This is a genomic window from Aeromonas sp. SrichE-2G (assembly GCF_017939565.1).
GTDB lineage: Bacteria > Pseudomonadota > Gammaproteobacteria > Enterobacterales > Aeromonadaceae > Aeromonas > Aeromonas taiwanensis.
The window spans coordinates 621,219-676,717 of sequence record NZ_JAGKRG010000004.1; the positions used below are offsets into that span (position 1 = coordinate 621,219).

General features: G+C 62.2%; 53 protein-coding genes, 1 pseudogene and 1 riboswitch (2 of these 55 cut by a window edge). Of the genes and pseudogenes, 32 read left to right on the forward strand and 22 right to left on the reverse strand.

All coding sequences use genetic code 11. The features are described 5' to 3' along the window. Window positions 1–760, forward strand: the 3' portion of a protein-coding gene (locus J9885_RS04905; RefSeq protein WP_167576731.1) for an FIST N-terminal domain-containing protein. It extends 419 nt beyond the left edge of the window; 760 of the gene's 1,179 nt are visible here — the last part of the coding sequence; the start codon falls outside the window, past its left edge; its stop codon occupies window positions 758–760. Window positions 761–778: 18 nt separating this feature from the next. After that, window positions 779–2,860: a PAS domain-containing hybrid sensor histidine kinase/response regulator gene (locus tag J9885_RS04910; RefSeq protein ID WP_210548262.1), complete on the forward strand. Its 2,082-nt coding sequence runs from the start codon at window positions 779–781 to the stop codon at window positions 2,858–2,860. 258 nt (window positions 2,861–3,118) lie between these two features. On the opposite strand, the gene J9885_RS04915 is transcribed toward J9885_RS04910, so the two are convergent. The 4 genes from J9885_RS04915 to narQ form a co-directional block, all read right to left on the reverse strand. Then, window positions 3,119–3,694: an LON peptidase substrate-binding domain-containing protein gene (locus J9885_RS04915; RefSeq protein WP_043761791.1), complete on the reverse strand. Its 576-nt coding sequence runs from the start codon at window positions 3,692–3,694 to the stop codon at window positions 3,119–3,121. A gap of 311 nt (window positions 3,695–4,005) precedes the next feature. Beyond that, window positions 4,006–4,431 carry a globin domain-containing protein gene (locus J9885_RS04920; protein ID WP_210548263.1) on the reverse strand — a complete coding sequence of 142 codons (426 nt, stop codon included), beginning with the start codon at window positions 4,429–4,431 and terminating at the stop codon, window positions 4,006–4,008. Window positions 4,432–4,715: 284 nt separating this feature from the next. After that, window positions 4,716–5,354, reverse strand: coding sequence for a two-component system response regulator NarL (narL, locus tag J9885_RS04925; protein WP_043761789.1), 639 nt, complete (start codon window positions 5,352–5,354; stop codon window positions 4,716–4,718). Next, on the reverse strand, window positions 5,354–7,066 hold the full coding sequence (gene narQ / locus J9885_RS04930) for a nitrate/nitrite two-component system sensor histidine kinase NarQ (protein WP_043761788.1): 1,713 nt from the start codon (window positions 7,064–7,066) through the stop codon (window positions 5,354–5,356). Before narQ ends, narL begins: the two co-directional genes overlap by 1 nt. A gap of 78 nt (window positions 7,067–7,144) precedes the next feature. Beyond that, window positions 7,145–7,284, forward strand: a riboswitch (molybdenum cofactor riboswitch). Here narQ and moaA point away from each other — a divergent pair. From moaA to J9885_RS05010, 16 genes are all read left to right on the forward strand, one after another. Beyond that, complete coding sequence (gene moaA, locus J9885_RS04935; protein WP_210548264.1) at window positions 7,272–8,267, forward strand: GTP 3',8-cyclase MoaA; 996 nt, start codon at window positions 7,272–7,274, stop codon at window positions 8,265–8,267. Its footprint overlaps the riboswitch before it by 13 nt. Window positions 8,268–8,517: 250 nt before the next feature. After that, window positions 8,518–9,027 (forward strand): ferredoxin-type protein NapF, encoded by a 510-nt coding sequence (gene napF, locus J9885_RS04940; RefSeq protein ID WP_210548265.1) that lies wholly within the window; start codon window positions 8,518–8,520, stop codon window positions 9,025–9,027. 8 nt (window positions 9,028–9,035) lie between these two features. Beyond that, window positions 9,036–9,320 carry a chaperone NapD gene (locus J9885_RS04945; RefSeq protein WP_231557822.1) on the forward strand — a complete coding sequence of 95 codons (285 nt, stop codon included), beginning with the start codon at window positions 9,036–9,038 and terminating at the stop codon, window positions 9,318–9,320. 192 nt (window positions 9,321–9,512) lie between these two features. Next, window positions 9,513–12,002 (forward strand): nitrate reductase catalytic subunit NapA, encoded by a 2,490-nt coding sequence (gene napA / locus J9885_RS04950; RefSeq protein ID WP_210548266.1) that lies wholly within the window; start codon window positions 9,513–9,515, stop codon window positions 12,000–12,002. A 13-nt stretch (window positions 12,003–12,015) separates the two neighbouring features. Next, window positions 12,016–12,750, forward strand: coding sequence for a ferredoxin-type protein NapG (gene napG / locus J9885_RS04955; protein ID WP_210548267.1), 735 nt, complete (start codon window positions 12,016–12,018; stop codon window positions 12,748–12,750). After that, window positions 12,747–13,622 carry a quinol dehydrogenase ferredoxin subunit NapH gene (gene napH / locus J9885_RS04960; RefSeq protein WP_210548269.1) on the forward strand — a complete coding sequence of 292 codons (876 nt, stop codon included), beginning with the start codon at window positions 12,747–12,749 and terminating at the stop codon, window positions 13,620–13,622. Before napG ends, napH begins: the two co-directional genes overlap by 4 nt. Then, window positions 13,622–14,077, forward strand: a complete 456-nt coding sequence (locus J9885_RS04965) for a nitrate reductase cytochrome c-type subunit (protein ID WP_043761781.1) — start codon at window positions 13,622–13,624, stop codon at window positions 14,075–14,077. Before napH ends, J9885_RS04965 begins: the two co-directional genes overlap by 1 nt. 94 nt (window positions 14,078–14,171) lie before the next feature. Next, window positions 14,172–14,762, forward strand: a complete 591-nt coding sequence (locus J9885_RS04970) for a cytochrome c3 family protein (RefSeq protein WP_134695934.1) — start codon at window positions 14,172–14,174, stop codon at window positions 14,760–14,762. 192 nt (window positions 14,763–14,954) lie between these two features. Then, window positions 14,955–15,461: a molybdenum cofactor biosynthesis protein B gene (moaB, locus tag J9885_RS04975; RefSeq protein WP_134695935.1), complete on the forward strand. Its 507-nt coding sequence runs from the start codon at window positions 14,955–14,957 to the stop codon at window positions 15,459–15,461. 49 nt (window positions 15,462–15,510) lie between these two features. Then, window positions 15,511–16,005, forward strand: a complete 495-nt coding sequence (gene moaC / locus J9885_RS04980) for a cyclic pyranopterin monophosphate synthase MoaC (RefSeq protein ID WP_210548271.1) — start codon at window positions 15,511–15,513, stop codon at window positions 16,003–16,005. Continuing rightward, window positions 16,002–16,247, forward strand: a complete 246-nt coding sequence (moaD, locus tag J9885_RS04985; RefSeq protein ID WP_210548273.1) for a molybdopterin synthase sulfur carrier subunit — start codon at window positions 16,002–16,004, stop codon at window positions 16,245–16,247. Before moaC ends, moaD begins: the two co-directional genes overlap by 4 nt. Window positions 16,248–16,347: 100 nt before the next feature. Beyond that, window positions 16,348–16,827 carry a molybdopterin synthase catalytic subunit MoaE gene (moaE, locus tag J9885_RS04990; protein WP_134695938.1) on the forward strand — a complete coding sequence of 160 codons (480 nt, stop codon included), beginning with the start codon at window positions 16,348–16,350 and terminating at the stop codon, window positions 16,825–16,827. A gap of 60 nt (window positions 16,828–16,887) precedes the next feature. After that, window positions 16,888–17,616, forward strand: a complete 729-nt coding sequence (gene modA, locus J9885_RS04995; protein WP_210548275.1) for a molybdate ABC transporter substrate-binding protein — start codon at window positions 16,888–16,890, stop codon at window positions 17,614–17,616. A gap of 99 nt (window positions 17,617–17,715) precedes the next feature. Then, window positions 17,716–18,396 (forward strand): molybdate ABC transporter permease subunit, encoded by a 681-nt coding sequence (gene modB, locus J9885_RS05000; RefSeq protein ID WP_210548277.1) that lies wholly within the window; start codon window positions 17,716–17,718, stop codon window positions 18,394–18,396. After that, complete coding sequence (modC, locus tag J9885_RS05005) at window positions 18,393–19,448, forward strand: molybdenum ABC transporter ATP-binding protein (RefSeq protein ID WP_210548279.1); 1,056 nt, start codon at window positions 18,393–18,395, stop codon at window positions 19,446–19,448. The genes modB and modC overlap by 4 nt, the downstream gene beginning before the upstream one ends. A 42-nt stretch (window positions 19,449–19,490) precedes the next feature. After that, window positions 19,491–20,270 (forward strand): alpha/beta fold hydrolase, encoded by a 780-nt coding sequence (locus tag J9885_RS05010; RefSeq protein ID WP_210548281.1) that lies wholly within the window; start codon window positions 19,491–19,493, stop codon window positions 20,268–20,270. Between the two features lie 195 nt (window positions 20,271–20,465). Here the strand turns inward: J9885_RS05010 and moeB are convergent, their stop codons facing one another. Beyond that, complete coding sequence (gene moeB, locus J9885_RS05015; protein WP_210548283.1) at window positions 20,466–21,221, reverse strand: molybdopterin-synthase adenylyltransferase MoeB; 756 nt, start codon at window positions 21,219–21,221, stop codon at window positions 20,466–20,468. Continuing rightward, window positions 21,218–22,444: a molybdopterin molybdotransferase MoeA gene (moeA, locus tag J9885_RS05020; protein ID WP_282598285.1), complete on the reverse strand. Its 1,227-nt coding sequence runs from the start codon at window positions 22,442–22,444 to the stop codon at window positions 21,218–21,220. Before moeA ends, moeB begins: the two co-directional genes overlap by 4 nt. Before the next feature lie 378 nt (window positions 22,445–22,822). On the opposite strand from moeA, the gene folE reads away from it, so the two are divergent. Together folE and J9885_RS05030 are read left to right on the forward strand one after the other, a co-directional pair. Continuing rightward, window positions 22,823–23,479, forward strand: coding sequence for a GTP cyclohydrolase I FolE (gene folE, locus J9885_RS05025; RefSeq protein WP_042077431.1), 657 nt, complete (start codon window positions 22,823–22,825; stop codon window positions 23,477–23,479). Window positions 23,480–23,760: 281 nt separating this feature from the next. Beyond that, window positions 23,761–25,410, forward strand: coding sequence for a methyl-accepting chemotaxis protein (locus J9885_RS05030; protein WP_210548286.1), 1,650 nt, complete (start codon window positions 23,761–23,763; stop codon window positions 25,408–25,410). Between the two features lie 128 nt (window positions 25,411–25,538). Here the strand turns inward: J9885_RS05030 and J9885_RS05035 are convergent, their stop codons facing one another. After that, entirely contained in the window at window positions 25,539–27,269 is a 1,731-nt protein-coding gene (locus tag J9885_RS05035) for a formate--tetrahydrofolate ligase (protein ID WP_210548288.1), read from the reverse strand. Between the two features lie 66 nt (window positions 27,270–27,335). Here J9885_RS05035 and J9885_RS05040 point away from each other — a divergent pair, with 66 nt between their 5' ends. Continuing rightward, a complete protein-coding gene (locus J9885_RS05040; RefSeq protein WP_210548289.1) occupies window positions 27,336–27,743 on the forward strand; it encodes a hypothetical protein in 408 nt (135 codons plus the stop codon). A 22-nt stretch (window positions 27,744–27,765) separates the two neighbouring features. On the opposite strand, the gene J9885_RS05045 is transcribed toward J9885_RS05040, so the two are convergent. Further along, the gene (locus J9885_RS05045) at window positions 27,766–28,668 is read right to left on the reverse strand and encodes a LysR family transcriptional regulator (RefSeq protein ID WP_043761752.1); all 903 of its coding nucleotides are present in this window, start codon (window positions 28,666–28,668) and stop codon (window positions 27,766–27,768) included. A 109-nt stretch (window positions 28,669–28,777) separates the two neighbouring features. Between J9885_RS05045 and J9885_RS05050 the strand changes: the two genes are divergently transcribed. The 4 genes from J9885_RS05050 (at window position 28,778) to J9885_RS05065 (ending at window position 31,686) form a co-directional block, all read left to right on the forward strand. Beyond that, window positions 28,778–29,338 (forward strand): YceI family protein, encoded by a 561-nt coding sequence (locus tag J9885_RS05050; protein WP_043761750.1) that lies wholly within the window; start codon window positions 28,778–28,780, stop codon window positions 29,336–29,338. After that, window positions 29,338–30,072 carry a hypothetical protein gene (locus J9885_RS05055; protein WP_210548291.1) on the forward strand — a complete coding sequence of 245 codons (735 nt, stop codon included), beginning with the start codon at window positions 29,338–29,340 and terminating at the stop codon, window positions 30,070–30,072. Before J9885_RS05050 ends, J9885_RS05055 begins: the two co-directional genes overlap by 1 nt. A 184-nt stretch (window positions 30,073–30,256) precedes the next feature. Beyond that, complete coding sequence (locus tag J9885_RS05060; protein ID WP_210548292.1) at window positions 30,257–31,378, forward strand: adenosylhomocysteinase; 1,122 nt, start codon at window positions 30,257–30,259, stop codon at window positions 31,376–31,378. Continuing rightward, window positions 31,375–31,686, forward strand: a complete 312-nt coding sequence (locus tag J9885_RS05065) for a SelT/SelW/SelH family protein (protein ID WP_210548294.1) — start codon at window positions 31,375–31,377, stop codon at window positions 31,684–31,686. Before J9885_RS05060 ends, J9885_RS05065 begins: the two co-directional genes overlap by 4 nt. Before the next feature lie 30 nt (window positions 31,687–31,716). Here the strand turns inward: J9885_RS05065 and J9885_RS05070 are convergent, their stop codons facing one another. Together J9885_RS05070 and pepT are read right to left on the reverse strand one after the other, a co-directional pair. Then, window positions 31,717–33,462: a GNAT family N-acyltransferase gene (locus tag J9885_RS05070; RefSeq protein WP_210548296.1), complete on the reverse strand. Its 1,746-nt coding sequence runs from the start codon at window positions 33,460–33,462 to the stop codon at window positions 31,717–31,719. A gap of 105 nt (window positions 33,463–33,567) precedes the next feature. Next, window positions 33,568–34,794 (reverse strand): peptidase T, encoded by a 1,227-nt coding sequence (pepT, locus tag J9885_RS05075; RefSeq protein WP_210548297.1) that lies wholly within the window; start codon window positions 34,792–34,794, stop codon window positions 33,568–33,570. Window positions 34,795–35,851: 1,057 nt separating this feature from the next. Here pepT and speA point away from each other — a divergent pair. Then, on the forward strand, window positions 35,852–37,753 hold the full coding sequence (gene speA / locus J9885_RS05080; RefSeq protein ID WP_134695952.1) for a biosynthetic arginine decarboxylase: 1,902 nt from the start codon (window positions 35,852–35,854) through the stop codon (window positions 37,751–37,753). A gap of 258 nt (window positions 37,754–38,011) precedes the next feature. On the opposite strand, the gene J9885_RS05085 is transcribed toward speA, so the two are convergent. Together J9885_RS05085 and J9885_RS05090 are read right to left on the reverse strand one after the other, a co-directional pair. Beyond that, window positions 38,012–38,302, reverse strand: coding sequence for a hypothetical protein (locus J9885_RS05085; RefSeq protein WP_210548298.1), 291 nt, complete (start codon window positions 38,300–38,302; stop codon window positions 38,012–38,014). Between the two features lie 164 nt (window positions 38,303–38,466). Further along, entirely contained in the window at window positions 38,467–40,569 is a 2,103-nt protein-coding gene (locus J9885_RS05090; RefSeq protein WP_246876794.1) for a bifunctional diguanylate cyclase/phosphodiesterase, read from the reverse strand. Between the two features lie 540 nt (window positions 40,570–41,109). On the opposite strand from J9885_RS05090, the gene J9885_RS05095 reads away from it, so the two are divergent. Further along, window positions 41,110–41,697: a histidine phosphatase family protein gene (locus J9885_RS05095; protein WP_210548299.1), complete on the forward strand. Its 588-nt coding sequence runs from the start codon at window positions 41,110–41,112 to the stop codon at window positions 41,695–41,697. 95 nt (window positions 41,698–41,792) lie between these two features. Here J9885_RS05095 and J9885_RS05100 read toward each other — a convergent pair whose 3' ends face one another. After that, window positions 41,793–42,242, reverse strand: a complete 450-nt coding sequence (locus J9885_RS05100; RefSeq protein ID WP_210548300.1) for a very short patch repair endonuclease — start codon at window positions 42,240–42,242, stop codon at window positions 41,793–41,795. A gap of 68 nt (window positions 42,243–42,310) precedes the next feature. Between J9885_RS05100 and J9885_RS05105 the strand changes: the two genes are divergently transcribed. Beyond that, window positions 42,311–43,888, forward strand: coding sequence for a DNA cytosine methyltransferase (locus J9885_RS05105; protein ID WP_210548301.1), 1,578 nt, complete (start codon window positions 42,311–42,313; stop codon window positions 43,886–43,888). Between the two features lie 84 nt (window positions 43,889–43,972). Here J9885_RS05105 and J9885_RS05110 read toward each other — a convergent pair whose 3' ends face one another. Together J9885_RS05110 and J9885_RS05115 are read right to left on the reverse strand one after the other, a co-directional pair. Continuing rightward, a complete protein-coding gene (locus J9885_RS05110) occupies window positions 43,973–45,064 on the reverse strand; it encodes a hypothetical protein (protein WP_210548302.1) in 1,092 nt (363 codons plus the stop codon). After that, window positions 45,057–47,216, reverse strand: a complete 2,160-nt coding sequence (locus tag J9885_RS05115; RefSeq protein ID WP_210548303.1) for a sensor histidine kinase — start codon at window positions 47,214–47,216, stop codon at window positions 45,057–45,059. Before J9885_RS05115 ends, J9885_RS05110 begins: the two co-directional genes overlap by 8 nt. Before the next feature lie 188 nt (window positions 47,217–47,404). On the opposite strand from J9885_RS05115, the pseudogene J9885_RS05120 reads away from it, so the two are divergent. Both J9885_RS05120 and J9885_RS05125 read left to right on the forward strand, forming a co-directional pair. Next, window positions 47,405–47,692 (forward strand): annotated as a pseudogene (locus J9885_RS05120) (hypothetical protein); the annotation flags it as partial. Between the two features lie 113 nt (window positions 47,693–47,805). Further along, a complete protein-coding gene (locus J9885_RS05125) occupies window positions 47,806–48,174 on the forward strand; it encodes a VOC family protein (RefSeq protein WP_210548304.1) in 369 nt (122 codons plus the stop codon). Window positions 48,175–48,335: 161 nt separating this feature from the next. Here J9885_RS05125 and gdhA read toward each other — a convergent pair whose 3' ends face one another. Continuing rightward, the gene (gene gdhA, locus J9885_RS05130; protein WP_210548306.1) at window positions 48,336–49,682 is read right to left on the reverse strand and encodes an NADP-specific glutamate dehydrogenase; all 1,347 of its coding nucleotides are present in this window, start codon (window positions 49,680–49,682) and stop codon (window positions 48,336–48,338) included. A 528-nt stretch (window positions 49,683–50,210) separates the two neighbouring features. Here gdhA and rluF point away from each other — a divergent pair. After that, complete coding sequence (gene rluF / locus J9885_RS05135; RefSeq protein WP_210548308.1) at window positions 50,211–51,245, forward strand: 23S rRNA pseudouridine(2604) synthase RluF; 1,035 nt, start codon at window positions 50,211–50,213, stop codon at window positions 51,243–51,245. A 102-nt stretch (window positions 51,246–51,347) separates the two neighbouring features. On the opposite strand, the gene J9885_RS05140 is transcribed toward rluF, so the two are convergent. Then, on the reverse strand, window positions 51,348–52,586 hold the full coding sequence (locus J9885_RS05140) for a cyanate transporter (RefSeq protein ID WP_210548311.1): 1,239 nt from the start codon (window positions 52,584–52,586) through the stop codon (window positions 51,348–51,350). Continuing rightward, window positions 52,579–53,082, reverse strand: a complete 504-nt coding sequence (locus J9885_RS05145; protein ID WP_210548313.1) for a nucleoside deaminase — start codon at window positions 53,080–53,082, stop codon at window positions 52,579–52,581. The genes J9885_RS05140 and J9885_RS05145 overlap by 8 nt, the downstream gene beginning before the upstream one ends. Before the next feature lie 121 nt (window positions 53,083–53,203). Between J9885_RS05145 and J9885_RS05150 the strand changes: the two genes are divergently transcribed. Further along, the gene (locus tag J9885_RS05150; RefSeq protein WP_210548315.1) at window positions 53,204–54,064 is read left to right on the forward strand and encodes a LysR family transcriptional regulator; all 861 of its coding nucleotides are present in this window, start codon (window positions 53,204–53,206) and stop codon (window positions 54,062–54,064) included. Window positions 54,065–54,091: 27 nt separating this feature from the next. Here J9885_RS05150 and J9885_RS05155 read toward each other — a convergent pair whose 3' ends face one another. The 4 genes from J9885_RS05155 to J9885_RS05170 all read right to left on the reverse strand — a co-directional run. Continuing rightward, window positions 54,092–54,559, reverse strand: coding sequence for a GyrI-like domain-containing protein (locus J9885_RS05155; RefSeq protein WP_210548317.1), 468 nt, complete (start codon window positions 54,557–54,559; stop codon window positions 54,092–54,094). Window positions 54,560–54,583: 24 nt separating this feature from the next. Beyond that, the gene (rsmS, locus tag J9885_RS05160; protein ID WP_081843784.1) at window positions 54,584–54,739 is read right to left on the reverse strand and encodes a pleiotropic regulatory protein RsmS; all 156 of its coding nucleotides are present in this window, start codon (window positions 54,737–54,739) and stop codon (window positions 54,584–54,586) included. A 68-nt stretch (window positions 54,740–54,807) separates the two neighbouring features. After that, the gene (locus J9885_RS05165; protein WP_043761657.1) at window positions 54,808–55,278 is read right to left on the reverse strand and encodes an acyl-CoA thioesterase; all 471 of its coding nucleotides are present in this window, start codon (window positions 55,276–55,278) and stop codon (window positions 54,808–54,810) included. A gap of 28 nt (window positions 55,279–55,306) precedes the next feature. Beyond that, window positions 55,307–55,499: the 3' portion of a hypothetical protein gene (locus J9885_RS05170; RefSeq protein WP_210548318.1), read on the reverse strand. The gene runs 107 nt beyond the window's last position; only the last 193 of its 300 coding nucleotides appear in the window; its start codon lies beyond the right edge, outside the window — the gene reads right to left on this strand; the stop codon is at window positions 55,307–55,309.

The window sequence follows — 55,499 nt, forward strand, 5'->3', positions numbered from 1 at the left end:
CATGCTGGCGGGCATCGAGAGCGAATTTGGCGCGACCGTTCCCGTCGTCGGCGGATCCGCAGCGGATGACGGCGTGCGCGGCGAATGGCAACTCTGCTGGGATGAGGGAGCAGGGGGTGAGGGCTGTGTGCTGGCGGTGCTCTACCCCGACTGCCAGCTGGCGTTCCAGTTTCATTCCGGTTATGTGCCAACCGAGCGCCAGGGCATTATCACTGCCCTCGACGGTCGCGAGGTGCTGACAATCGACCATGAGCCGGCGGCCCGGGTCTACGCCCGCTGGACTGAACGGGATAAACCCTGGCCGGTGGGCCCCATCCTCAGGGAGACGACGCTCTCCCCGCTGGCACGCCAGGTCGGCATGCTCGATGACATCCCCTACTACAAGCTCTCGCACCCCGAAGCGGTGACCGTGCGGGAAGGGCTTCGCCTCTTTACCGAAGCCCGGCTGGGGGAGCGCCTGCAACTCATGTACTGCAGTCAGGACGGGTTGTTGCAGCGCAGCCTGAATGCGGTGCGCATCGAGCCCGAATACGGCATGGCGGGGAGTATGCGACCCCTGGGGGCCTTGGTGATATTCTGCGCTGGCTGCCGCCTGGCTCTGGAGGAGCGGTTTGACGACGTGGTGACGCAATTTTGCCTGAGACTGGGGGAGATCCCCTTCATCACGCCATTTACGTTCGGCGAGCAGGGGAGATTGCCCCATGGTGAGCTGGCGCATGGCAACCTCATGGTATCGAGCGTAATCTTCCTCGAGAACTGACACTCAGCTGGATCCAAGATGACAGGCAATAGCGAACTCGAAACCCTGGGCGACAAGCTGCAGACCACGATGGTGGAGCTGATGCGTTGCCGGGAACGGGAGGCCAGATACCGCGAGGAGTCGCAGGCTCTGCTGTGTGGTGTGGCAACGCTGGCACAGGCCCAGAGCCTGGAGCAGGTGCTGGAGAGCCTCATTCTCGCGCTCAAGACCTTCATCGGGTTTGAAGAGGCAGACGTAATCGCCTGGGAGGGGGCGAGTGGCACTACCCATCTCAGCACCCAGCCGGAAGAGGTCGGTCGCACCTGGTTGCTCTCTCCGCTCTTCTCCCGGGCCATCGATGGGGACACCCTGATCATCTATGATCCTGCCCAGTTGCCGGAGCTGGCCCCTCTGGTGGGGCAGGCTGGCTGGGCCAGCATCATGCTGACCGGGCTGCAGGGGCCCGGTTTCTCCGGTGTGCTGGTCTGTCGGCACAGTGCCGCAGGCACCTTCGATCTCAAGAGCAAGGCGGCGATGCAGCGCTGTCAGCCGCTCATCTCCCAGGCGCTGGTCAACATTGCCTACCGGGCCCGTCTGCAGGAGCAGGTTGAGCTCAAGACCCTGGCCCTGAAGGCCAGCGAGCAGCGCTTTCGCAGCTTCGCCGCCATGGCGTCGGACTGGTTCTGGGAGACGGATCCCGAGCACAGGCTCAGCTATGTCTCTGCGCCTGGCTACCAGAGGGAGCTGCTGGCCCGCCATGCCGGACGCAGCCTCTACGATTTTGCCCACGACAAGCAGGATCCCGCCTGGAGTAGTTACCGGCGTCTTATCGACCGCCATCTGTCGGTGCGGGGGATCCGCGTCCAGGTGTTGCTGGCCAACGGCCCCTGCTGGATGGAGATCAACGCCGAGCCTTGTCACGACCCCCAGGGGGCCTTCATCGGCTATCGGGGGACGGCGCGGGAGATAGGCAACCAGATCCGCCGCGAACAGGAGCTGGCGCGTGCGCGGGACGAGGCCGAGACGGCGAACCGCGCCAAGTCCCAGTTCCTGGCCATGATGACCCACGAGATCCGCTCCCCCATGAATGCCGTGCTGGGGATGCTGGATCTGCTGCAGCACGGGCAGCTCGACGCCCCGCAGCAGACCCTTATCGGTCATGCCACCCACTCCGCACACCTGTTGCAGACCATCATCGACGATGTGCTCGACTTCTCGAAAATCGAGTCCCATACCCTGACGCTGCACTGTGAGTCCTTCCAGCCCGCCGAATTGTGCCGGGCTCTGGTTGGCCCCCTGCAGGCACAAGCCAGCGCCAAGGGTATCGGCTTGTACTGGCACCTCGATGAGACGGTGCCATCCCGTCTGCAAGGGGATGCGGTGCGCCTCTCCCAGGTGATCGGCAACCTGCTCGGCAATGCGGTGAAATTCACGGCAGAGGGCTGCGTGCGACTCGCACTCACCTGGCAGAACGACAAGCTCAGGGTATCGGTCAGCGACACGGGGATCGGTATCTCCCCCGAGGATCAGGCGCAGCTGTTCGAACCCTTCTACCAGGTCGACAGTTCGGCGACCCGGCGCTTCTCCGGTTCCGGGCTCGGGCTCGCCATCTGCCGGCGACTGGTACAACTGATGGGCGGGGACATTCGCGTGCAGAGCTCGCCGGGGCAGGGGAGCTGCTTCTGGTTCGAGTTGCCCGGGATGGCCACCCCCTGTTCCCCGGTAGCGGATCCAGCCAGCGAGGGGGTGGGTGCGCTCGATCTGGACGTGCTGGTGGTGGAGGACAGCCCGGTCAATCAGCTGGTGGTGTCGCTCATGCTGCAAAAACTGGCGTGCAGGGTGAGGGTGGCAAACAACGGCCTGGAGGCGCTGACACTGGTTGGTGAACGGCGACCGGATCTGATCCTGATGGATATGCGGATGCCCCAGATGGACGGGCTGGAGGCCACCCGTCGTCTGCGTGAACTGGGTTGCCAGGTGCCCATAGTGGCGCTGACGGCCAATGCGATGATGGAGGACAGGGCCCGCTGCCTTGCGCAGGGCATGGATGACTTTCTGGCCAAGCCCATCAGCCTGGCGCGGCTGCGCAATTGTCTGTTGCGGCACTGCCGGACCCGGTGAGCCGATTTTTGGGTAAAAAAAATGGTCAACTGGGTAGTTGACCAATTCTTCAGCAAATACTGAAGAGAGCACGGGATAAATCGGGTTGTACGGTCTTATATGAAAAAGTCGTGCCAACTTTTCATGACCTGTTTTTTGCGGTTTGTAGCCGAGTTAGGTGTTATTTATCGCTACGTTTGGTTGCAAAATGCAAATTACTACTTTCATTATAAGAATTTTACTGTCAGTAAATTCGCGTTTTGCAAACCGCTTCTTGACTCACTGTGCGATCAGTCGGCGTAAAAACTGGCGCGCCGCTTCACTGTTCTGTTTGGCAATCAACATCTGCTTTTCATAGATCGGCATGGGCAGGATCTCGAGCCAGCGCTGGCAGAGCCAGGACGCATCGTCGAACTGCTTGTCCGGATAGAGCTCATCAAGTTCCGGATACTGCTCAAACACCTCCCTCAATCTGCTGACCAACTGCTCGTCGCTGAAGTCGGAGTGGGCGCTGGGCCAGTTGGGCAGCGTCTCGACCTGCGCATGTCGCAGACCCGAGGCGTCAGTCTCCATCTCGTGGATGCAGAACCGTTCCAGACCCAGCACGGTTACCCCGAGCAAACCATCGTTGAGCGTATAGAAGTCCGTCACCTTGACGCGGGTGCCGACCGGCAGGATCCGCCCGCAAGTGCCCGTGCTGGTCGTCTCCTCCATGACGATGCCAAAGCCCCGATCTTCGATGAAGGACTCCTTGAGCATCTGGAGGTGGCGCGGCTCGAACAGGCGCAGGGGAAGTTTTCCGCCAGGCAGTATGTGTGAAGGCAAGGGGAACAGTGCCAGGTGTTGAAGTTTCATGTTCCATCCTCCGATGAGTCGTATCTGTATGTGACAATGCAGTGACCGTGCCAGAGAGATGGAAGTGGGGAGGATATGACCGGGAAATATCGCGTTAAATACTTTAATGGCTTTAAAATCAATCTATTGAGTGTTTCCTGGTTGATGTGGTTAAGCACGAAACAGGCAGGATTCAGGTGAGGTTTAAGGGGCTCGAATATGCCCCATCTGCAGAATGGGGCTATTTTCGCATATTGCAAAAATGGAACACGCAAATTGCCTGGGAGGAGGCACTGCTAGCCGCCTGCTGGCAGTCGAGGGATAAGGCCGGATCAGTGAATGGATTCGGTGTTCCGAGCCAGCCCCTCCTTCATCAGGACGGCGATTTCGTCGTACATCTGCGACCAGGCGTCAGCCAGCGCGGGTGTGAAGTACTCCCCCAGGCGCCGTGCCAAGACCAGGGTTAATGCCTGCTTGAGGGGGACGAACTGGTCTGGCTGCACATTGAATTTCTGGTGCCGTTTGCCGAGATCCCGAATGATGAAACTCAGTGCATCCAGCTGATCCAGACTGGTAATGACGGTATTCAGGGTGTCGGCAACCTTGGTGACGGGCATTTCCGGATTACTGGGAAAGAGAGTGCGCAGCTCCGGTGACAGGCGAAACAGCTCCTCATATACCTCTTCGACATAGCTGGTGCTCAGGGCGGTGACCTTGCCCCATGCCCTTTGCACCAGTTCTATCTGTTCGGCAGTCATGCGTTTTCTCCTCAGGCCAGTGAACGACATCCTGAAGATAATAATGCATTTACTCAGTAAAGTGCTGTTACACCTATGAACCACAAGGGCGAAGGGGAGAGGCCGGCCAGATAAGTGCCGGGGAGGCCAGGTTTGCTGCTACGGGCGGGTTGCCTGGCAGTGTTGTTCCAAAGAGACGGCAGCCGCGTTACGCAGAGGGTTGTTACACCCATGAACCAGAGAGGGCAGGGGGGCACGCCAGCAAGGCGCCGGGGGGCGAGCTTGCTGGCGCGGGGGCCGGTTGCCTAGTTGCGTTGTTCCAGATACATCACAGCCGCCTCCACGCGGCTCTGGGCCTCGAGCTTCTTGAGCAGGCTCTTGACGTGCACCTTGACCGTGCCTTCCGAGATGTGAAGAACGGAAGCCACCTGCTTGTTGGAGAGGCCCTTGGCTATCTCGCGCATGATCTGCATCTCGCGTCGGGTCAGGCTCTCCAGCTTCTGCTGCAGGTGATCCAGCTCGTAGATGTTCTCGAGGTAGGGGCGCAGCGGCTCGCTCAGGATCTGCTTGCCGGTCATGACATCGGCCAGCTGGGCGAGCAGCATGTCGGGCTCGGTGTCCTTGAGCAGGTAGCCATCGGCACCGGCCTTGAGCAGGGCCACCACGTCCTGGCGGGCATCGGAGACGGTCAGGATCACCACGCGGGAGGTGACCTCTTCGGCCCGCAGCGCCTTGAGGGTATCTAGACCGGACAGGCCCTTCATATTGAGGTCGAGCAGGATGAGGTCCGGCTCGGACTCCTTGGCCATGGCCACGGCGTCAGTGCCGTTGGACGCCTCGCCGACTACCTCGATGTTCTCTTCCAATTCCAGCAACTGCACAATTCCCTTGCGCATCAGGGGGTGATCATCTACGACCAGAACACTGTATTTCATCTCGTCCATCAGGCATCTCTTGTTAGGCTGGTGGGAAAGGTCAGGTGTACGCGGGTGCCTCCACAAGGCGGCTCACTGATGGTCAACTGGCCGTGCAATTTGCTGGCTCGTTCATTCATGATGCTGAGACCGTAGTGATTCACTGCCGAGCTTGCACCCCTTATTCCGACACCATCATCTGCAATCTGAACCAGAATGTTACCATCAGCCAGGGTCTCACAGCTAACGTCAATGCGTTCGGCGTTGGCATGCTTGATGGCATTGAGGACTGCCTCACGGATCAGCTGCAGGATGTGGATGTGTTGTCCCGCCTCGAGATCGGTATCGGTCAGACCGTATTGAAGCCCTATCTCGGCCCGGGTCTGGGGCTTGAGCTGCTCCAGCATGACACCGATGGCCTCGCCCAGATTGGCGTCGCCGATGCTGAGGCGGAAGGTGCCGAGCAGCTCGCGCAGCTGGGTATAGGCGTTGCCAAGCCCCTCGTCGATCTGCTGCATGGCGGCCTCCGTCTTGGCGGTATCTCCCTTGGCAAAAGATCGCTTGAGCAGGGTGGCCTGGATCTTGAGATAGGAGAGGGCCTGCGCCAGGGAGTCGTGTAGCTCGCGGGCGATGACGGCCCGCTCCTCCATCAACAGCAGGCGCTGGTGTTGCAGCAGGGTCTGATCCTTGTGAAGTACCTGAGCCAGCAACATGGAGAAGTTCTTCATCAGGCGCTCATCGACGGGATGTGTGCTTATCATGTCGAGCCGGCCGTACTCCTCGTCATCCATCTGCAGGTAGAAACTCACCACGGCCTCGAGATCGCCGGGCCACCCCTTGCGTCCCGTGATATAGACGGGCATGGCATTGTGCTCGAAGCGGGTGAGGCGGATGTAATCGATGTGCTGGTGGGCGGCCGCCCGCTCCAGCAGTTTTTGCAGGGTGCGCCGGCTCAGCGGTGCCGCGTGCAGTTTCTGGGCGGTGGAATAGAGGAAGGAGAGGGTGTCGTTGGCCTGCTGCAACTTGGCGGTCTTCTCCTCTACCTTGCTCTCCAGCTCCCGATAGAGCTTGCCGAGCTCTGCGGCCATGGTGGCAAAGGCCCCCGACAGTTCTCCCAGTTCGTTCTCACAGTGGGGGGGCAGGGTGAGATCGAACTCCTGGCGCTGGATCTGGCGGGCGCACAAAACCAGCTGATTGAGCGGCGCTACCACCTGCTGGCGGGTAAAGCGGACTGTGCACCAGGCGATGGTGATGATGGCGAGCAGGCCAAGCCCCTCGGCCAGGGCCAGCATGCGCACCTTGAACTCGACGTGGTACTGCATCTGGTTGACGAAATCATCGATGGCGGCGACGAACTGCTCGGTATTGTCGGTATAACGGCTGGGAGTGGCGTTCTCGATGTGCTCGCGCATCATCTGCCACTGCAGCAACACCTCGCCATAGGTGCGGCGCAGGGAGGCAGGGGTGATCCAGCGCTGGGTCTCCTGCAGTTCGGGGGCGTTGAGGGTCTGCTCGAACTGGGCGAGCCGACCCAGGACGGGCTGGTCCTTCTCGATTTCGTAGGCCATCCGGTAGGCCTGCATGCGCAAGGAGCCCGACAGGTTGATGGCCTTGGCGTCCGGCACCGAATAGAAGAGGGTGACCATGGCCACCACGGCGATCAGGCTGGCCATGAACAGGATCAGCACCATGGAACGACCGATGGCGCTGCTGACCGAGTGCACTCTGAACCACTTTCCCATGCCGACAGGCTCCCCTCACAGCCATAAAGACCCTACAAAGTAGCATGGGAGTGTACTCCAAGTTGTGCTAGCATCGAAAAACTAGATGAACTCCGAGCGATTTTGCCTAAGTCATTGAGATAGGGGGAGATCGCCGTCAGCCGTTGTTCGAGCTGAAAGGGTCAGGAAAGAAATGCCCTGGCCTCCCGTATTTGGAAAGGTGTTTATGTTGCCACTTGAAGATGGTTTTTCCCGTCGCTTTTACTATTTGCGCCTGTCGGTCACCGACGTGTGCAATTTCCGTTGTACCTACTGTCTGCCGGATGGATATCACCCGCCGAAAGGGGGCACAGAGGGGCGCAAGTCCTTCCTCTCCCTGGAGGAGATACGCCGCGTCGTCTCCGGTTTTGCCGCCATGGGGACGCGCAAGGTGCGTCTGACCGGCGGTGAGCCCTCCCTGCGCCGTGACTTTACCGCCATCATAGAGACGGTTGCCCATACCCCTGGCATCGAGAAGGTGGCCATGACCACCAACGGCTATCGCCTGAAAGAGCGTGCCCGCGAATGGTTCGATGCGGGGCTGACGGCCCTCAACGTTAGCGTCGACAGCCTGGATCCCCGGCAGTTTCACCAGATCACCGGCGAGAACAAGCTGGCCGACGTGATGGCGGGGATAGACGCCGCGCTGGCGGCCGGTTTCAAGTCGGTGAAGATCAATGCCGTGTTGCTCAAGGGGCTCAACGACCATGAGCTGGGCACTTTTCTGGCCTGGGTCCAGGACAAGCCCATCGAACTGCGCTTCATCGAGCTGATGCAGACCGGCGAGATGGACACCCTGTTTCGTGACCGCCACACCAGCGGCGATCTCATCAAGCAGCGACTGCTGGAGACGGGCTGGGTGCAGCAGCTGCGCGGGCTGGACGACGGCCCTGCCCAGGTGTTTATGCACCCGGAATCGCGTGGCGGGGTCGGGCTTATCATGCCCTACAGCAAGGACTTCTGCGCCGGTTGCAACCGGCTGCGGGTCTCCTCCATGGGCAAGCTGCACCTCTGCCTCTTTGGTGACAACGGGGTGGAACTGCGTGACCTGCTCACTGACGACGACCAGCAGGATGCGCTGCAAGCGCGGATCCGTCAGGCGTTGACCGGCAAGGCCGCCACCCACCGTCTGCACGAAGGCAATGCCGGCATGACCCCTCACCTGGCGTCCATCGGCGGCTGACGCCGGGGCGCCACCCCCGAATCGTCATCGATTAATTAGCAATCCTCCCATAGGGGTAATTTGCCTTGCCCCTCTCTCGCCTAATTGCGCCAAGGGTTTGATCCAGCGCAAGAATCCCCCCTGTTTATCTCCCTGGTGGTATATCGCTGGACTTGTCAGAGTCGCAATATACACCCACGCTTATAATTGGTATTGAAAATGCTACTCACGGGATCCACGCAGGGTTCTGTCCCTGTGAAGAGGAGTCGATATGGCCGATGGGATCAATCTGTCACGCCGCGGCCTGCTGCGAGGACGCCTGGCGACGCCCAAACCCGGAGTCCAGCTGCCCTGGTCCGTCTCCTGGGACGAGTTCATTACCGATTGCACCCGTTGCGGTGACTGCCTGACGGCCTGCCCGGAACAGATCCTGGTCAAGGGCGACGGCGGCTTTCCCACCGTGGATTTTTTGCGTGGCGAATGCACCTTCTGCGCCGAGTGTGTCGACGCCTGCCAGGCGCCTGTCTTTCGACCGACAACCCAGACGCCCTGGGAGTATGTGGCCCATATCGAGGCCGGTTGTCTGGCCAGCGCCCAGGTCTTCTGCCAGCGCTGCCAGGACAGCTGCGAGCAGCAGGCCATCCGATTTTCCCCCCAGCTGGGGCGAGTACCGACCCCCAGCATCCAGACCGAGTCGTGCAATGGATGTGGTGCCTGTGTGGCGGATTGTCCGGTCGGCAGTATCAGGATTGGCCTCGCCCACGGCGGGGAGGCGACATGACCCATGAGATGAGCACCTTGGAAAGCAGCGAGATGAAGCGAGAAGAGTTCCATGTATCGAGCCTGGTGGTGCTGGCCCAGCCGGCCCAGCGTCACCAGCTTGCAGAGCGGATCGCCACCCTGGAAGGGGCCGAGATCCACGCCGTCAGCGAGGAGGGCAAGCTGGTGGTGACCCTGGAAGGGGCAAGCCAGCGTCCCATCATGGCGGCCATCGACGCCATCTCGGCGATGCCGGGGGTGCTCTCCGCCTCCCTCATCTATCACCAGTTCGATGAAGGCGAAGTCGAGGAGTAGCGAGCCATGAGGTCGGGCCGGCGAGAGGCCCCCGATGGTCGCCACGGATGAAAAAAACGATGCCGGGTCTATTGTTACCACCAGTTCGATGAACTTGATGCCCAGTGCAAGGAATAAGCGCCATGGAGCTGAGCCAGCGCGGCTCGTCACAATGGCTGTCATTGATGTGATTAAGCAATGCGAGGATATGTCATGAAGCTGAGTCGACGCGACTTTATGAAGGCCAATGCGGTGGCGGCAGCCGCTGCCGTGGCCGGTGTCAGCGCCCCCACCCTGGCGGCGAACCTGATCACCAGTACCGACAAGACCGCCATCACCTGGGACAAGGCGCCGTGCCGCTTCTGCGGGACCGGCTGCTCCGTGCTGGTGGGCTCCCAGGCAGGCCGCGTCGTCGCGACCCAGGGCGATCCCGACGCACCGGTGAACCGTGGCCTCAACTGCATCAAGGGCTACTTCCTGTCCAAGATCATGTATGGCGAGGATCGCCTGACCCAGCCCATGCTGCGCATGACCAACGGCAAGTTTGACAAGAACGGCGACTTCACCCCCATCAGCTGGGATCAGGCCTTCGACATCATGGCCGAGAAGTTCAAGACGACCCTGAAAGAGAAGGGCCCGACCGCCGTCGGCATGTTCGGCTCCGGCCAGTGGACCGTGTGGGAAGGCTATGCCGCCGCCAAGCTGATGAAGGCGGGCTTCCGCTCCAACAACCTGGACCCCAACGCGCGCCACTGCATGGCGTCCGCGGTCGTGGGCTTCATGCGTACCTTCGGCATGGACGAGCCCATGGGCTGCTATGACGACATCGAGCAGGCCGACGCCTTCGTGCTGTGGGGCTCCAACATGGCCGAGATGCACCCCATCCTCTGGTCACGCATCTCCGATCGCCGCCTGTCCCATCAGGACGTGCAGGTGCACGTGCTCTCCACCTTCGAGCACCGCAGCTTCGAGCTGGCGGACAACGGCATGGTCTTCACCCCGCAGACCGATCTCGCGATCCTCAACTACATCGCCAACTACATCATCCAGAACGACAAGGTGAACTGGGAGTTCGTCAACAAGCACACCCAGTTCCGCAAGGGCACCACCGATATCGGCTACGGCCTGCGCCCCACCAACCCGCTGCAGCAGAAGGCCAAGAACCCGGACAACGGCGACTCCACCCCCATGAGCTTCGACGACTTCGCGAAATTCGTGGCGGATTACGATCTGGAGTCCGTCTCCAAGCTCTCCGGCGTGCCCAAGGACAAGCTCGAGAAGCTGGCCCAGCTCTATGCCGACCCGAGCAAGAAGGTGGTTTCCTACTGGACCATGGGCTTCAACCAGCACACCCGTGGCGTCTGGGCCAACAACCTCTGCTACAACATCCACCTGCTGACCGGCAAGATTTCCCAGCCTGGTTCGGGTCCCTTCTCCCTGACCGGCCAGCCCTCCGCCTGCGGCACCGCCCGGGAAGTGGGCACCTTCGCCCACCGCCTGCCGGCCGACATGGTGGTGACCGAGCCCAAGCACCGCGCCATCGCCGAAAAAGTCTGGAAGCTGCCGGAAGGCACCATCCCCGACAAGGTGGGTTACCACGCCGTGCTGCAAAACCGCATGCTCAAAGACGGCAAGCTCAACGCCTACTGGGTGATGTGCAACAACAACATGCAGGCCGGCCCGAACATGAACGAGGAGGGGTTGCCCGGCTATCGCAACCCGGCCAACTTCATCGTGGTTTCCGATCCTTACCCGACCGTGACCGCCCAGGCTGCCGACCTCATCCTGCCCACCGCCATGTGGGTGGAGAAGGAGGGGGCCTATGGCAACGCCGAGCGCCGTACCCAGTTCTGGCACCAGCAGGTCAAGGCACCGGAAGGGGCCAAGTCGGACCTGTGGCAGCTGATGGAGTTCTCCAAGCGTTTCACCGTGGAAGAGGTGTGGCCGGCCGAACTCATCGCCAAGATGCCGGAGCTCAAGGGCAAGACCCTGTTCGACGTGCTCTATGCCAACGGCCAGGTCAACCAGTTCCCGAAAGAGCAGAGCAAGGGCGCGCTCAATGACGAAGCGGATCACTTCGGCTTCTACGTGCAGAAGGGCTTGTTCGAGGAGTACGCCATCTTCGGTCGCGGCCACGGTCACGATCTGGCACCGTTCGATCAGTATCACGAGGCCCGCGGCCTGCGCTGGCCCGTGGTGGACGGCAAGGAGACCCTGTGGCGCTATCGCGAAGGGTTCGACCCGTACGTGAAGGCGGGCGAAGGGGTGCGTTTCTACGGCAAGCCCGACGGCAAGGCGGTGATCTTCGCGCTGCCCTACGAGCCGGCCGCCGAGTCGCCGGACAAGGAGTATGATCTCTGGCTCTCCACCGGTCGCGTGCTGGAGCACTGGCACACCGGCACCATGACCCGTCGGGTACCCGAGCTCTATCGCGCCTTCCCGGATGCGGTGCTCTTCATGCACCCGGAAGACGCCAAGGCTCGTGGCGTGCGCCGTGGTGAAGAAGTGATCGTCTCCTCCCGCCGTGGTGAGGTGAAGACCCGGGTCGAGACCCGCGGCCGCAACCGTCCACCCAAAGGCCTGGTGTTCATGCCCTTCTTCGATGCGAGCCAGCTGGTCAACAAGCTGACCCTGGACGCGACGGATCCGCTCTCCAAGGAGACGGATTACAAGAAGTGCGCCGTCAAGGTCATGAAGGCCTGAGGCGGGATCCGGGATGAGCCGTAGTCGTCGCCAGTTCCTGACCGACCTCGCCAAGGGGGCCTGCTCAGTGGGCCTGCTTGGCATGGGGCTCGGCGGTGTGGCGCGTCAGCAGGCCCAGGCGGTGCCGGCCCAGGCATTGCGCCCGCCGGCGGCTCTGGGGGAGGACATGTTCCTCGGTGCCTGCGTGCGCTGTGGGCTCTGTGTCGAGGCCTGTCCCTACGACACCCTCAAGCTCGCCCGGCTGCTGGATCCCGTGACCACGGGCACGCCCTACTTCGAGGCACGCAGCGTCCCCTGCGAGATGTGTGACGACATTCCCTGCGTGGCGGCCTGCCCGAGCGGTGCCCTGGATCAGAGGATGACAGACATCGATCAGGCTCGCATGGGGGTGGCGGTGCTCATCGACCACGAGACCTGCCTCAACTACCTGGGGCTGCGCTGCGATGTCTGCTACCGGGTCTGCCCGCTGATCGACAAGGCGATCTCGCTCGAACTGGTACGCAACCCGCGCACCGGCAAGCACGCCATGTTCCTGCCGACCGTGCATAGCGAGTCCTGCACCGGCTGCGGCAAGTGCGAGCACGCCTGCGTGCTGGAGACGGCGGCCATCAAGGTGGTGCCCCACCGGCTCGCCAAGGGGGAGCTGGGCCATCACTATCGGCTCGGTTGGGAAGAGAAGGCGAAGGCGGGCAAGTCCCTCATCGGCGACAGGCTCACCCTGCCTACCCGCAAACCGGAGGGGCTATGAGTCGTTATCCGGGGGCCGAGGCCAGTGCCAGGCTGGGCTGGTGGCGCGCCCACCGCTTCCTGGTGCTGCGCCGGCTCAGCCAGGTCGGCGTGCTTGCGCTGTTCCTGCTGGGGCCGCTGGCGGGTATCTGGATCCTCAAGGGTAACCTCTCCAGCTCCCTGTTGCTGGAGACGGTGCCCCTCACGGATCCCCTGACTCTGCTGCAGTCGGTGGCGGCGGGCCATTGGCCCCTCACCACCCTCTGGCTCGGTGCGGGTCTGGTGCTCGCCGGGTATTGGCTGGTCGGGGGACGGGTGTTCTGCTCCTGGGTCTGCCCGGTCAACCTGGTGACGGACGCCGCCGCCTGGGTTCGGGCCAGGCTCGGCCTCAAGGGCAACGGCCAGTTCAATCGCCACACCCGCTACTGGCTGCTGGCCATGGTGCTGGTGGCACCCGCCATCACTGGCGTGCTGGTGTGGGAGCTGGTCAACCCGGTGTCGCTCACCCTGCGCGGCCTGCTGTTTGGCATGGGAGCGGGCTGGGGCCTGCTGGCGGCCCTGTTCCTGTTCGACCTCTTCGTGGTGGAGCGGGGCTGGTGTGGTCATCTCTGTCCGGTGGGGGCCTTCTATGCCCTGGTCAACCGGGTCGGTTTTATCAAGATTGCAGCCAATGGGCGCGAGCGGTGCAGCAACTGCATGGATTGTTATGCAGTCTGCCCGGAGCGACCCATACTGCGCGGCCCGGTTCACGGGGCCAAACGCGGTCACGGGCCCTTGATTGTGGCTCAGGAGTGTACCAACTGCGGCCGTTGCATCGATGTCTGCGCGGAGCAAGTTTTCGAAATCACTACAGGTTTTGCCGTCAAGGCAGAGAAAACGTCGGAGAACAAATAATGAAAAAGCTGATTGGAGCAATGCTGGCCTGTCTGATGGCGGGTTCCTTGATGGCGGCCGTCCCCGAGATCACCAACAGCACGGGGGGGATCAAGTCGGAACGGGGGAGCACGGATCTCGTGACCGAGGCGGACGCGGCCCCGCTCAAGAACTACCGCAAGGACGGCGACACCTATGATCGCCAGTACATGCATCAGCCCCCGCTGATCCCCCACGACACTCGCAACTACGAGGTGGACAACAAGGTCAACAAGTGCCTGGCCTGTCACAGCTTCAAGAACGCCAGCAAGATGAAGGCGCCCAAGATAAGCCCGACCCACTTCGAGACCCGCGATGGTCAGACCCTGGGGGAAGTCTCTCCCCGCCGCTATTTCTGCCTGCAGTGCCACGTGCCGCAAGCGGATGCCAAGCCGCTGGTGGAGAACACCTTCAAACCGGTTGAAGCACTGAATTGAGGAGTTCGCAGATGATCTTATCCGGCGTTGTTCCGCGTGTCCGGAACACCTTCAACACACCTGTGAACGAAGCACTGAACTGAGGAGCCCATAGATGAAATTACCCGGTTTTATCCAGCGTCTGTGGACCACCTTCAAGTCGCCATCCAAGGCAGCCCTCTGGGTCATCCTGCTGATGGGCTTCTTCGGCGGCGTCATCTTCTGGGGTGGCTTCAACACCGCCATGGAAGCCTCCAACACCGAGAAGTTTTGTACCGGCTGTCACGAGATGAAGGACAACGTGTTCGTGGAGTACCGCGATACCATCCACTACGCCAACCGTTCCGGCGTGCGCGCCAGCTGCCCGGATTGCCACGTGCCCCACGAATGGACCTACAAGATCATTCGCAAGGTGCAGGCCTCCAAGGAGCTGTGGGGCATGATCACCGGCAAGGTGGACACCCGCGAGAAGTTCGAGTCGCACCGGCGCGAGATGGCGGAGCGGGAATGGAAGCGGATGAAGGATACGGACTCGCGCGAGTGTCGAAACTGCCACAACTTCGAGTACATGGACTTCTCCCTGCAGGGGCGGCGAGCGTCCCAGATGCACTCCACCAACCTGGCAAGCGGGGCCAATACCTGCATCGACTGCCACAAGGGGATTGCGCATCAACTGCCTGACATGAAAGGCGTCGCAGGCTTCTGATAGCCGGGCCACCGGATCTCGCGGATCCGGTGGCCCGCGATTTTTATGGGTCCATGACCCCCTCTGCCCGACAACTTTTGATAGAATCCCGCCCCGGTAGCGCGACGCCCGGGTTGTCCTGCTTCGGTCGACCCGACCGGGCGGCGCGTTCACCCCATCCTCTCGTGGTCAATCATTGACAGGAAATGCCCCATGGCCCCCAAACACAGCGAATTCATCCCTCTCAAGATCGCCGTCCTGACGGTCTCCGACAGCCGTACCGCCGCCGACGACAGCTCGGGCGACTATCTGGTGTCGGCACTGACCGAGGCCGGGCACCAGCTCGCGGACCGGGCGCTCTGCCCGGACAACCTGTTTCGCATCCGGGCCCGGGTGAGTGACTGGATTGCCGACGAGGGCGTCCAGGTGGTGCTGGTCAACGGCGGGACGGGGTTCAACGAACAGAACCGGGTACCCGAGGCGGTCGGCGTGCTGTTCGAGCGCACCGTCCAGGGCTTCGGCGAGATGTTCCGCCAGCTCTCCTTTGCGGAGATCAAGGGCTCGGCCATGCAGAGCCGGGCGCTGGCAGGGCTCGCCAATCGCACCCTCGTCTGCTGCCTGCCTGGCTCGACCGGCGCCTGCCAGCTCGGGTGGGAGCAGCTGATCCGGGATCAGCTCGACGCCCGCACCCGGCCGTGCAACTTCGTGTCCCATCTGTGATCCCGGGGGTTCCCCGGATGATCCGTCTTATTTTTCGATAAGGGCATACATGAACCTGACCCATCTCAACCAGAGCGGTGAGGCCCACATGGTGGACGTGACCGACAAGCAGGTGACCGAGCGCGAGGCACGTGCCGAGGCATTCGTCACCATGGCGCCGGAAACCCTGGCCCTGATCCTCGGCGGCCAGCACCACAAGGGGGACGTCTTTGCCACCGCCCGCATCGCCGGCATCATGGCGGCCAAGAAGACCGCCGACCTCATTCCCCTCTGCCACCCCCTGGCCCTCACCAAGGTGGAGGTAGAGATAGAGCCGCTGGCGGCGCAGAATAGGGTCCACATCCGCACCCTGTGCAAGCTCTCGGGCAAGACGGGGGTGGAGATGGAAGCCCTCACCGCGGCCTCCGTGGCGGCGCTCACCATCTACGACATGTGCAAGGCGGTGCAAAAGGACATGGTGATCGAACAGCTGCGGCTGGTGGAGAAAAAGGGCGGCAAGTCCGGTCACTTCCAGTTGAATGCCGGTGCAGGAGAGAAAGCATGATCAAGGTACTGTTTTTTGCGCAGGTCAGGGAGCTGGTGGGCTGCGACGAGCTGAGCCTGCCCTGCGAGCACGCTACCGCCGAGGCGCTTCGCAGTGCCCTGAGCGAGCTGGGAGACAAGTGGGCGCTGGCACTCGAATCCGGCAAACTGCTGGTGGCGGTGAACCAGACCCTGGTGCCCCTCGATACGCCCCTCAACGACGGGGATGAGGTCGCTTTCTTTCCCCCGGTGACGGGAGGCTGACGATGAGCGAGATAACCACCGTGGATCGCATCACTGAGTTGTGTGGTGTCGATGAAGTGGCCTTCTTCCCTCTCCCACCAGTAACGACCGGAGGCTGATGATGAGCGAGGCAACAATGACCGATCGCATCCTGGTGCAGCGGGCGGACTTCTCGCTGGCCGAGGAGTACGAACGGCTCGCCGTCCGCCATGACAGCGGCGCCATCGTCACCTTCGTGGGCAAGGTGCGGGATTTCAACCAGGGGGACGCGGTCAAGGGGCTGGCCCTTGAGCACTACCCCGGCATGACCGAGAAGGCGCTGGCGGACATTGTCGCCGAGGCACGCCGCCGTTGGCCGCTGCAGGAGTGCACCCTCATTCACCGCATCGGCGAGCTGCTGCTCGGGGATCAGATCGTGCTGGTGGCGGTGAGCAGTGCCCACCGCGAGGCCGCTTTCGAGGCCTGCCATTTCATCATGGATTTTTTGAAGACCCGGGCACCGTTCTGGAAAAAAGAGCTGACCGCCGACGGGGAACAACGCTGGGTCGAGGCCAGGGCGAGCGATGACGCCGCCGCGGCCCGCTGGCGACAAGGGGAGTGAGCCCAGGGCTCGTCTCAATCCGGGTGTCGGCCCTGTGCCGACCGTCAAAGGAGTAAGGGAATGAAAGCGTTCGTAACCGTGGTGTTGCTGGGGGCCTGTGCCGGCGCGATGTTCAGTGGTGCGGCCCGGGCCGATGAGGTCAAGGTGGCCGTGGCGGCCAACTTCAAGGGCACCATGGAGCGCATCGGCAAGGAGTTCACCGCCAAGACGGGGCACAGCGTCGTCATCAGCTCGGCGGCCACCGGGGTGCTCTATACCCAGATCACCCACGGCGCCCCCTTCGATCTCTTCCTCTCCGCCGACGTGGTGACCCCCGAGAAGCTGGAGAAAGAGGGCAAGGGGAGCGAGCGCTTCACCTATGCCATCGGCCGGCTGGGCCTGTGGAAGAAGGGGGGGCCGGCGCCCAACGAGGCCAGCCTGCGCGACTGGCAGGGGGAGCTGGCCATCGCGAACCCGAAGACCGCCCCCTATGGCGCCGCGGCCATGGCGACCCTGGCCCACCTCAAGATCGATCCCAAGCAGTATCGGGTGCTGACCGGCACCAACATCAGCCAGACCTGGCAGTTCGTCGACACCGGCAATGCGGGGCTGGGCTTCGTCGCCTGGGCCAACCTGGTGGAGGCGGGCAAGACTGGTGAAGCCTGGGCGGTGCCGGCCGACTTCTATCCGGCCATCGAACAGCAGGGGCTGGTGCTGAAGAAAGGGGAGGCGGTGGAGGCCCTGGTGGCCTGGCTCAAGGGCCCTGGCCAGGCGCAGATCAAGGCCGCAGGTTATGCTCTGCCACAATGAGTGACGGCCGACCCCAGGATCGCCGGCCTGCCCTCGGGCTGGCCGGTCTGACGATAAGGAGGCACAGGATGCCGTACCCGGACCCCGCGCGGGGGTGCCATGAGTGAGGGGGATCTGCTGGCCGTCTGGCTGACTCTGAGGCTTGCGGCCTGCACCACCGTCATACTGCTGATCCTCTCCCCGCCGCTCGCCTGGTGGCTGTCTCGCAGCCAGCACCGGCTGCGCCCCGTGGTGGAGGCCCTGGTGGCCCTGCCCCTGGTGCTGCCCCCGACCGTGCTCGGCTTCTATCTGCTGATCGCGTTCTCCCCCGAATACGGCGTCGGCAGCTGGTGGCGGGAGACCTTCGGGGCGCCGCTCGCCTTCAGCTTCCTCGGCCTGCTCATCGCCTCCGTGATCTACTCGCTCCCCTTCGTGGTGCAGCCCCTCACCTCCGCCTTCGTCAACATGGGCAACCGGGAGCTGGAGGCGGCGGCCACCCTGGGGCTCGGCCCCATGGAGCGCTTCTTCAAGATCATCCTGCCGATGACGCTGCCAAGCTTCGTGATGGCGGCGGCGCTGGGCTTCGCCCACACCCTGGGGGAGTTTGGCGTGGTGCTGATGATAGGGGGCAACATCCCGGGCGAGACCCAGGTGCTCTCCATCGCCCTGTTCGATCACGTGGAGGCGATGGATTACCAGAACGCCCACCTGCTGGCGGGCGGCCTGATGGGCTTCTCCCTGGTGATGCTGGTGTTGGTCTACGGTGTCCTGCAGCGCAGGCAACGGAGGCTGTTCGGATGACGTTAGAGATCAAGGCCAGCCGGGCTTTCGGCCCTTTCACCCTGGCGTGCGAGCTGTCGCTCCCCCCAAGTCGGATCCTCGGCCTGTTCGGCCCCTCCGGCTGCGGCAAGAGCACCTTGCTGCGCATCATCGCCGGACTGGACAGGGCTCCCGCAGACTCCCTGCGCTGGCGGGGACGGGAGCTGGCGACCCTGCGGCCCGAGGCACGCCGCATCGGCCTGGTGTTTCAGGACGCCCGCCTCTTCCCCCACCTGACCGTGCTCGGCAACCTGCAGCTGGCGGCGGGCAAGGGCAGGGGGCGCTGGCAGCCGGAGGCGCTGGCGACGCGACTCGGCTTTGCTGAGCTGCTGGGGCAACCAGCCCACGGCCTCTCCGGCGGTCAGCGCCAGCGGGTGGCCCTGGGGCGTGCCCTCCTCGCGGAGCCGGATCTGTTGCTGCTGGACGAACCCTTCTCGGCGCTGGACAGGCGCAGCCGCATCCATCAGGCCCACGTGCTCAAAGGGTTGCAGCAGGAGAGCGGCATTCCCATGATCTTCGTCAGCCACGCCATGGAGGAGGTGAGCCTGCTCTGCGATCGGCTGGTGCTGCTGGAAGGCGGCCGGGTGGAGGCGCAAGGGACCCCCGGGGAGATCTTCGCCCGCACGGATCTCTCGCTCGCCAGTCGCGACGACGTGGGCGTCATGCTTTCGGCCACCCTGGCCCACTACGATGCTACCGAGCAGATGGCGACCCTGCGACTCGGGGAGCAGTCTCTGATGGTGACCATGGAGCATGCCCCCGATGAAGCAGGCCCCTTGCAGATCAAGGTGGCGGCGCGGGATCTGGTGATCGCCACCGAGCCCATCGTGCACTCCAGCCTCTCCAACTGCCTCGAGACCCGGCTGCTGGCGGTGCGGGAGGTCCGGCCCGGGCAAACCCTGTTGCAGTTGGCTCTGGGGCAGCAGATACTGCTGGCCCGGATCACCAGCCGCTCCGCCAGACGGCTCGCTCTGGTACCGGGAGTGTGGCTCTATGCCTATGTCAAGGCGGTGAGCCTGGTGGGTGAGGGCTGAAGCCGGTACGGGCAGGCCGCTATCGAAGTAAGGAGAGGACGGGTGCGTCGCAACCAGGTAATGAAATCCCACGGGCTGGCCCTGCGCACTGCGGGGGAGGGGCCCCTGCTGGTGCTGTTGCACGGGCTGGGCTCCTCCAGTCTCGACTGGCAGGCCCAGATAGAGCACTTCTGCGATCACTACCGGGTGGTGGCGCTGGACTTGCGCGGGCACGGCAAGAGCTTGCAGGAGGGGCCCTTCGACGTGCCAACCCTGGCGGCGGATGTGGCCCGCTGGCTCGACGAACAGCCCGGGCCTGCCTGGGTGGTGGGGTTGTCGCTCGGGGCCATGGTGGCGCTGGAGCTGGCGCTGCAACTGCCCCACAAGGTCCAGGGGCTGGTGCTGGTCAACGGCTTCAGCGAATTTCTGCTGGAGACCCCCAAGGAGCGGGAGCGCTACGCCCAGCGCCTTAAGTGGCTGCGCTGGTTCGGCATGCGACCGCTCGCCTGGTGGCTGGGGCGCGAGCTCTTCCCCGGCCCCGAGCTCGCCCAGGTGCGCCGCACCTTCCGGCTGCGCTTCGTGCAGAACAACAGGAAGAAGACCTACCGGGCCCTGCTGGATGGGCTGCCCGGCTGGTCGGTGCGCGCCCGGCTCGGCAACATCCGGCAGCCGGTGGCCATCGTCTCCACCAGCCACGACTACCTGCCGCTGGCCAAGCGGGTGGAGCAGTTCGCCTCCCTGCCGAACGCCACCATCCATACCCCCGAGGGCCACCACGCCTGGCCGGCGGAAAACCCCGCCGGATTCAATCATTTGCTTCACCGGATTTTAGAAACTCATTAAATTTGTCGCCTCTCGCCAAGCTGTATCAAACGGTTCTCCTGCCGGTTGAACGATGTTCTCCTCTCGAACCAGGTGGCGAGCATGAAGAAGGTCAAGGTGAAAGGGATCTTCTGAACCCCCATCGTCATGATGAAGGCCAACAAAAAGCCGACCCCGGGGCCGGCTTTTTGTTGGTGCAAAGAGTGGCTGGGCAACTCACTCGTGCGAGCAGACCGGACAGTCTGGCCGTTTGGGCAGCTTCATCTCGCGAAAACTGCCCTGGAGGCCGTCAATCATCAGCAGGCGGCCGCTGTAGCTCTTGCCCGTGCCGGCCAGTAGCTTGATGGCTTCGAGGGCCTGCAGGCTGCCCACCAGGCCGACCACGGGGGCCAGCACCCCGGCCTCCACGCAGCTGAGGGACTGCTCGCCAAACAGGGCGCTGAGGCAGGCGTAGCAGGGCTCGTCCTCCTGCCAGGTGAAGCTGCAGAGCTGCCCTTCGAGCCGGATGGCGGCGCCGCTGACCAGGGGCACCCTGTGCCGGCGCGCGCATCGGTTGAGCAGGTTGCGGATGGCGACGTTGTCGGTGCAGTCGAGCACCAGCTGATGGCTCGGCAGCAGGGCATCGAGCAGGGCCTCGTCGGCGATAACCGCGTGGGTCTCGACCCTGAGCCAGGGATTGAGGGCCCGCAGCGCCAGGGCGGCGGAGTCCACCTTGTACTGGCCGATGCGCTCGTCGGTGTGCAGCACCTGGCGCTGCAGGTTGGAGAGCTCCACCCGATCGAAATCCACCAGGGTCAGCCGGCCCACCCCGGCCACCGCCAGATACTGGCTGGCGGCGCAGCCGAGGCCCCCGGCGCCGATCACCAGCACGCTAGCCTGCTTGAGCGCCTCCTGCCCCTCGAAGTCGAAGGACTTGAGTACTATCTGGCGGTTGTAGCGCAGGAGCTCCGCGTCGCTCAGGATCTCGCTCACAGCAGCAGCCCCGAGAAGGGCTCGACGGTCACCGTCTCGCCGGCAGCCACCTTGCCGCGCTCCTGCTCGAGCACGATGTAGCAGTTGGCCCGGGACAGGGAGCTGAACACCCCGGAGTCCTGGGAGCCGGTGCTGCGCACCTCCAGGCCGTCTGGGCCCGCGCTCAATATGCCGCGCTGGAAGTCGAGTCGTCCCGGGCTCTTTTTAAGCGGCTCGGTGACTGTGGCCTTGAGAAGGATAGGGCGCTCGAACTGCTGGCCGGCGAGGCGGGCCAGCGCCGGCTGCACCAGCTGATCGAAGGTGACCATGGCGGAGACCGGGTTGCCCGGCAGGCCGAAGAACCAGGCGTGAGGCAGCCGGCCGAAGGCAAAGGGCTTGCCCGGCTTGATGGCGAGCTTCCAGAAGCCGATCTCCCCAAGCTCTTCGAGCAGCTGCTTGGTGAAGTCCGCCTCGCCGACCGAGACGCCTCCGGTGGTGATCAGGGCATCGGCCTCGCGGTCGGCCTGCAGGAAGGCGGCGCGCAGGGCGGCCGGATCGTCGGGGATGATGCCAAGGTCCAGGCAGTCTATGCCCATGCGGGTCAGCATCGCCTTGACCCCGTAGCGATTGGAGTCGTAGATGTCCCCATGCCGGAGCGGAGTGCCCAGGGGCTTGAGCTCATCGCCGGTGCTGAAGATGGCCACCTTCAGCGGCCGGCGCACCGAGACGCTGGCGATACCGAGGGACGCCAGCAGCGGCAGCTCCCTGGGGCTCAGGCGCAGACCGCTCGCGAGCACCCGGGAGCCTTGCGCCATGTCCTCGCCACGGCGGCGGATATTCTGGCCGGGGGCGGGATGGGTCAGAAAAGTGATCCCGTCGTTGCCGGCCTGCGTTTCTTCCTGCATCACCACCGCCTCCGTGCCCGCGGGCACGGGGGCCCCGGTCATGATGCGGATGCAATGGCCGGCTGGCCACTCCCCGTCATAGGGCTGGCCGGCGAAGGCTTTGCCCGCCACGGGAAGCGGGGTGCCGGCGGCGAGATCTGCCAGGCGCACGGCATAGCCGTCCATGGCGGCATTGTCGAAGGGGGGGACCGAGAGGGGGGAGCTGATCTCCTCGGCCAGTATCCGATCCAGCGCCTGGGGCAGCGGCAGTTGCTCCGTCTCGCAGCAGCAGGTGAGTTGTTCCAGCATCCCTTGAAGTGCCTTGTCCAAGGGGAGGAGTGCACCGGTATCGAATCCCATCATCATGACCTCTCTGGTGTGTAGGGTGCGGATTATCCCAAAAATCCGTCCGGATGGGCAGGCTGATCGCCAAGGAATGCGGGAAAGGCACTTCCTGGCGGGCGAGGGGTGGCCCGGCTATCCCCTTGCATGGCCACCCGATAGAGAGAGGGCGTCACAGGCTCGGGGCGGCGTTCCATGCCGCGACGGCAGTGCCGACCGGGTCACCACTGCGCCCCCCGGATGGGCAGGCTGGGGCAGGGAAAAGGGCGCGGTTTGGCATAAAGTCAGGGAACGGGCTTGAGTTAGTCAGAATTATGACAATAATCGCCCTGTAAGATTGCGCCATGGCACCATGCCGAAGGCCAACACAGTCCCTGAGCGTGGGAGAGAAACACGATGACGAGCTTAAGCCAGGAAGCCCTGTTGGTCAGGGCAGCGCTGGAGGCCCAGGGCCTCGAGACACCTCTGGTGGCCAATGCACTGAACGGCCAGCAGAAGAAGGAAAAAATCGAAGGCCATATGCGCGCCATCATGGAGACGCTGGGGCTGGATCTGGCCGACGACAGTCTGGCAGAAACGCCGCACCGCATTGCCAAGATGTACGTGAACGAGATCTTCTCCGGCCTCGACTATGCCACCTTCCCCAAGGTGACGGTGATCGAGAACAAGATGAAGGTGGACGAGATGATCATGGTGCGGGACATCAGCCTGACCAGCACCTGCGAACACCATTTCGTCACCATAGACGGCTTTGCCCACGTGGCCTACATTCCCCGCGGCAAGGTGATCGGTCTGTCGAAGATCAACCGCATCGTGCAGTTCTTCGCCCGCCGGCCCCAGGTGCAGGAGCGGCTCACCCAGCAGATCCTGCTGGCGCTGCAGACCCTGCTCGGCACCCAGGACGTGGCCATCAGCATCAAGGCGACCCATTTTTGCGTGAAGGCCCGCGGCGTGATGGACTCCACCTCCTACACCACCACCACCTCCCTGGGTGGCGTGTTCAAGACCCAGCCCGACACCCGTGCCGAGTTTCTCGGTGGCCTGAAGGGCTAAGTCGCAGGGGGCTTGCCCCCTGATCCCATTATTTTCTGAAAATCCCTAAAGCCATGTCCGCGTCGGCCGATATGGCTCTTCGTGCCGTCGGCTGACCACTGATCAGCCGGCTCCCTTGCGGCGAGTGATATCGCCCCGGGGGACGCCAGGGCGCGGCGCCTCTTTCGCGGGTACCGACGCGGGCGAGGCTTTATGTACTGCTATGGATGGCGGTGACGGTGGTCGAGCTCCCAGGCCCGGCGCCGACCAATGCCACTTGTTTTCCCCATGCAGGACATGCCATGAACACCATGACGATAGGCAAGAAACTTACCGCCGGCTTTGCCGTTCTCGGCCTGATGATGGCCTTTATCGGCGGCTTCTCACTGTTTGAATTCAGCAAGATGAACCGGGCCGCCATCGGGTTTACCGACAGCATCCTGCCCGCGGTCGTGCGCACCAGCACCCTGGGCGAGACCATCAATGCCCTGCGTCGCTATGAGCTGGATGTCTTCCTGGTGGCGGACGATCCCCAGCAAAGAGCCCATTATCGCAACGAGAGCGAGAAGAGCCTGCAGGAGGCCGCACGCCAGATAGTGGCCCACGATGCCACCATCTGGGCGGAAGATCTGGAGGAGCGTCGCACCTTCGACACCGTCAAGGCGGACTGGGAGAGGTACATCGCCCTGCACCAGCGCATCCGGCAAATGCAGGATGCCAGCCAGTGGGTCGAGGCCCAGCACCTCTTCATGGGGGAGGGGATCACCCTCTACACCAACCTGACCAAGTCGGTGGGTGATCTCATCCGCATCAACCATGGCTACTCCGTGGGCTCCCGTGCCGAGGTCGTCGGCGCCTTCGACAGCGCCAAGCTGAGCATCATCATCGCCCTGGTACTGGGGCTGGGGCTGGTCACCGTGCTCTCCGTGGTGCTGACCCGCCAGATCCGCGACCCGCTCATCATGCTGGCGCGCCAGGCCCAGCGTATCGCGAGCGGCGATCTCGGCAAGGGGGAGCTGCAGGAGTGGATCCGCGGAAACCGCTTCAACCGTGACGAGCTGGGTCAGCTGGGCTCGGCCATCGACCGGATGCAGGGGGCGCTGGCGGATCTCGTGAGCGAGATTGCCGGCTCGGTGAGCCAGCTCAGCAGCGCGGTGGAGGAGGTGAGTGCCATCTCCGAGCAGTCCGCCAAGGGCATGGCCAGCCAGCAGAGCGAGGTCTCCCAGGTGGCTACCGCCATGAACGAGATGCAGTCCACCGTCTTTGAGGTCGCCCGCAACACCACGGACGCCATGAGTGCGGCCAAGCAGGCCTCCCGCACCTCGACCATGGGCAATGAGGTGGTGCGCAGCGCCATCGGCAGCATCGAGCAGGTATCCCAGCAGATAGAGCAGGCGGGCGCCGTGGTGCAGCAGCTGGAGACCGACAGCGCCAGCATCAGCATGGTGCTGGACGTCATTCGCGGCATCGCGGAGCAGACCAACCTGCTGGCGCTGAATGCGGCCATCGAGGCGGCCCGGGCCGGCGAGCAGGGCCGTGGCTTTGCGGTCGTCGCGGACGAAGTCCGCTCCCTGGCACAGCGCACCCAGGCCTCCACCGCCGAGATCAGCAAGATGATCGAGGTGCTGCAGGAGCGCACCGCCGAGGCGGGCAACGCCATGCAGCTGAGCCGTCAGCAGATGCAGAGCAGCGTCGAGCTGGCGCGGGAGGCGGGGGGCAGCATCGACAGCATCAACGGTGCCGTCACCCAGATCACCGACATGAACACCCTGATCGCCACTGCCACCGAGCAACAGAATGCGGTGACCGAGGAGCTCAACCGCAGCATCGTCAACATCCACGCCGCCGCCGACGAGAACGCCCTGGGGGCGCAGCAGACGGCCCAGGCCTGTGTCGAGCTGAGCAAGCTGGCCAATACCCTGCATCATATGACCCAGCGCTTTACCCTCTAAAGCCTTGCTGGCGTGATAACGAAAGGCCCCGCCAATTGGCGGGGCCTTGTCGTTTCTGGCAGTTTTTTTGACCGTAGGGTCGATTAGCGAAGCGTAATCGGCCGACGCCAGACCCCTTACCCGGCCATTTAGCTCAACCCAATGATCTCTCCGTTATCATCGATATCGATATGGCGGTAGGCCGGCAGGCTGCCAAGGCCCGGCATGGTCATGATGGGGCCCGCCAGGGCGTAGACGAAGCCGGCACCGGCGCAGAGCCTCACCTCCTCGACGGGCACCTCGAAGTCCGTCGGCACCCCCTTCCTGGCGGGGTCATGGCTGATGGAGAGGGGCGTCTTGGCCATGCAGATGGGCAGGTGATCCCAGCCCGCCGCCGAGAGTCGGGCGAGCTGCTGGCGGGCCTTGTCCGAGAGGGTGGCGCCACGGCCGCCATAGCCGCACTCCACCAGGGTGGCGAGCTTGGCCGCCAGGCTCATCTCGTCGGGGTAGAGCAGGCGGGGCTCGCTCGGCTGTGCGCAGGCGCTGACCACGGCCCGGGCGAGCTCGGCGGCGCCGGCCCCCCCCTGGGTGAAGGCCTGGGAGAGGGCGACCCCCTGGGCCCCCGCCTGGCGTGCCTCCTGTGCCAGCAGGGCCAGCTCGGCCTCGCTGTCGGTGGGGAAGCGGTTGATGGCGACCACCACGGGTACCCCGTAGCGGCGGGCGTTGGCGATGTGCCAGGCGAGGTTGGCGCAGCCCTGGCGCAGGGTGGCGAGATCTTCCCCCAACAGGCTCTCGGGCAGGGGCTGGCCCGGGCGGATGTCGAGCAGCCCGCTGTTGGCCTTGAGGCCGCGCACCGTGGCCACCAGCACCACGCAGGCAGGGGCGAGGCCGGACTGGCGGCCCTTGATGTTGAAGAACTTCTCCAGCCCCATGTCGGAGCCGAAGCCCGCCTCGGTCACCACATAGTCGGCGAGGCCCAGGGCCATGCGATCCGCGATGACCGAGGAGTTGCCGTGGGCGATGTTGGCAAAGGGGCCTGCGTGTACCAGCACCGGGGTCTGCTCCGTGGTTTGCATCAGGGTGGGCTGCAGGGCATCCTTCAGCAGTACCGTCATGGCGCCCGCGACCTCGAGCTGCTCGGCGGTGACGGGGTTGCCGTGGAGATCGAGTGCCAGCTGGATGCGACCGATGCGCGCGCGCAAATCCTTTAGATCGCTCGCCAGCGCCAGGATGGCCATCAGCTCGGAGGCGGCGGTGATGACGAAGCGATCGGGGCGCTCGACACCATCGGCGGGGTCGCCCTGGCCGATGGTGAGGTGGCGCAGGGCGCGGTCATTCATGTCGAGGGTGCGCGGCCAGAGGATGTTGGCCGGGTCGATATCGAGCCGGTTCAGGCCGGTTCTGGCAGTGAACTGGTCGCCCAGCTTCTGTTCGTGGAACAGGCGGGCATCCAGGGCGGCGGCCGCCAGGTTATGGGCGGCACTGAGGGCGTGAAAATCCCCGGTGAGGTGGAGGTTCATCTCCTCCATCGGCACCACCTGGGCCATGCCGCCCCCGGCGGCGCCCCCCTTGACCCCGAACACGGGGCCGAGACTCGGCTGGCGTATGGTGGCGATGCCGGGGTGGCCGATGTGGTTGAGCCCCATGGCGAGCCCGATCGTGGTGACCGTCTTGCCCTCGCCGAGGGGAGTCGGGGTGATGGCGCTCACCAGCACCAGCTTGCCGCTGTGTGTGGGGGCCTGCTTGAGCAGCTCCAGGTCCAGCTTGCCCTTGTAGTGGCCATGGGGGTGGAGCAGGTGCGGCGGGATGGCGAGGCGCTCGGCCAGCGCGTGGACGGGGAGACGGGGGGACTGGCGGGAGATCTCGATATCGCTTAGCATCAGCACCTCGTTGGCATGTCGGGTCAAATATGCGGCGAAGTCTAGAGGAATCAACAAGGTTATCCAATGAGCAATGCTATTTTATCCGGCAGTCGTGAGCCCCATCAAAGCCCCATCCTGCTGGATCTCAACGCCCTCTATCACCCGCCCAAGCAGCCGCTGACCGCCCTTGGCATCATCAGCGCCTTCATCCCGCTGTTCGGCTACGGCTGGCAGGCGATGACCCAGGATCCCGAGACCCATTTTCGCCATGAGCTGGCCAGGCGCATCAACAGGCACAAGAGTGACGAGGCCAACCTCGCCCTCATCCTGCAGCTCGCGGCCATGCTGGACTGCCACTGCCTGCGCATTACCCTGCCTTACACCCTGGGCGAGGCCGAGCTCGCCACCTTGCAGCAGCGCTTGCCACGCTGGCAGATAGCGCAGCAGGAGACCCTGCTGCTGGCCGATCTGCCGCTCCCTCCCAAGGCCTGATCTTCTCTCCCGCTCCGGCGCCTCAGGTCTCCCTGTCCCAGTAGTGGGGCGCCAGGTAGCGCTCCTGCACGAATTCGATGAAGCAGCGCACCTTGGCGGAGATGAAGCGGCGATGCGGGTAGAGGGCATAGAGCCCCACCTGTCCCTTCTCCCACTCCGGCAGCAAGGGCACCAGCTCCCCCGAGCGCAGCGCATCGCCGACGATGAAGGTTGGCTGCAGTATGATGCCCTGGTGGTCGCAGGCCGCCCGGGTCAGGGCCACGCCGTTGTTGGCGCGAAGGGGCCCCTGGGGGCGCACGCTCAGCTGCTCCCCATCCCGCTTGAAGACCCAGTCCGGCTGGGTCAGGGTGTAGATGAGGCAGTCGTGCTGCTTGAGATCCTCCGGGGTCCTGGGAGTGCCCCGGCGGGCGAGGTAGTCGGGGCTGGCACACACCACCAGCCTCATCATGGCGAGCGGCTTGGCCACCAGGGAGGAGTCCGGCAGGTTGCCGATGCGCAGCGCCAGATCGAAGCCCTCCTCCACCAGGGCGACCCGCCGGTCGCTGTACTCTATCTCCAGCTTGAGCTCGGGAAAGCGCTCGCGAAACAGCGGCAGGGCGGGGGAGAGATGCAGGTAGCCAAAGTCCATGGGCACCGACAGCTTGAGGGTGCCCTGGGGCTGCTGGTTGTTGCGGGTGAGCTGGCTGTGGGTCTCTTCCAGCTCCGCCAGCAGGGCCTGGGAGCGCTGGTAATAGAAGAGGCCCGCCTCGGTGGGGTTGACCTGGCGGGTGGTGCGCGACAGCAGCCGGGTCGACAGGGACTCCTCCAGCTGCTGCATCAGCTTGGAGGTCATGGCGACCGAAATGCCAAGCTGGTGGGCGGCCCGGGTAAAGCTCTGGCACTCCACCACCTTGATGAAGGTACGCATGGCGGCTATCTGATCCATATTCCACTCTCGGTTGATAATTATTTTAATAAATCGATGATTATCTATTACTACTTGGAGGTTAGCATCTCGTTCACAGATGTGAACCCCTAATGAAGGAACGATCGGAATGAAAATGACCAAGGCCCTGCTGGCCTCCTGCCTGTTTATGGCGGCTCCCCTGATGGCGGCCGATTACGACGTCGACGCGGCACACACCACAGTCCAGTTCAAGGTGGGCCACCTCGGCTTCTCCGAGCTCATCGGCCGGTTCAACACCTTCAGCGGTACCTTCAGCATGGACGACGCCAACCCGGCGGCGGCCAAGGCGAGCTTCGAGATCGATGCCGCCAGCGTGGACTCCAACCACGAAGCCCGTGACAAGCACCTGCGCAGCCCCGACTTCCTGGACGTGAAGCAGTTCCCCAAGATGACCTTCGTCAGCTCCGGTTATGAAGGCACCAAGGAGAAGGGCGTGCTCAAGGGGACTTTGACCCTGCACGGCGTTTCCAAGGAAGTGGCCTTCGACATGGTCCACATCGGTGAAGGCAAGGATCCCTGGGGTGGCTACCGCAGTGGCTTCAACGCCACCACCACCATCAAGCGCAGCGACTTTGGCGTGAACTACATGGTGCCGAACATCCCGGACGAGATGAGCATCAACCTGTTTGTCGAAGGCGTGCGCAAGTAATGGGCGCAGCACTTCTGCTTCAAACCCTGGCGGCCCCTTTGGGGGCCGCTTTGCTGTCATGGCGCTGGCCGAGGCTGGGGTATCTGTGGGGGGCGCTGGCCCTTTGGCTGCTGGGCTGCCTGCTGGGGGGCGCCTATGGTGTGCCGGCCAAGGCGTGGCAGTGGCTGCCGCTCACCCTGCTGGTGTCCGCCCTGGCGCAGCAGGCCGACAAGCGCGTTGCCCTCGCGATCTTCGCCCTGCTGGGCGCCCTGGTGTGGTGGCTGGGACTCTCCTCCGTGCTCGGCAGCGAACCCGGGATCTGGCTGGCCCTGCTGCCCGCCATCGTCTGGTATGGCTGGACGTGCAGGTACGCTGACAGCGAGGAGGGGCTCGGTTTCGCCCTCGGCTTCATCTGGCTGGCGCTGGTCATCGGTATCGACGGCAGCCTGCTCATCGCCCAGCTCGCGGGTGCCCTGGCCGCCTTCGCCGGGTTCCGCGCCCTGCTCGGCGCCTTTGCCGGCGTCAGGGTGTCGCCAAGTAGCCTGGGACTGGCGCTCGCCTTCGTGCAGATGCTGGCCTGGCAATACGTGGAAGTGCCGCTCTTGGTGCTGTTGCCGGTCTGGTTGCTGCCCCTGCTTGAGCGGGTCCTGCACAGTCGCCCGGGACTGACCCGTTGGGGCCTTCTCATCCTGGTGGCGGGGATAGGGGCGGGCGTGAGCCTGTGGTGGGTGTGGCCAGAGGCCTCTCTTTATTGATTTAAGTATAAAAAACAGGCTATTACCGTATAAATTGACGGGCTTGTCATAGTCTGTGTAGATAAAGATTGAGACCCATGGTGCTTTCAGATAAAAAGGATTTTCATTATCTGGACACACACAGAACCCGGCTTTGCCGGGTTCTGTTTGCCTGCTTTCCCGCGGCACGCTAAGGAGGCCACAGTTGCACAGTCAGGGATCTGAGCATCTGTTTTTTAGCCATTTCACCGAACAGGGACGCCTCGGGGATCTCTGCATCCTGCTGGTGACCCATTTGCTGCCCGACAGACCCCACTTCATCCAGGTGCTCGACCAGGTGGGGCGGGTCGGCGCCATCCTGCCCAAACCCAAGTCCGTGCACGGACCTACCCTGGCCTGGGCACAGCAGCACTACCCCGTATTGCCCCTCAATCGTCACTGGACCTCGGATCCCGAGGGGGTCATCGACCAGATTGCCCCCCTGGTGCGGGAGCATGAGCGGCTCATCATCCTCGACATCGGTGGCTACTTTGCCAAGAGCCAGGCGGTGCTGGCCGAGCACTTTGGCGAACGCTTCATCGGGGTGGTGGAGATGACCGAGAACGGCCATCAGCGTTACGAGCAGGAGCACCTGGCGGCCCCCGTCATCTCGGTGGCCCGCAGCCCACTCAAGCAGGCGGAAGATATCCAGATCGGCCTGAGCGTGGTCTACTCCGCCGAGTCCCTGGCGCGCACACTGAGACGCACCTTCAACGTCTGTCAGGCCGCCCTGTTTGGCTATGGCAAGGTGGGGCGCAGCATCGCCCGCGAGCTGCGCTGCCGCAACCTGCACCTGGAGCTGGTGGAGACGGATGCCCTGCGCCAGGTGGAGGCGCTCTCCCACGGTTTCAAGCTGGTGAACAAGGCCGAGGCCCTGGCGCGGGCCGAGTTGGTGATCTGCTCCACCGGCAACGGCTCCCTCGATCTGGCGGATCTGCAGGCCCTGCGCCCCGGCGCCATGCTGGCGTCCGTCACCTCCGCCGACGACGAGTTCGCGTTCTGCCTCTCCCAGCTGCCCTGGCCGAGCGAGGAGGTGTGCCCCCACGTGCTGGCGCTGAGTCGCCCCGACGGCAGCACCATCTTCCTGCTCAACCGGGGTGAGGCGGTCAACTTCGTGCACGGCGCCGTCATCGGCGAATATGTCTATCTGGTGCTGGCGGAGATCATCGAAGGGGTGCACCTGCTGGCCCGGCAGGCATCTGACGCAGGCCTTCACGAACTGCCCGAGGCCACCATGCAGCGCATCGCCCGCCACTGGTTAACCGATTTTCACGGAGTCACCCCATGACAGAGACACAAGTCCCGATGAACAAACCGCGCATCGAAATCCGTTACTGCACCCTGTGCCGCTGGATGCTGCGGGCGGCCTGGCTGGCCCAGGAGCTGCTCTCCACCTTCGACAGCGAGCTCGGCGAGGTGGCGCTGGTGCCCGCCAGCAAGGGGGAGTTCCGCATCCTGGTGGACGGGGTGCTGGTGTGGGATCGGGTGGCGGACGAGGGCTTCCCCGAGGCCAAGGAGATCAAGCAGCGGGTGCGTGACCTCATCGCCCCCGAGCGCGACCTCGGCCACGCGGATCGCAAGCCCGCCACCGAATGAGGCGTGAAGATGAAAAAGAAGAGGGAGGCATCAGCCTCCCTCTTCTGTTTGTTGCGGTGACGGCTGGCTGGCGACGTCAGCCTGGACGGGGGCGCCGATATAGCGCGCCCGCTTGTGGGGCTTGATGCGGTGCACGTCCACCCAGACCAGGCCGTCGATGCAGTGGTTGAAGTCGGGGTCGATGCCAAAGTCCATGAACTGCACGCCCCCTGGCTCGCACAGCTCGGCGTACTGCTTGTAGAGGGTGGGGATGGCGCAGCCCAGGTTGTCGAGCCCCGCCTTGAGCACCTTGAGGTCGTCCCCGTAGTCGCGCCCCTCGAACAGGGGCGGGGTCTGGGGATAGGGGCGGCGGGAGGGGGCCAGCGCCAGCTCGGGGGCAAAGTGCTGGCGGTAGAAGCCCACCAGCAGATCCTTGGCCGCCGGGGGCAGGCTGCCGGAGAGGGTCACGGGCCCGAACAGGTAGCGGTACTGGGGATAGCGGGCCAGATAGGCACCGATGCCGAACCAGAGGTAGTCGAGCCCCCGCTTGCCCCAGTAGGCGGGCTGGATGAAGCTGCGGCCAAGCTCGATGGCCTGCTCCAGGCGGGGCAGCAGCTTCTCCTCGAAGCCGAACAGGGTGTGGCTGTAGAGGCCATCCAGCCCCTTGCTCGCGAGCCGTTCGGCCACCGGGGCGAAGCGATAGGCGCCCACGATGTCGAGCCGGGCCGGATCCCAGAGGATAAGGTGGTGATAGTCATCGTCGAAGGCGTCGAGGTCCCGCCGCCTGCCCGAGCCTTCCCCCACGGCGCGAAAGGCGATTTCCCGCAGCCGGCCGAGCTCGCGCAATATGGTCGAGTGGCTCTGCTCGTGGCGGCGATAGAGCAGGATGCGCTGGCCGTCCGGGGTCTGTCCGAGCAGCTCGCACCCGTCGATGGCCTGTTTCAGCTGGCGGCGATCCTCCGGCAGGGCGATGGGGGCTTCGGTCTGCAGTCGCCCCTTCTTCCCCTTCCCGAGGCGATAGAGGTGGCTGCGCACCAGGGCGGCGGCGCTCTTGGGGGCGAGATCCCCGAGGCTCTGGGGCGGGATGCGCTCCCCCAGGGTGAGGGAGAGGCGCCGCCCCTGCTGGCGAAACAGCTGCTTGACCAGCAGCAGGCCGGCCCAGTCGTTGTTGAGCCAGGCGGCGAGATAGAAGGAGAGACCGTTGCGCCCGTCCAGGTGCACCGGCACCAGGGGGGTGCGGGTGCGCCTGGCCAGCTTGATGAAACCTCCCTGCCAGGGGCCGTCCTTCACCCCCTTGGGGCCGAGTCGTGACACCTCGCCGGCGGGGAAAATGATGAGGGCCCCCTCCCGGGCCAGGTGCTCCCCCATGGCCAGGATGGCGCGCCTGTCCGTCTTGCCCCCCAGGTTGTCCACCGGCAGCAGCAGGGGGCGCAGGGGGGCGAGTTCTGCCAGCAGCCGGTTGGCCACTATCTTGACGTCCGGGCGAATGCGCCCGAGCAGGCGCAGCAGGGCGAGGCCGTCCAGGGAGCCGATGGGGTGGTTCGCGACCAGGATGACCCTGCCGCTGGCGGGGACGTTCTCGAGCTGCGCCTCGCTCACCCGATAATCGAAGTCGAGCTCGGTGAGGGCCTGCTCGACGAAGTCGAGGCCGCGCAGGTGGGGGTGGCGCTGGGCAAAGCGGGCGAAGGCCTCCTCGTGGAGCAGCCAGCGCAGTCCTTGCCGGAGCAGGGGACGGATGAGGGGTTGGGTGGCGAGCCGGGGCAGGTGTTGCCCCAGCAGGGTATCGACGTCGAACATGGGCAAGGCTCCGCTGAACTTTGCTCAAGCTTCCCTTTCCTGCGTTCCCGCCGTGTGGCAGCGCCGTGACGGTTTGATGACGGGGCGAACCCCGTCCTCAATCCCTTACTCTGCCCGCCAGGCCGAGGTGAGGCGCACCAGCGCCACCAGGGTGGCGACCGCCTTCTCCATGGATTGCAGGGGGATGAACTCGTGCTTGCCGTGGAAGTTATGGCCACCGGTGAAGATGTTGGGACAAGGCAGACCCATAAAGGAGAGCCGGGCGCCGTCGGTGCCGCCGCGAATGGGTTTTATCTTTGGCGCCACGTCGGCGGCCTCCATAGCGGCCCTCGCCAGTTCGACGATGTGGGGATGGGGCGCTATCTGGCTGCCCATGTTGCGGTAGCTCTCCGCTATCTCCAGGGTGATGCGGGCCTTGGGGGCGTCGAGCTGCAGGGAGGCGACCCGCTCCTTGAGCTGGGCCTGGCGGGCGGCGAAGCCCTCGTCGTCGAAGTCGCGGATGAGGTAGTGCAGGGTGCTCTCCTCCACGGTGCCCTCCATCCGGGCCAGGTGGAAGAAGCCCTCGTAGCCCTCGGTACACTCCGGGGTCTGTTCGGGCGGCATGGCAGCGTGGAAGCGGGCGGCCAGGGTCTGGCTGTTGATCATGCTGCCCTTGGCGGTGCCGGGGTGGACGTTGTTGCCGACGATGCGCACGGTGGCGCTGGCGGCGTTGAAGTTCTCGTATTCAAGCTCCCCGAGCTCGCCGCCGTCCACCGTGTAGGCCCACTTGGCCGGGAAGCGCTCCAGGGGGAAGCGGTCGGCGCCGCGGCCTATTTCCTCGTCCGGGGTGAAGCCAATCCAGAGATCGCCGCGGGGGATCTCGGGGTGGGCCTGGAGGTGCTGGACGGCGGTGAGGATCTCGGCGATCCCCGCCTTGTCGTCGGCGCCCAGCAGGGTGGTGCCGTCCGTGGTGATGAGATCCTGCCCCAGGTAGTTTTTCAGGAAACGGTACTGGCGGATGGCCAGCACCTCGTCCCCCTTGCCGAGGCAGATGTCACCCCCCTGGTAGTTCTCGACAATCTGGGGCACCACCTGCCGGGCCTCGTAGTCGGCGGTATCCATGTGGGCGATGAGCCCGATGGCCGGTGCATCCGGCTGGTTGCCCGGCAGGCAGGCGGTGAGGTAGCCGTGCTCGTCCAGGGTGACCTGGGCCAGCCCCATGGCGGTCATCTCGTCGAAGAGAGCGCGGGCGAAGACGAGCTGCCCCTCGCTGCTGGGGCAGGCGGGGTTGGTAGCGTCGGAGCGGGTGTGGAAGGTCAGGTAATGGAGAAAACGCTCAAGCAGGGTGGTCATTGGCAGGCCTCGGGTCACGGAAGAGGAGCCATTGTGGCCAAGATGCTCACGACGCTTATTGCGTCAGCGCAGCTTTTGATGACTTTATCGGAAGCAGGAGAGGGGGGAGGGCGGAACCGGCGAGGGCTTTTGGATGCCAAAGTGAATAAAAATTCCAAAATAAAAACTGGTTAAGCATATGCGAAAGCCCTGAATTTGCCCCTGGCCCAGCATTGGCGAGGGGTGGGGGAAAAAGGGCGGATCACCCGTTATTTTCAGGGCTTATCCAGACCGGACTCATACCCCGCCACCCCAGAGCCCGCCTCGCTGGCAGCGAGATCTGCCCCCCCGACGAAAACCCGTTTTTTAACACGATTTTTTATTGTCACTGGCGGCGGTAAGTGTGTACACTCCGCGCCGATCCGAGGGTAACCCTGAGCAGGCAGAGGCCGCCAGACACCCGGAGGGTCACACGCCTATAGGGCGAGGCACGCAGAAACGACAGACACTGCTGGGGAATGGTTTCTTTAATACCGGTTAGGCTCCGGTATCAGGGAGAACAACGGACTCTCATCTTTCGGCTGACCGAGTGAGCCAACGGCTCATCATCTTCCCTTGTCATGGGCGGTCACTGGAAATGGGTTGGCTGTGGTGGTCGTCGTCTATCAACACCTTGCGTGCTGACGTCTTCCCTTCTCTTCCTTGGAACCCTCTCCTGTCCGTCGGGAACGCTGCCGAATGATGAACAAACGGCGTGGCTGATGCCGATTGTCATCAAAGTACCGCGGCGCCCCGTTAAGGTGGCACCGCATACCGTTGAGCTTGATGTAAAGCCACCAGCCCCACATCAAGACTCGTTACTTCCCAAGATCCACCAGGCAGCCTTGGCTTGCCGCGATGTGCAACAGATTAACCGGGGTGACCGGGCCACGGCGAGGCAGACAGGCTGCCGCCGAGTGTGCCGTCACGCACCGGGCAGGCAGGCCATTCTGGCCCGCCCCATGTTGCCATCGATGGTCTGGATGTGATTGAGGGTAACGAAGGCGGCCCACGGCCGCTCATTTGCGAGGCATAGCCCATGACTAACTGGTCCAGCAAGGACTCCTTGAAGGTCTACAACGTTCCCTACTGGGGTGCGGGTTTTTTCAATATCAATGACGCCGGTCATGTGACCGTTTCCCCCGACAAGTCTCGTCCCGAGGCGCAGATCGTGCTGTCCGAAGCCATCGAGCAGCTGCGCCAGTCCGGGCTGACCACCCCTGTGTTGCTGCGCTTCCCCGACATCCTCAAGAGCCGGGTCGACGCGCTGTTCAACGCCTTCGGTCAGGCCATCGAGAAGTCCGGCTATGAAGGGGACTACCTGTGTGTTTACCCCATCAAGGTGAACCAGCAGCGTCGCGTCATCGAGACCATCAGTCAGTCCTACAGCGACAAGCCCCGGCTTGGGCTGGAAGCAGGCTCCAAACCGGAGCTGCTGGCCGTGCTGTCCCATCACCATAGCCAGGGCTCGGTGATCGTCTGCAACGGTTACAAGGACCGGGAATACATCCGCCACGCCCTGCTCGGCAACCTGATGGGCCACAAGGTCTACATCGTGGTGGAGAAGCCCTCCGAGCTGGAAATGGTGCTGGACGAGTCAGCTCGCCTGAACATCAAGCCCAATATCGGGGTCCGCGCCCGACTCGCCTCCACCGGCTCCGGCATGTGGGAGTCGAGCGGCGGCTCCATGTCCAAGTTCGGCCTCTCCGCCTCCCAGATCCTGGCGCTGGTCGAGCGCCTGCGCAGCCTGGGCAAGCTGGACTGCCTGCAGCTACTGCACTTCCACCTGGGCTCCCAGATCGCCAACATCCGCGACATCCAGGGCGGCATCCGCGAGTGCGGCCGCTTCTACGCCGAGCTGTGCCGTCTGGGCGCCAAGGTCGAGGTGGTGGACGTGGGCGGTGGCCTGGGCGTGGACTATGAGGGCACCCGCTCCCAGAGCCACTGCTCCGCCAACTACAGCCTGTCCGAGTACGCCAACAACGTGGTGTGGGGCATCGGCGACGTGTGCCGCGAGTTCGACCTGCCGCACCCGACCATCATCAGCGAGTCCGGCCGTGCCCTGACCGCGCACCACGCCGTGCTGGTCACCAACATCATCGGTGCCGAAGGGGTCGAGGTGAACGACATCAGCGCGCCGGATGAAGACGCGCCCACCATTCTGCAGAACATGTGGAAGGGCTGGCTGGACCTGCGCGGGGAAGATCCCTCCCTGCTGGAGATCTTCCACGACTCCGTGGCGGATCTGGCGGACGTCAACACCCAGTACACCATGGGCCTGCTGAACCTCGAGCAGCGCGCCTGGGCCGAGATGCTGCACCAGAACACCTGTCTGGCGCTGAAAGAGCTGCTCAACCCGGTCAACCGCAACCACCGCGCCCTGGCTGACGAGCTCTCCGAGAAGCTGGCGGACAAGTGCTTTGCGAACTTTTCTCTGTTCCAGTCCCTGCCGGATGCCTGGGGCATCGGTCAGGTGTTCCCTGTGATGCCGCTCTCCGGCCTCGAGCGCCCGCTCACCCGCCGCGGCATCCTGATGGACATCACCTGTGACTCCGACGGTCAGGTGGAGCACTACGTCGACGGTCTGGGGGTGGAAAGCACCCTGCCGATGCCGGAGTACGGTGAGAACGAAGAGTGCCACGTCGGCTTCTTCCTGGTGGGCGCCTACCAGGAGATCCTCGGCGATCTGCACAACCTGTTCGGTGACACCCACTGCGCGGAAGTGTGGCTGGACGAGGAAGGCAGGATGGACATCCGCAACGTGGTGCGCGGCGACACCGTCGACCAGCTGCTGCGTTACGTCAACATCGACCCGTCCGTGATCCGCGAAAACTACCAGCGGATCGTCTCCCACCCGGCGCTGGACGATGCGACCCGCAAGGCCCTGCTCGAAGAGCTGGAGCTGGGTCTGCAAGGCTACGCCTACCTGGAAGACGAATAAGCCCTGGCTTGTTCGCCCCGTCGGTGAACACACAAAGACGGGAATAAAAACGGCGCCTTAGGGCGCCGTTTTTGTTGTGCGGCGTTAAGGGGGGCGAAGGGCTTGCGCGCGGGATGCGCCCTCGCGGCGGGCGTCTCTTCCCTTGGAACCCGCCAGCGAAGAGGAGCTAATCGCCATGTTCCGCCAGCTCGTCCGCTGCTAAGCGGCGTCTCCCGTGGCCATCGACGCGCTGCCGATGGCCAGGGTTTCTCGGTGTATTCAGTTGCCCCGCGTGTTTCCCCGCAGCATCTTGCCCAGCTCCTGCAGGGCGACCATGGCGCCGTAGCCGGCATCGGACTTGCCCACCTCATCGGCGACATAGAGGAAGTCTGACTTGTACTTCTCCACCGCCTCCGTCGGGTTGGCGGCATCGATAAAGTCCTCCTGCACCTCGAACCCTTGCGCGAGCAGCGCCGCCTTCTCGCTCAGAAAGCTGGGGGACGCCATGTCGATATAGGTGTACTGCTGCCGGTTGGAGGCCGGCACGCTGAAGAACTGGTATCTGGCCATCTGTTGCTCCTGGTGTGAACTGCCTTGTTGCGATAGGGAGAACGCGCCGGCTGCCCCGTTTGACGGGATTTTGGGCAGCATTTGAGTCGTCCTGTCGCAGCCTACCCAGAGTCGAGGCAAGGCGCAATCGGTGAACACGGGATGGGCGCAGATAGGGGGGAGGTTCAGGCGGGCACGCTGTCTGGGATTGCCGCCTCGGCGCGGCAGTGCGCCAGCAGCTGGTCGCCCGTCATGGGACGCCCGAGCAGATACCCCTGCAGGGTGTCACAACCGAGCAGGGTCAGCAGGGCGCGCTGCTCCTCGGTTTCCACCCCCTCGGCCACGATGCGCATCTCCAGGGCCTGGCCCAGGGCGATGATGGCGCCGATGATGGTGGCATCGTCCCCCTGTGGCGCAAGCGTGGTGACGAAGCCCCTGTCTATCTTGAGCTCGTTGGCGGGGAAGCGCTTGAGGTAGAGCAGGCTGGAGTAGCCGGTGCCGAAGTCGTCGATGGAGATGCCAAGCCCGAGCTCGGCCAGGCGGTTGAGGATGGCCAGGCTCTCCTCGGCGTTCTCCATGGCGGTGGTTTCGGTGATCTCCAGGGTCAGGTGACGGGCCTCCAGCCGATGGCGGGCGAGGGCGGATTCCACCTCTTCCAGAAGGCCAGGGCTGGCCAGCTGTATGGTGGAGAGGTTGACGGCCACGCTCCAGTCCGGGTGCCCTGCATCCCGCCACCGGCTCATCTGGCGGCACGCCTCGTCGATGACCCAGTTGCCGATGGGAATGATGAGTCGGCTCTTCTCCGCCAGGGGCAGGAAGCGGGCCGGCGAGATGGCCCCCTGCTGCGGGTGTTGCCAGCGCAGCAGGGCCTCGGCACCGACCACCTCGCCGCTGCGGGCGGCGTATTTGGGCTGGTAGTGCAGGGCGAGCTCCCCCCGCTCCAGGGCGTGTTGGAGCTCCTGTTGCAGCAGGAACTGCTGGTGGGCGTTGGCGTTCATGGCGCTGTCGAAGTAGTAGTAGTCGTTGCGGCCCCGCTCCTTGGCATAGTACATGGCGGCGTCAGCGTTGAGGGTCAGCTCGTGCAGGCTGGTGCCATCCTGGGGATAGACCGCAATGCCGATGCTGGCGGTGATGTGCAGGCTGTGGTGCTCCCACTGATAGGGCTGTGCCAGGGCGGCCAGCAGACGCTCGGCGAAGGCCGTGGTCTGGCCGACATCCCCCGGCGCCAGGGCCAGCACGAACTCATCCCCCCCAAAGCGCGAGGCGGTGTCACTGGTGCCAAGGAGCGCGCTGATCCGCTCCGCCACCTCGACCAGCAGCAGATCCCCGGTGTGGTGGCCGTGGGCGTCGTTGATGATCTTGAAGCCATCGAGATCGAGAAACAGCAGGGAGAAGCTGCGCTGGCTGTGCTGACACTCTTGAATGCGCTGCTCCAGGCGATCGGCGAACAGCAACCGGTTGGGCAGCCGGGTCAGGCTGTCGTGCAGCGCCAGCTTGAGCAGCTCGTTGTGGGCCTGGTGGAGGGAGGTCGAGAGGCGCGCGGCGTGGGCATCCAGCATGGAGAGGACCAGGGCGATGGCGAACACCGCCAGGGTCACGATGATGATCACGGTCGCCAGCCACTGGGTATCGAGGCCGGTGTAGAGGGCGCCGCACAGGCTCCCTTCCGGAAACTGGGCCGCCGCCATGCCGGTGTAGTGCATGCCGATGATGGCGCAGCCCATGACGAGGGAGGCGCAAGCCTTGCTGAAGAAGGCGCGCGGGCTGCTGTTGCGCAGCCTGAACGCAATCCAGAGGGCGGCCCCCGAGGCGAGCACGGCGATGAGGATGGAGAGGACGAAGAGCCCCCTCTGGTAGTGAATGCCGGGCATTATCTTCATGGCCGCCATGCCGATGTAGTGCATGGTGGCGATCCCGGCCCCCATCAGCACGGCCCCGAACAGGATCCGGCCCCAGGGGAGCTGGGGGCGGCTCACCAGCCAGAGGGCGAAGGCCGACGAGCCGATGGCCGCGACCAGAGAGAGGCCGGTGAGGGGGATATCGTAGCCGAGCGCGATGGGCAGGTTGAAGGCGAGCATGCCGATGAAGTGCATGGACCAGATGCCAAGCCCCATGGCGAAGGCGCCCCCCGTGAGCCACAGAACGGCGGCCCTTCCCTGGCTCTGGCTCACCCGGCTCGTCATGTTCAGCGCCGTGTAGGAGGCGAGCACCGCCACCAGGATGGAGAAGAACACCAGGTCGTGGCTGTAATAACTGTCGAGCATGGGGTGGGTCGCGGTCACATTCATCTACTCTGGGGTGAAAAACGGCCTGTACCATGGCCGGATAGAGGATCGCATCGGGTTGGCGATTGTACACCAGGGCCCCCCGGGAGGTGCCAGCGATACCTGGTGAAAGGACCGCGATATGGCGGCGAAAAGGCCGTTTTTCTGCCGTATTGGCGGCCTTCCTCTGTGTTCAGGCCGGTTTGGGTTCCAAACATTCCCGCTCTAAAGGCAGGGGTTAGGCGAGGGGGGCTGATGGGCGGTCCCGCGACGCCTTGATTCCCGGCACAGAACGCCTGGTACCAGAGGACGTGAGATGGAGCTCGATACCCATTGGCCGGGGGCGTTGTTGGCCATGGGGCCAGGCTTATCTGTTTTAAGCGCTTGGAACTCTTCTTATTGCCCTCTTGCTGAGCGCCGCCATGACGCGCCGGGGAACCACCAAGGCGGGGCACCGCCTGGCGGCGGATGGTCGTCTGCCCCGTATGAGGCTTTGATGCCCCGGCACATCTGTTATCATGCCACCCTCATTCTTGTTATCTCATTGAGCTTGCTGGAGAAATCATGCCCCGTACCCTCTATCTGCTGCGCCACGGCCAGACCCGCTACAACGCCGAGCTGCGTCTGCAGGGGCGCTGCAACTCCGAGCTGACCCCCAGGGGGGAAGCCCAGGCCCTCGCCATGGGGAACCGGTTGAGTGAATTGCTGGCTGATCCCGCCAGCTGGACCCTCTACGCCAGCCCCCTCGGCCGTGCCCGGCAGACGGCGGAGCTAGTGTGCCATCAGCTTGGGCTGGAGGAGGATCGCATCGTCTGGGACGAGCGGCTGGTGGAATTAGGGATGGGGGAGTGGGAGAGCCGCCGGGTGCCTGAGCTGTTGGCGGCCCACCCCGAACTCGATCTGGAGGAGCCGGACTGGTATCTGCAAGCCCCCGGTGGCGAGAGCTTCCAGAGCATTCAGCGCCGGGCCCAAGCGTGGCTTCAGGATGTGCGCATTGCCGAACAGGCCATCGTGGTCTCCCACGGTCTGTTTGGTGCCATGTTGCGCGGCGCCTATGCGGATCTGGATTACACCACCACCTGGTTGCAGGAGCTGCCGCAGGACGCCTTCTTCAAACTGAGCGGTGGCCGTATCGAGCGGATTGCTTGCTAACGACATGAAGATGGACCGCCTTGTGTGGGCCGTTTTTGAGCGCAGGGGGATTTTCGAGAAGCTGATAAGGGGCATTATGCTTCCTGCCAGACAATTTAGTCTTTTGGATAGTCAGGCCAGCTCAGCGATGTTGTGGTCCCCCTGATGATGGGCGGCAGCCACTCCAGAGTGGCATCATCCTTTCCTTTCAGGCCGCATTCCCAGATCTTGAATACTCTCCAACCAGCCTGGCTCAGCAAGTATTCCACTTTTTCATCGCGGATCGTGTTGGCCGTAAACTTCTGCAGCCAGAACGCGGTGTTGCTCTTTGGAGTGGCGGCATAGGGACAGTTGAGATGACGGTGCCAGAAGCAGCCATGAACGAAGATGCAGAGCCGATAGCGTGGGAGAACGATGTCGGGTGAGCCGGGAAGATCTTTCACGTGCAATCTGAAACGAAAACCCCGGGCGTGGAGGTATTTGCGCAGCAGGATTTCGGGGCGGGTATTCTTGCCCCTGATGCCTGACATCATCACGGAACGGGTTGATGCATCAACAACATCCATGCTTTCGCTTCCTCGAAGTCATGCTTCCTGGTATCTTTACGGCCTGATCAAAAACACAGTAATTCGACATGACCATTTTTTCACCACCCATACCCGTCGTTGACCTCTTTGCCGGTCCCGGCGGGCTGGGTGAGGGCTTTTCCTCTCTCAATGATGGCAAGGCATTCGAGATCCAGGTTTCTGCGGAGAAGGATCCTGTCGCCCGCCAGACATTGAAACTTCGCGCGTTCTACCGACTGCTCAAGAGCCACAGGCCCGAGTTCATTCAGGACTATTACCAGTTCTGCAATGGTAATGCAGAGAATCCGTTCACGGAAAACACCATCGATCTCTGGAAAAAAGCGGAAAAAGAGGCGCTGTGTCTGGAGATCGGCAGCGAAGAAGGCAACAAAAGGCTTGATCAGGCGATAGCCAAGGCTTTTGAAAACAAGAGCAAAGGCCAGCCTTGGATTCTGATTGGTGGTCCTCCCTGTCAGGCCTATTCCATTGCAGGGCGTTCAAGAAACAAAGGGAAATCTGATTACAAGCCGGAAGAGGATCATCGTCATTTTCTCTATAAAGAGTATCTGCGGATTATCCAGAAGAATCGCCCAGATATTTTTGTCATGGAAAATGTAAAGGGCATCTTGTCTTCAAAGATAAATGGAGATTTTATTTTTCATCAGATCTTGCGCGATTTGGCAAGTCCCAATGTGGCCTTGGATATGCCAGATGACAGTCTTAGATACAAAATAGTCTCCTTGGTCAATGACGAAGTATTCCAGGATGGCGATGACCTCAAACAACTCGATGCCAAGAAGTTCATCATTCAGGCCGAAGAGTATGGAATTCCGCAGGCCCGTCACCGGGTGATACTTCTGGGCATTCGCAGCGATCGTGTTCGCACTGAGCTTTCAGAACTGCCAAAGCTGTCAAAGTCAGATATCGTGACGGTCAAGCAGGTCATCGGGAACATGCCCGCATTGCGAAGCAAGCTCAGCAAGCAGAGCGATTCATACGAAGATTGGGAGTCTTCGGTAAGGGACCAGTTGATGTCTCTTAGGATGTCAGCCCAAAATGGTCCGGAACAGATAAAACCCCTGGCAGCCAGACTCTCCAATGCTGCGGAGCATTTGATAGCAAGAGAAACCGGTGGGTTGCGTTGGGTCAGGAGTTGCACGGAAGGTGCCACCGGAGTCAGCGAACTGGATGGTTGGTACTCGGATCCAGAGCTGCATGTCTGGTTGAATAATGATACCAGAGGACATCGAATCGACGATCTGGCACGTTATGGTTTTGCCGCATGTTTTGCAGAAGAGTATGGGTACTCACCAAAGGGTCACACTGATTTCTGCTTGCCAGGGCTTGCACCGGACCACAAAAACTGGGAATCAGGCCAGTTTTCGGATCGGTTCAGGGTGCAGCTGGCTGATGCGCCGTCTACGACGATTACCAGCCATATATCCAAGGATGGCCATTACTTCATCCATTATGATCCGACACAATGTCGCAGCTTGACAGTGAGAGAAGCAGCACGTTTGCAGACATTTCCCGACAATTATTTCTTTCAGGGAGGAAGAACGCAGCAGTATCATCAGGTTGGTAATGCAGTTCCGCCTTTGCTAGCTAAAAAAATATCTGAGGTTGTGTTTAAAATACTCTCATAAAATGGAAATGATAAATTTTGGACGTGGGCGGGGGTGAAAAACTTGCACCAGTTTTAATTGGTGCAAGTTTTTACAACATAAAATTTATTGTGCTTCAGCTTTCTGATTGATTTTAGCTAAGGTCCCTTTCTCATGGTCTATATCAGGTTGACCCTGCCTAGCATAATAAGAAGAAAATCGTGAAACAATATCTTTCACAAATGCTGGCGATATTTGTATTAATGGCTTGTCATATTGACTGCTTAACTCAGCTTCTGAATGAGTTGTGATCATTCTAAAATTGATCACGCCACCATTAAAAAAGACTACTGTCGGTAACCAATGATAGTATCCTGATTTGTTGTTCTTATATATTTTATCGAGCTCATTTTTGTTGCTTTTTGATAGATCCGTAAAATTAAAGCTAGGGAATATATCAGTAATATTTTGTATTTCGACAAGAAGAGCTCTATCGGTATTACATCCACCCCCGTTTCGTTCTGCAAGATCGCAAGCTGGATTCATTACAATAAAATATTTATCTAAACTTTTATTTTTTAAGATGCAACCAGTATTAATTCTGGTAGATGTTGGAGGATAGATATACATTTCTTCTGGATAACACTTATCGACATCATTATCCAAAAGCAACGTCAGATGATTCAGTGCATGTCTAAGAAGCGCCTTTTCTGTTCTTTCTTGGTTGTCGATTCCATATATAGACCAGCTTCCCCTTTGAGGAAGAAGATTGTCAATAAAAATGCGACTAAGGAATTTTTCAATCTCCCCTTTGCCGCCCATTATTTTTGTTAATCCAGTCAAATATATTCCATAAAGCTCTTTTATTATATCGTAATAAGTCTTCTCACCTTTTTTGTATATATTTACAAGTGGGAAGTTGTCTGTTTCAGCAACATCAGGTGTGCCTGTCATAATTACAACAGGAATCCTTTTAAGGCTATCTCTAATCTGCCGGATGACTTGGTTCCCTTCATTCCCCACTTTGGCCAATTTCATATCAATGATAGCGCCATCATAGAATGAATTACTAAGAGCAGTCAGCGCCTCATCAATATCTTTACATGTAGAGATATTTATCTTGCACTCGAAGTCTTCACCAAAATCAGTTGCAGCAGACAGGCAAGAATTTCGATCTTGCTCATCATCCTCTACAAGTAATAAATAAATTTCAGTCATTGTTTTCATTCCCCTTAAGTTGTAGTCTGAAATAAGCGCCACTTGATGATTCCATAGCGTTTAGTCTTAAGTTATTTCGTTCTGCAGCTTCTCCTGCAATTGCTAGTCCGATACCACTTCCAGATGGCTTGGTTGTAAATTGAGGTTCAAATATCACGCCTTCTAAGATATGAGATGGTTCGATACCAGGCCCTGTATCTCTGAAATCAATAGATGAAATATTTCCATTATTTGTTGAAACATCAACACTTATCTTTCTGCTCGACGGCATTTTTTTCAACCAAAATATACTGTTGTCAATTAGATTCGCAAAAACAGCATGAATATCTTGGCTCCATGCGTATAATTCAATATCATCATCGCAATTCACTTCAAATGATATATTGTGATCTTCCATTTCCTGACGAAATATAGAGAATGAACTAAGTAATTCTTTTTTTATGTTTAGTGATTTACGCGAAGCCCGATTACCTGATGCAAGAGGATCTAATCTCTTAAATAAATCGGATAATATTATGGAGTTGGACTCAACCCCTTGAGCTATTACCATTATGTCATCAATGTTTTGGATGGCTCCAGTATCTGAGAATTTTCTTCTCAATCTGGAAATTCGAGGAACTTCATTGCGAAAATAATTTAGAGGACGGCGCCCCTCATGAAGAACCACATTAATTATCTTGCCAAGAGTAGCTTGTCCTTGATAAGTCGCGACCGCTTTACGGATATCTTCCGCTGCATGAGCCTTGTCCTCTTCCTCTTTATCAATGAGAGCAATAACTTCACTTGCAGCATGTTCAGTTATACCATTTCCAATAAGTGACTTTCGAATCTCATCTTTCAAACTGTTAAAGGAGAAAATCTTTTCAAGCGCACTTTCCACCTTTAATGCTGGTTTGCTTAGACCCGCTTTTCGGCGATAGCTGAAACGCCGCTCTTCTAGCTTGCTCAGAACGGATTTTGTTATTGATTTTAATTGTTCATATGCCGGATTTTCTCGAAGACCATCACGAGCACTCTTTTCTATTAAACCTGATTGCTCCTCAGATTGAATAAGAACATAGCCAATAGCTTGATTGCTACCGATACGTAAAGATGGATTTTGTACACGTTGTTCGTTTAATTTTAACCAATCAAAATCAGAGTCACCCAGTGGCCTAATTCTGAACCCATTCCGATAAACGCCAATACCATTTGATTCATTTAAAAGCTGCCTAGCTTGAAGTTTTCCTACATAGTTACCATATTCATCTTTCAGTCCACGACTGATTAATGATTCAATAGCTTCAATCTCTCGATCATAAACACGAATATCAAATATCAATTCACCACATCCAGTTTGCTTCTCCAAATTTATATGCACTGTTTCATCAACAGTGTTTCTGGCTTTTTGAAGTGAATATGTTAACAGACCTTTTCCATCAGCGGTAATTGTTCCTGATATCCTATAATCGAATAAATCAAATATTGGATAAGGTTCAACGACCTCATCAATGTCAGGTGAGTTATCAAACCCAACAATCTTAAGATTTATTTTGAATTCGCTGCTGTTTTTACTGGTCGTGGGGCCGGTGGGTGAAATGAGTTTTTTAAGCTCAAATCTAAGTTTGTCAAATTGATTCTTATTCCATTCTGAAAGATATAGATCATTGCCTGTTATTGTTAGCTTTGTTCCTGTACTTTCATCGGAAATATTGCTTTCAATCAATATTTCGACATCATCTAAATAATCTGCCTTTTCAAAACTATCCCACTCTATAAATACAGTTGTTTTTTCTCTATCTGTAGAAACAGTCTCTAGAAGAAGATCCGAACCAAGAACTGATGCCGCATAGCGTCCAACCCCTTTTCTTCCTTGCATTACTCGTCCTTTAGGACTGATTTTTCGCTCTAATTTGTCCTTTGTTGAAGGAACCATCCATTTGCTAATAACAGTATCTCTGGACATGCCATGGCCATAGTCCGTAATTGTAACGGTGTATCCTGTTTGGTTTCCCTTCGCATTGAAACAGATGTCAACAGATGGGGAGTCGGCATCATAGGCATTTTTTACTAGTTCAACGACGGCTGCGTAGCTATTTTGGATAAGCTCTCTACCGATAGTTAGTAGATGGCGACCAGCGGGCCTTATTTTGTGTGAGTCTAGTTCACTCATTTTTATCCCTCTAATTAATGGTTGAGAACTAATCCGAACATATAATTACCTAGATGGTGTTGTATTATCAAAGTTTCCTGTGGGAAACATCATTAACCCAAAGGACTAATTTGGTACCTATCATACCATTACTTTTACTGCCTCATAGGTGGTGAATTCACAAAATATCGCTTAGTAATGAACTGCAGATACGGTGTTTTAGCCAGTGCAATATCAAGGTGTCCGCGCTGTTTCACAAGCTGTGTGATGACCTGACCCGGCAGGATGACAGCAACTTACAACAGCCTCAGTACCGCGCCATGTACTGCTCGGCGGCGGTCGGCTATCGCCCCATGATTGCGGAAATCACCGACGCCAAGCAAAACCCGATGAAGCTCGCGGAGTGGGCCTGCAATCAGGCCATACTCGCGGCCATGGGCAGTGAAGACGAAGCCCTGCTGGTTCGGCGCGACAAGGCGTGCGCCGCCGTACGCTAAGGCAATTCCCTAGTCAAAATAAGTGGTTAGAACCGCCCCTGTGCACCATGCCACAGTTTCCATTGGGGTGGGCGGCTATGATGGGGTGGCAATCACCACCACAGGGAGAGACCATGATCAGCCATATCGACCATCTGGTATTGACGGTGAGCGACATAGAGCGGGCGGTGGCGTTTTACAGCGGCGCCTTCAAGATGGAGCCCATCACCTTCGGCGAGGGGCGCCGGGCCCTGCGTTTTGGCAACCAGAAGATCAATCTGCAACTGCTGGGGCAGGAGCCGCGCAACCGGGCGCAGGTGGGGTCGGGGGATCTCTGCCTCATCACCCGCTGGCCCCTGGATCAGGTGATGGCCCAGCTCGCGAGTCAGGGGGTCGAGATAGTAGAGGGGCCTGTGATAAAAAGCGGCGCCTGCGGCCCCATCGAGTCGGTCTATTGCCTGGACCCGGATCAGAACCTTATCGAGATCAGCCGCTATCGCTGAGCCCCGCCGCCAGGCGCTTTTCTCCGTGGAAGGGGCCCCGGCCGCAACCACGACAGGTGCGGCACTGGGCAAGCGGTGCGGAATGGTGGGGCCCCAACACAACGGCAGCCAAGGCTGCCGTTGTGCTTGTTGCCGCTGTTGCAGGCGGCGTGACGGGGAGCCTAGCAGACCCCTTGCGCCAGCATGGCGTCGGCCACCTTGACGAAGCCGGCGATGTTGGCGCCACTCTCGTAGTTCACATGACCCGCCTCGTCCTCGCCATAGCGCACGCAGGTGGCGTGGATGCTGGTCATGATCCCCTTGAGGCGGGCATCCACCTCCTCCCGGGTCCAGGAGAGGCGCTGGGCGTTCTGGCTCATCTCGAGGCCCGAGGTAGCGACGCCCCCTGCATTGGCGGCCTTGCCCGGGGCAAACAGCACGCGGGCCTCGTGGAAGACCCGGATGGCGGCGGCACTGCTCGGCATGTTGGCTCCCTCGGCCACGAGCCGCACGCCGTGCTCGACCAGCAGCCTGGCGTCTTCTTCCCCCAGCTCGTTCTGGGTGGCGCAGGGCAGGGCGACGTCTGTCGCCAGATGCCAGGGGGTACGGCCATTGAAAAATTCCAGCCCGAGCTCGTGGGCGTAATCCGCCACCCGCTTGCGCTCTTCGTTCTTGAGTGCCATCAAGCGGGCCAGCTTCTGGGGGGTGAAGCCGTCGGGATCATAGACGGTGCCGCCGGAGTCGGAGGCAGTGATGACGCGGGCGCCGAGGGCCATCGCCTTCTCGATGGCGTACTGGGCCACGTTGCCCGAACCCGATACCGAGACCCGCATGCCGTCGATGGATTCGCCGCGCTGGGCCAGCATGGCCTCCACGAAGTAGAGCAGGCCGTAGCCGGTGGCTTCCGGACGGATGAGGCTGCCGCCAAAGGAGAGCCCCTTGCCGGTGAAGACGCACTCGGCGCTGTTGGTGAGCTTCTTCATCATGCCCGCCATGTAGCTCACCTCGCGCCCACCGACGCCGATGTCGCCAGCCGGTACGTCGGTGTTGGCCCCCAGGTGGCGATGGAGCTCCAGCATCAGCGCCTGACAGAAGCGCATCACCTCGCCCTCGCTCTTGCCCTTGGGATCGAAGTCGCTCCCCCCCTTGCCGCCCCCCATGGGCAGGGTGGTGAGGGCGTTCTTGAAGGTCTGCTCGAAGGCGAGGAACTTCAGCACCGAGAGATCCACCGAGGGGTGGAAGCGCATCCCGCCCTTGAAGGGGCCGATGGCGCTGTTGTGCTGCACCCGGTAGCCGCGGTTCACCTGCACCTGTCCCCGGTCATCCACCCAGCTCACCCGGAACTGCACGAGGCGCTCGGGCTCCACCAGGCGCTCCAGCAGGCCGTGCTGCAGGTAGCGGGGATGACGCGCCACATAGGGCCAGATGGAGGCGATCACCTCGCTCACGGCCTGGATGAACTCGGGCTGGTGGGGGTTGCGACTGGCCACCTGGGCCAGGAAGGCCTCCTGGGAGAGGGGGTGATGCATCTTTGACTCCTGTCGTGAACGATGAAATTGGCGTCCTGCCTGCGAGGGGAGCCTGGCCGTGGCGAGCAGGAAAGAGGGGATCTCGTCCTGCCCGGCGGCTTGTGTCGTCTCCCGTCATCGGCGGGGAAAAGATAATTCGCGATGACTAAAATCTTTTTATGCATTTTTGCTAGATAAATATCAAGGATTGGTTTGTCTCTTTTGGATCTTGTTGGCGGCCTTGTCGCCGGCGGCAGGGGGAGGCGTCGGCGCCGTTGTGGTATAGCGCCATTCGGTACGCGGTTTGGCACAGCGCCGATACCACCTCGCGGGAGGGCCGCGAGGCCACGGCGAAGTGGCGGACAGGGGGCAGGAGGCACACTCCGGCAATGGCAACCGGGCAAGGAGGAGGGCAATGTGCTACTGTAGCGGCGTTTTTTGCCGAACATGCAGGGCACAGGCCCTTTTTTCCATGGAGTTGTATGCAGACGAACCCGACCACACGCCAGCCAGCCATCCCGACAGCCCTTGCGACCCGGGAGGTGCCCCATGCTGGCCGATGAATCCATGCGCCTGAACAAGTACATCAGCGAGAGCGGTATCTGCTCGCGCCGGGAGGCCGATCGTTTCATCGAGCAGGGCAACGTCTTCATCAACGGCAAGCGGGCCGGGGTGGGGGATCAGGTGTTTGCCGGGGATCTGGTCAAGGTGAACGGTCAGGTGATCGAGCCGCGGGAGGCGGACAGCCTGGTCTTCATCGCCCTCAACAAGCCGGTAGGGATCGTCAGTACCACGGAGGCGGGGGAGAAGGACAACATCGTCGACTTCGTCAACCACAGCACCCGCATCTTCCCCATCGGCCGGCTCGACAAGGATTCCCAGGGGCTCATCTTCCTCACCAACCACGGGGATCTGGTGAACAAGATCTTGCGGGCGGGCAACGATCACGAGAAAGAGTACCTGGTGACCGTCGACAAGCCGGTGACGGACGAGTTCGTCAGGGGGATGGCGGCCGGGGTGCCCATCCTCGGCGCCGTCACCAAGAAGTGCAAGGTGAAGAAGGAAGCCCCCTTCGTGTTCCGCATCACGCTAGTGCAGGGGCTGAATCGCCAGATCCGCCGCATGTGCGAACACTTCGGCTTCGAGGTAACCAAGCTCGAGCGCATCCGCATCATGAACGTCAGCCTCAAGGGGCTGCCGGTGGGGGAGTGGCGGGATCTCACCGACGACGAGCTGATCGAGCTGTTCAAGCTCATTGAGGACTCCTCCTCCGAGGTGAAGCCGGCCAAGGGAGCGCAATCCGCCAACACCCAGGGTGGCAAACCCAAGGCGCAGGCGGCCTCAGCCGGCAAGGCTGCACCGGGCAAGAAGCCGCGCCGGAGCGACGATCACGAGATCGGCGGCCGCCCCAATGTGCCTGGCCCGGAAGCATTCGAGAAGAAGATCCCCGCAGGCAAGGGTGCAGCCGGCAAAGGCGGTGCAGCAAAAGGCGGTGCTGGCAAAAGTGCTCCGAGCAAGGGGGGCAAATCCGCCCCGGGCAAGCCGCGCGCCGGCCAGGGTGGGCGGCAGAAGAAGGGGCGCTAAGCGCCTCGCCATTCCCCGCGTCAGCATTGAACACACCGGCCTCTGGCCGGTGTGTTGCTTTTGGGCTTTGTCTCCCGCGAGGGCTTGTGGCCTCGCAGGGGGTCAGGCCACCTCCTGGCTGCGGGCCAGTGGTGCCGTACACTCTGCCTCGCTGTGGGGCAGGCCCATCGCTCTGGGGTAGCGGCGAGGATCGAGGCGCATCACCAGCAGGCTCATCAGCACCAGGCCCCCCAGCTGCCACTGCCAGGCGGCGGCAAAGTCACCGCTTACGTGGTGCAGGCGCGCCGCGACCCAGGGGCCGGTGGCCGCCACCATGAAGCCCACCCCCTGCATCAGGGCGCAGAGGGCGCCTGCCCGGCGCGGATCCGGCAGGTGATCCAGGGCCATCACCATGATGAGGGAGAAGCTGCCCCCAAGCCCTGCCCCGCACAGCAGGCACCAGAGGAGGGGGGCGGCTTGTGGCGCTAGCCACAGGCCGGCAAAGCCGCCCATCTGCATGGCGATGGCGAGCGCCATCCAGGGGCGGCGGTCGAGCCGGCGGGCCGCCAGCAGCGGCAGGCCGAGGCCGCTCGCGGTCTGGGCCAGGGCCAGCCAGGCCACCAGCTCGCCCCCCTGCTGGGCACTCCAGCCCGAGGCCATGTAGGCCGGTGCCAGCCAGGCCACGATGATGCCATAGCCGCTGTTGATGATGCCAAAGCAGGCGATGAGCAGCCAGCTGCGGGGCAGGGTGATGAGGCGCTGCTCCCCGCCGCTGGTGTCAGGTCTTGCCGTGGCGGGCAGGCGCACCCGCCAGGCGAGCCAGGCGAGGGCCAGCAGCACCGGCAGGCTCCAGAGCGCCAGCGCCCGGGACCAGTCGAGGTGTACGGCGAGTCGTGGGGTGAGCACGGCCCCGAGCGCCCCGCCCCCCATCATGCAGGCGGAGAAGATCCCCATCACCAGCGGCACCCTCTGGGCGAAACACTGCTTGATCAGGCCGGGCAGCACCCCCTGCACCAGGGCCGAGCCCAGGCCGCACAGGGCGGCGCTGGCGATGAGCAGGGCGCCGCTCGTCAGATCGACGCGCAGGGCGCTGCCGAGAGTCAGCAGCAGCAGGGCCGCCGCGAGCAGGGGGCGCGGGCCAGTGCGACCAAGGAGCGCCGGGGTGAGCAGCACGCCGACCCCGATAAGCCAGAGCGGCAGCAGGGTGACCCAGGCCAGCGCATCCATGCCGAGGGCCAGACGGGCGTCTATCTGGGGCGCCAGGGGGCCGATGGCGGTGAGAAAGGGGCGCAGGTTGAGGGCGAGCAGCACCACCAGCACCAGCAAGGCGCCGCTGCCAGGAGCGATGAGGCGCTTATTCATGGGGCTGGGGGCCGTAGAGAGCCTCGGCCGGGATGGGGCTCGCCAGCTTGATGAGGGGCAGGGGCGGCGGGGCCAGGGGCAGGCGCAGGGCGGCGTAGGCGGCGGTGCTGTCAAAGCCGAAGGGGGCTGCATCCTCGTTATCGAAGGCGTAGTAGACCGCCTGGATGCCGTTCATCACCAGGGCAGAGAGGCACATGGGGCAGGGATGGCCGCTGGCATAGACGATGGCCCCCGCAAGCGGGCCCTGGCGGCTCCCTTCCCGCAGCGCCTCCAGCTCGGCGTGGCGGGTGGGGTCGCCGGCTTCCAGCATGCGGTTGACGGCGCTCGCCACCAGCTGGTTGTCCCGCACCAGCAGGGCGGCGAAGGGGCGGCCTCCCTGCTGGCGGTGAGTCAGGGCCAGGTGCAGGGCCTGTTCCAGCCACTCCTGATGGCTGGGGCCCGAGAGGGCGCTGAGGGAGTTGACGAGGCGGGCTCCGGACTGGGTCGAGGGGGACATGGGGTCATCCTGGCAAAATGGAGGGATGGCCGCAGCCTAGAGGGTCGCCATGCCATTTGGAAATTAAATGATAAAATGACTTTCAGTGATTTTATAAATGGAGTGACCCGTGGAGAGGCCCATGCTGGATCCCCAGCTGCTGCAAAGCTTTGTCGCCATCGTCGAGACCGGCAGCTTCACCCGCGCCGGTGAGCGCGTCCATCTGACCCAGTCCACCCTCAGCCAGCAGATGCGCCGCCTGGAGGAGCAGCTCGGCTGCACCCTGCTCGATCGCTCCGGCCGCCGGGTGGTGACCACGGCCCAGGGGGAGACCCTGCTCGGGCTGGCGCGCCAGATCCTGGGCCTGTTGGTTCGGGCGAGCGAGCGGGTGAGGGAGGCGAGCCTGCCCCTGCGCCTCGGGGTGCCGGAGGACTTTGCCGCCGGCGCCATGACCCCGGTGCTGGCCGCCTTCGCCCGCCAGCATCCCGAGGTCAGGCTGGAGGTACAAAGCGGTCTGAGCCACGGCCTGTGGCAGGCCTTCGAGGCCGGGGGGCTGGATCTGGCCCTGATCAAGCAGGGGCGTGGCCAGGGGGAGCCCCTCGCCCGCTGGCGCGAGCCGCTCGCCTGGGTCGACAGCCGCGACTGGCCCGCCGCCGGGCGCAGGCCGCTGCCCCTGGCCGTGTTTCCGAACGAGGGGCTATATCGGCGCCAGATCACCGACGCCCTGGATGGGGAGGGGATCCCCTGGCGCATCGCCTATGTGAGTGCCAGCCTCGCCAGTTTGCAGGGGGCGGTGAGTGCGGGCATCGGCGTCAGCCTGCTGCCAGCCCGCCTGGTGCAACCGGATCAGGTGGTGCTGGAGGACTGGCCGACGGTGGCGGCGGTGGAGCTGGCCCTGCATCAGGGGCCGGGGGCGAGCGAGCCGCTCGCCCGGCTGGGGGAGGCCCTGATCGCCCTGTGCGACGAGGTCATGGGGGAGGGGGCCGCCCTCAGGCCCCGTTGATGCAGCGCTGATGCTCGGGCTGGGTCGTCAGGTCAGGATCTGCCTGGGGACGATGGCGAGCCAGATCTCCACCTCGCCGCTGCCCGTGGTGGGGTCGAACCCGGCGCCGTAGCGCTCGAAGTCCGGCTTGTTGGCGGACTCCCAGCTGGACCGGGCCAGCCAGTCGAGGGCGGCCTGCCAGGTCCGGGGCAGGGTGGAGACATGACCCTGATGGAGGAAGACCGCGTAGTGCTGGGGCGTGATGCGCATCCGGCCGAGCCCGGTGGGCAGCACCTCCAGGGCGCTCACCTCCACCGCGCACATGTATTCGCATGCCGTTGCACTGGCGCCGCAGATGACGCCGTAGGCGTATTCTCCGAGCTGGCCGGGCAGGGGGCCGAAGGCATCGAACTCACGCCACTGGCCGCCGAAGTCGGCGCGCTGGAATGCGTGGTGACGGCGCAGACCGCCAAGCAGCATGGCGCTGCCGGTCTCGAAACGGATGGGGTCTGACATGGCGCCTCCTGGCAGGTGAAAGGATCAGAGCTCCCGGCCTTCCCTCAGCTTGCGCTCATAGTCCTGGCGGACGATGGCGAGCGCCGCGAGGGCGAGCTCGGGGGCGATTTTGTTGGTCTCCAGCAGCTCGATCAGATCGACGGCGAGCTGCACCTCGGCGGGGGCGGTTTCCAGTGACATCGTGTTCTCCCATGGGATGGCAAAGACGCCATTATACCCTCGATGACCCGGGACACACGCCCCGCCCGTCACAGGTGCTGGCGCATCTCCTTGTCGAGCTCCTCGCGCAGGGCCATCAGCTTTTTGGCGTAGAGCTGCAACTGCCGATCGCTCTCGCTCACCGGCTGCCACTGGGGCACAGGGGTGGGCTTGCCGTGCTCGTCCATGGCCACGAAGATGATGATGCAGTGGGTGGTCTTGCGGCGCTCGGGGTCGGTGGGGTGGCGGCTGTAGACGTCCACCGCCAGGTGCATGCTGGTGGTGCCGGTGTGGATCACCTGGGCGTGCACCTCCACCAGCTGGCCTATCTGGATGGGGCGCAGGAAGCGGATGCCCCCCACGTAGACGGTGACGGCATAGCCGCTGCACCAGCCGGCAGCGCAGGCATAGCCCGCCTGATCGATCCACTTCATCACCATGCCGCCGTGCACCTTGCCGCCGAAATTCACGTCGGCGGGCTCGGCCAGAAACTGCAGGGTCAGCTCGCGGGGTGGGGTCATGTGTTCTCCTCTGTGGGTTGTCCAGGCATCACTGCCGGTAACTCTTGCGGTAGGCCTCGGCCTGCTGGCAGGGGGGCAGGTTCGAAAAGTCGGGGCGCTTGTTGCCCTCCCGCTGGCCAAAGCTGGCGAATTCCTGCTGGCAGCGGGTCACCTTGCCCCCCTCCTTGATGCAGGCGTCGATGCGCTGCTGCCTGCCCTGCACGATCAGCTGCTGCTGGGCG

What these genes read in the sequence shown, in the direction of transcription:
- J9885_RS04965 (WP_043761781.1), top strand. Translation starts at nt 13,622, where the DNA reads ATGAAAAAGCTGATTGGAGCAATGCTGGCCTGTCTGATGGCGGGTTCC.
- napA (WP_210548266.1), top strand. Translation starts at nt 9,513, where the DNA reads ATGAAGCTGAGTCGACGCGACTTTATGAAGGCCAATGCGGTGGCGGCA.
- moeA (WP_282598285.1), bottom strand. Translation starts at nt 22,444, where the DNA reads ATGGGATTCGATACCGGTGCACTCCTCCCCTTGGACAAGGCACTTCAA.
- J9885_RS05100 (WP_210548300.1), bottom strand. Translation starts at nt 42,242, where the DNA reads ATGGATGTTGTTGATGCATCAACCCGTTCCGTGATGATGTCAGGCATC.
- J9885_RS05045 (WP_043761752.1), bottom strand. Translation starts at nt 28,668, where the DNA reads ATGGATCAGATAGCCGCCATGCGTACCTTCATCAAGGTGGTGGAGTGC.
- J9885_RS05040 (WP_210548289.1), top strand. Translation starts at nt 27,336, where the DNA reads ATGAGCAATGCTATTTTATCCGGCAGTCGTGAGCCCCATCAAAGCCCC.
- modB (WP_210548277.1), top strand. Translation starts at nt 17,716, where the DNA reads ATGAGTGAGGGGGATCTGCTGGCCGTCTGGCTGACTCTGAGGCTTGCG.
- J9885_RS05140 (WP_210548311.1), bottom strand. Translation starts at nt 52,586, where the DNA reads ATGAATAAGCGCCTCATCGCTCCTGGCAGCGGCGCCTTGCTGGTGCTG.
- J9885_RS05050 (WP_043761750.1), top strand. Translation starts at nt 28,778, where the DNA reads ATGAAAATGACCAAGGCCCTGCTGGCCTCCTGCCTGTTTATGGCGGCT.
- J9885_RS04970 (WP_134695934.1), top strand. Translation starts at nt 14,172, where the DNA reads ATGAAATTACCCGGTTTTATCCAGCGTCTGTGGACCACCTTCAAGTCG.
- napF (WP_210548265.1), top strand. Translation starts at nt 8,518, where the DNA reads ATGGCCGATGGGATCAATCTGTCACGCCGCGGCCTGCTGCGAGGACGC.
- J9885_RS05145 (WP_210548313.1), bottom strand. Translation starts at nt 53,082, where the DNA reads ATGTCCCCCTCGACCCAGTCCGGAGCCCGCCTCGTCAACTCCCTCAGC.
- moaE (WP_134695938.1), top strand. Translation starts at nt 16,348, where the DNA reads ATGAGCGAGGCAACAATGACCGATCGCATCCTGGTGCAGCGGGCGGAC.
- narQ (WP_043761788.1), bottom strand. Translation starts at nt 7,066, where the DNA reads ATGGGAAAGTGGTTCAGAGTGCACTCGGTCAGCAGCGCCATCGGTCGT.
- modC (WP_210548279.1), top strand. Translation starts at nt 18,393, where the DNA reads ATGACGTTAGAGATCAAGGCCAGCCGGGCTTTCGGCCCTTTCACCCTG.
- J9885_RS05070 (WP_210548296.1), bottom strand. Translation starts at nt 33,462, where the DNA reads ATGTTCGACGTCGATACCCTGCTGGGGCAACACCTGCCCCGGCTCGCC.
- J9885_RS05110 (WP_210548302.1), bottom strand. Translation starts at nt 45,064, where the DNA reads ATGACTGAAATTTATTTATTACTTGTAGAGGATGATGAGCAAGATCGA.
- J9885_RS05105 (WP_210548301.1), top strand. Translation starts at nt 42,311, where the DNA reads ATGACCATTTTTTCACCACCCATACCCGTCGTTGACCTCTTTGCCGGT.
- moaB (WP_134695935.1), top strand. Translation starts at nt 14,955, where the DNA reads ATGGCCCCCAAACACAGCGAATTCATCCCTCTCAAGATCGCCGTCCTG.
- modA (WP_210548275.1), top strand. Translation starts at nt 16,888, where the DNA reads ATGAAAGCGTTCGTAACCGTGGTGTTGCTGGGGGCCTGTGCCGGCGCG.
- J9885_RS04915 (WP_043761791.1), bottom strand. Translation starts at nt 3,694, where the DNA reads ATGAAACTTCAACACCTGGCACTGTTCCCCTTGCCTTCACACATACTG.
- J9885_RS05035 (WP_210548288.1), bottom strand. Translation starts at nt 27,269, where the DNA reads ATGCTAAGCGATATCGAGATCTCCCGCCAGTCCCCCCGTCTCCCCGTC.
- J9885_RS04910 (WP_210548262.1), top strand. Translation starts at nt 779, where the DNA reads ATGACAGGCAATAGCGAACTCGAAACCCTGGGCGACAAGCTGCAGACC.
- J9885_RS05065 (WP_210548294.1), top strand. Translation starts at nt 31,375, where the DNA reads ATGACAGAGACACAAGTCCCGATGAACAAACCGCGCATCGAAATCCGT.
- J9885_RS05155 (WP_210548317.1), bottom strand. Translation starts at nt 54,559, where the DNA reads ATGTCAGACCCCATCCGTTTCGAGACCGGCAGCGCCATGCTGCTTGGC.
- J9885_RS05030 (WP_210548286.1), top strand. Translation starts at nt 23,761, where the DNA reads ATGAACACCATGACGATAGGCAAGAAACTTACCGCCGGCTTTGCCGTT.
- napH (WP_210548269.1), top strand. Translation starts at nt 12,747, where the DNA reads ATGAGTCGTTATCCGGGGGCCGAGGCCAGTGCCAGGCTGGGCTGGTGG.
- pepT (WP_210548297.1), bottom strand. Translation starts at nt 34,794, where the DNA reads ATGACCACCCTGCTTGAGCGTTTTCTCCATTACCTGACCTTCCACACC.
- J9885_RS05125 (WP_210548304.1), top strand. Translation starts at nt 47,806, where the DNA reads ATGATCAGCCATATCGACCATCTGGTATTGACGGTGAGCGACATAGAG.
- folE (WP_042077431.1), top strand. Translation starts at nt 22,823, where the DNA reads ATGACGAGCTTAAGCCAGGAAGCCCTGTTGGTCAGGGCAGCGCTGGAG.
- gdhA (WP_210548306.1), bottom strand. Translation starts at nt 49,682, where the DNA reads ATGCATCACCCCCTCTCCCAGGAGGCCTTCCTGGCCCAGGTGGCCAGT.
- napG (WP_210548267.1), top strand. Translation starts at nt 12,016, where the DNA reads ATGAGCCGTAGTCGTCGCCAGTTCCTGACCGACCTCGCCAAGGGGGCC.
- speA (WP_134695952.1), top strand. Translation starts at nt 35,852, where the DNA reads ATGACTAACTGGTCCAGCAAGGACTCCTTGAAGGTCTACAACGTTCCC.
- rsmS (WP_081843784.1), bottom strand. Translation starts at nt 54,739, where the DNA reads ATGTCACTGGAAACCGCCCCCGCCGAGGTGCAGCTCGCCGTCGATCTG.
- rluF (WP_210548308.1), top strand. Translation starts at nt 50,211, where the DNA reads ATGCTGGCCGATGAATCCATGCGCCTGAACAAGTACATCAGCGAGAGC.
- J9885_RS05115 (WP_210548303.1), bottom strand. Translation starts at nt 47,216, where the DNA reads ATGAGTGAACTAGACTCACACAAAATAAGGCCCGCTGGTCGCCATCTA.
- moaD (WP_210548273.1), top strand. Translation starts at nt 16,002, where the DNA reads ATGATCAAGGTACTGTTTTTTGCGCAGGTCAGGGAGCTGGTGGGCTGC.
- J9885_RS05085 (WP_210548298.1), bottom strand. Translation starts at nt 38,302, where the DNA reads ATGGCCAGATACCAGTTCTTCAGCGTGCCGGCCTCCAACCGGCAGCAG.
- J9885_RS05150 (WP_210548315.1), top strand. Translation starts at nt 53,204, where the DNA reads ATGCTGGATCCCCAGCTGCTGCAAAGCTTTGTCGCCATCGTCGAGACC.
- J9885_RS04920 (WP_210548263.1), bottom strand. Translation starts at nt 4,431, where the DNA reads ATGACTGCCGAACAGATAGAACTGGTGCAAAGGGCATGGGGCAAGGTC.
- narL (WP_043761789.1), bottom strand. Translation starts at nt 5,354, where the DNA reads ATGGACGAGATGAAATACAGTGTTCTGGTCGTAGATGATCACCCCCTG.
- moaC (WP_210548271.1), top strand. Translation starts at nt 15,511, where the DNA reads ATGAACCTGACCCATCTCAACCAGAGCGGTGAGGCCCACATGGTGGAC.
- J9885_RS04945 (WP_231557822.1), top strand. Translation starts at nt 9,036, where the DNA reads ATGAGCACCTTGGAAAGCAGCGAGATGAAGCGAGAAGAGTTCCATGTA.
- J9885_RS05090 (WP_246876794.1), bottom strand. Translation starts at nt 40,569, where the DNA reads ATGAATGTGACCGCGACCCACCCCATGCTCGACAGTTATTACAGCCAC.
- moaA (WP_210548264.1), top strand. Translation starts at nt 7,272, where the DNA reads ATGTTGCCACTTGAAGATGGTTTTTCCCGTCGCTTTTACTATTTGCGC.
- J9885_RS05095 (WP_210548299.1), top strand. Translation starts at nt 41,110, where the DNA reads ATGCCCCGTACCCTCTATCTGCTGCGCCACGGCCAGACCCGCTACAAC.
- J9885_RS05055 (WP_210548291.1), top strand. Translation starts at nt 29,338, where the DNA reads ATGGGCGCAGCACTTCTGCTTCAAACCCTGGCGGCCCCTTTGGGGGCC.
- J9885_RS05165 (WP_043761657.1), bottom strand. Translation starts at nt 55,278, where the DNA reads ATGACCCCACCCCGCGAGCTGACCCTGCAGTTTCTGGCCGAGCCCGCC.